At 60.0% G+C, this 56,314-nt stretch carries 52 protein-coding genes, 1 other RNA gene and 1 pseudogene (2 of these 54 only partly in view); 35 read left to right on the plus strand and 19 right to left on the minus strand.

The features are described 5' to 3' along the window. Together AC1RS8_RS04335 and AC1RS8_RS04340 are read left to right on the plus strand one after the other, a co-directional pair. Positions 1 to 430, plus strand: partial view of a CDP-6-deoxy-delta-3,4-glucoseen reductase gene (locus AC1RS8_RS04335; RefSeq protein WP_090452076.1) — the 3' portion only. 539 nt of this gene lie to the left of the window's left edge; 430 of the gene's 969 nt are visible here — the last part of the coding sequence; the start codon falls outside the window, past its left edge; it ends in the stop codon at positions 428 to 430. A 307-nt stretch (positions 431 to 737) separates the two neighbouring features. Further along, positions 738 to 1,406 (plus strand): gamma-glutamylcyclotransferase, encoded by a 669-nt coding sequence (locus AC1RS8_RS04340; RefSeq protein WP_090452075.1) that lies wholly within the window; start codon positions 738 to 740, stop codon positions 1,404 to 1,406. Here the strand turns inward: AC1RS8_RS04340 and glpT are convergent. Beyond that, positions 1,382 to 2,731: a glycerol-3-phosphate transporter gene (gene glpT, locus AC1RS8_RS04345; protein ID WP_008048696.1), complete on the minus strand. Its 1,350-nt coding sequence runs from the start codon at positions 2,729 to 2,731 to the stop codon at positions 1,382 to 1,384. The two genes, AC1RS8_RS04340 and glpT, sit on opposite strands and share 25 nt — an antisense overlap. Positions 2,732 to 3,057: 326 nt before the next feature. On the opposite strand from glpT, the gene AC1RS8_RS04350 reads away from it, so the two are divergent. Then, entirely contained in the window at positions 3,058 to 3,672 is a 615-nt protein-coding gene (locus AC1RS8_RS04350; protein WP_407515913.1) for an energy transducer TonB, read from the plus strand. Positions 3,673 to 3,719: 47 nt separating this feature from the next. Here AC1RS8_RS04350 and AC1RS8_RS04355 read toward each other — a convergent pair whose 3' ends face one another. After that, positions 3,720 to 4,697 (minus strand): NADPH:quinone oxidoreductase family protein, encoded by a 978-nt coding sequence (locus AC1RS8_RS04355; RefSeq protein ID WP_489339429.1) that lies wholly within the window; start codon positions 4,695 to 4,697, stop codon positions 3,720 to 3,722. A gap of 150 nt (positions 4,698 to 4,847) precedes the next feature. Between AC1RS8_RS04355 and AC1RS8_RS04360 the strand changes: the two genes are divergently transcribed. Further along, positions 4,848 to 5,255 (plus strand): flagellar basal body-associated protein FliL, encoded by a 408-nt coding sequence (locus AC1RS8_RS04360; protein ID WP_032829534.1) that lies wholly within the window; start codon positions 4,848 to 4,850, stop codon positions 5,253 to 5,255. Between the two features lie 142 nt (positions 5,256 to 5,397). On the opposite strand, the gene AC1RS8_RS04365 is transcribed toward AC1RS8_RS04360, so the two are convergent. Then, positions 5,398 to 5,850, minus strand: a complete 453-nt coding sequence (locus AC1RS8_RS04365) for an EVE domain-containing protein (RefSeq protein ID WP_489340651.1) — start codon at positions 5,848 to 5,850, stop codon at positions 5,398 to 5,400. A gap of 195 nt (positions 5,851 to 6,045) precedes the next feature. Between AC1RS8_RS04365 and AC1RS8_RS04370 the strand changes: the two genes are divergently transcribed. Further along, entirely contained in the window at positions 6,046 to 6,201 is a 156-nt protein-coding gene (locus AC1RS8_RS04370) for a hypothetical protein (RefSeq protein WP_007982896.1), read from the plus strand. A 35-nt stretch (positions 6,202 to 6,236) separates the two neighbouring features. Here the strand turns inward: AC1RS8_RS04370 and AC1RS8_RS04375 are convergent, their stop codons facing one another. The 4 genes from AC1RS8_RS04375 to AC1RS8_RS04390 form a co-directional block, all read right to left on the minus strand. Next, a complete protein-coding gene (locus AC1RS8_RS04375; RefSeq protein ID WP_489339428.1) occupies positions 6,237 to 6,842 on the minus strand; it encodes a 5-formyltetrahydrofolate cyclo-ligase in 606 nt (201 codons plus the stop codon). A gap of 86 nt (positions 6,843 to 6,928) precedes the next feature. Then, a non-coding RNA gene (gene ssrS, locus AC1RS8_RS04380) (6S RNA) lies at positions 6,929 to 7,107 on the minus strand. A 30-nt stretch (positions 7,108 to 7,137) separates the two neighbouring features. After that, a complete protein-coding gene (locus AC1RS8_RS04385; RefSeq protein ID WP_057712821.1) occupies positions 7,138 to 7,455 on the minus strand; it encodes a cell division protein ZapA in 318 nt (105 codons plus the stop codon). Next, a complete protein-coding gene (locus tag AC1RS8_RS04390) occupies positions 7,452 to 7,661 on the minus strand; it encodes a TIGR02449 family protein (RefSeq protein WP_007982902.1) in 210 nt (69 codons plus the stop codon). The genes AC1RS8_RS04385 and AC1RS8_RS04390 overlap by 4 nt, the downstream gene beginning before the upstream one ends. A gap of 194 nt (positions 7,662 to 7,855) precedes the next feature. On the opposite strand from AC1RS8_RS04390, the gene AC1RS8_RS04395 reads away from it, so the two are divergent. From AC1RS8_RS04395 to gcvP, 10 genes and pseudogenes are all read left to right on the plus strand, one after another. Beyond that, a complete protein-coding gene (locus AC1RS8_RS04395; protein WP_489339427.1) occupies positions 7,856 to 8,413 on the plus strand; it encodes a YecA/YgfB family protein in 558 nt (185 codons plus the stop codon). Between the two features lie 27 nt (positions 8,414 to 8,440). Next, positions 8,441 to 9,775 carry a Xaa-Pro aminopeptidase gene (gene pepP, locus AC1RS8_RS04400; RefSeq protein ID WP_154860922.1) on the plus strand — a complete coding sequence of 445 codons (1,335 nt, stop codon included), beginning with the start codon at positions 8,441 to 8,443 and terminating at the stop codon, positions 9,773 to 9,775. Beyond that, positions 9,772 to 10,959: a 2-octaprenyl-6-methoxyphenyl hydroxylase gene (gene ubiH, locus AC1RS8_RS04405; RefSeq protein ID WP_150813740.1), complete on the plus strand. Its 1,188-nt coding sequence runs from the start codon at positions 9,772 to 9,774 to the stop codon at positions 10,957 to 10,959. Before pepP ends, ubiH begins: the two co-directional genes overlap by 4 nt. A gap of 37 nt (positions 10,960 to 10,996) precedes the next feature. Continuing rightward, positions 10,997 to 11,104: pseudogene (locus tag AC1RS8_RS04410) on the plus strand (tetrameric acyl-CoA thioesterase); the annotation flags it as partial. A gap of 9 nt (positions 11,105 to 11,113) precedes the next feature. Further along, complete coding sequence (locus AC1RS8_RS04415) at positions 11,114 to 12,331, plus strand: 2-octaprenyl-3-methyl-6-methoxy-1,4-benzoquinol hydroxylase (RefSeq protein ID WP_407515929.1); 1,218 nt, start codon at positions 11,114 to 11,116, stop codon at positions 12,329 to 12,331. A 248-nt stretch (positions 12,332 to 12,579) separates the two neighbouring features. Continuing rightward, positions 12,580 to 13,584: an extracellular solute-binding protein gene (locus AC1RS8_RS04420; RefSeq protein WP_057712826.1), complete on the plus strand. Its 1,005-nt coding sequence runs from the start codon at positions 12,580 to 12,582 to the stop codon at positions 13,582 to 13,584. Positions 13,585 to 13,789: 205 nt separating this feature from the next. Beyond that, on the plus strand, positions 13,790 to 15,406 hold the full coding sequence (locus AC1RS8_RS04425; protein ID WP_057712827.1) for an ABC transporter permease: 1,617 nt from the start codon (positions 13,790 to 13,792) through the stop codon (positions 15,404 to 15,406). 156 nt (positions 15,407 to 15,562) lie between these two features. Continuing rightward, entirely contained in the window at positions 15,563 to 16,645 is a 1,083-nt protein-coding gene (gene gcvT, locus AC1RS8_RS04430; protein ID WP_489339426.1) for a glycine cleavage system aminomethyltransferase GcvT, read from the plus strand. A gap of 48 nt (positions 16,646 to 16,693) precedes the next feature. Then, the gene (gene gcvH / locus AC1RS8_RS04435) at positions 16,694 to 17,077 is read left to right on the plus strand and encodes a glycine cleavage system protein GcvH (protein ID WP_489339425.1); all 384 of its coding nucleotides are present in this window, start codon (positions 16,694 to 16,696) and stop codon (positions 17,075 to 17,077) included. 228 nt (positions 17,078 to 17,305) lie between these two features. Next, entirely contained in the window at positions 17,306 to 20,179 is a 2,874-nt protein-coding gene (gcvP, locus tag AC1RS8_RS04440; RefSeq protein ID WP_489339424.1) for an aminomethyl-transferring glycine dehydrogenase, read from the plus strand. Between the two features lie 194 nt (positions 20,180 to 20,373). On the opposite strand, the gene AC1RS8_RS04445 is transcribed toward gcvP, so the two are convergent. The 5 genes from AC1RS8_RS04445 to AC1RS8_RS04465 all read right to left on the minus strand — a co-directional run bounded on the left by AC1RS8_RS04445 (position 20,374) and on the right by AC1RS8_RS04465 (position 24,436). Next, positions 20,374 to 20,691 carry a DUF2388 domain-containing protein gene (locus AC1RS8_RS04445; protein WP_057712831.1) on the minus strand — a complete coding sequence of 106 codons (318 nt, stop codon included), beginning with the start codon at positions 20,689 to 20,691 and terminating at the stop codon, positions 20,374 to 20,376. Positions 20,692 to 20,759: 68 nt separating this feature from the next. Beyond that, positions 20,760 to 21,209 (minus strand): NfeD family protein, encoded by a 450-nt coding sequence (locus AC1RS8_RS04450; protein WP_057712832.1) that lies wholly within the window; start codon positions 21,207 to 21,209, stop codon positions 20,760 to 20,762. A gap of 8 nt (positions 21,210 to 21,217) precedes the next feature. Beyond that, entirely contained in the window at positions 21,218 to 22,138 is a 921-nt protein-coding gene (locus AC1RS8_RS04455; RefSeq protein ID WP_489339423.1) for an SPFH domain-containing protein, read from the minus strand. A gap of 84 nt (positions 22,139 to 22,222) precedes the next feature. Then, entirely contained in the window at positions 22,223 to 24,007 is a 1,785-nt protein-coding gene (tfpB, locus tag AC1RS8_RS04460) for a type IV pilus assembly ATPase TfpB (RefSeq protein WP_057712834.1), read from the minus strand. Between the two features lie 90 nt (positions 24,008 to 24,097). Next, entirely contained in the window at positions 24,098 to 24,436 is a 339-nt protein-coding gene (locus AC1RS8_RS04465) for an ACT-like domain-containing protein (RefSeq protein WP_150813747.1), read from the minus strand. 126 nt (positions 24,437 to 24,562) lie between these two features. Between AC1RS8_RS04465 and AC1RS8_RS04470 the strand changes: the two genes are divergently transcribed. Further along, positions 24,563 to 25,027, plus strand: a complete 465-nt coding sequence (locus AC1RS8_RS04470; RefSeq protein WP_007978926.1) for an Lrp/AsnC family transcriptional regulator — start codon at positions 24,563 to 24,565, stop codon at positions 25,025 to 25,027. A gap of 97 nt (positions 25,028 to 25,124) precedes the next feature. Here the strand turns inward: AC1RS8_RS04470 and AC1RS8_RS04475 are convergent, their stop codons facing one another. Beyond that, complete coding sequence (locus AC1RS8_RS04475) at positions 25,125 to 26,492, minus strand: CYTH domain-containing protein (RefSeq protein ID WP_090452052.1); 1,368 nt, start codon at positions 26,490 to 26,492, stop codon at positions 25,125 to 25,127. A gap of 157 nt (positions 26,493 to 26,649) precedes the next feature. On the opposite strand from AC1RS8_RS04475, the gene argE reads away from it, so the two are divergent. Next, on the plus strand, positions 26,650 to 27,798 hold the full coding sequence (argE, locus tag AC1RS8_RS04480) for an acetylornithine deacetylase (protein ID WP_489339422.1): 1,149 nt from the start codon (positions 26,650 to 26,652) through the stop codon (positions 27,796 to 27,798). A gap of 245 nt (positions 27,799 to 28,043) precedes the next feature. Beyond that, positions 28,044 to 29,342: an amino-acid N-acetyltransferase gene (argA, locus tag AC1RS8_RS04485; RefSeq protein WP_218494662.1), complete on the plus strand. Its 1,299-nt coding sequence runs from the start codon at positions 28,044 to 28,046 to the stop codon at positions 29,340 to 29,342. Between the two features lie 127 nt (positions 29,343 to 29,469). Here argA and tauA read toward each other — a convergent pair whose 3' ends face one another. Then, positions 29,470 to 30,459, minus strand: a complete 990-nt coding sequence (tauA, locus tag AC1RS8_RS04490) for a taurine ABC transporter substrate-binding protein (RefSeq protein ID WP_090452050.1) — start codon at positions 30,457 to 30,459, stop codon at positions 29,470 to 29,472. Positions 30,460 to 30,821: 362 nt separating this feature from the next. On the opposite strand from tauA, the gene AC1RS8_RS04495 reads away from it, so the two are divergent. The 9 genes from AC1RS8_RS04495 to AC1RS8_RS04535 all read left to right on the plus strand — a co-directional run bounded on the left by AC1RS8_RS04495 (position 30,822) and on the right by AC1RS8_RS04535 (position 39,838). Then, positions 30,822 to 32,153 carry an OprD family porin gene (locus AC1RS8_RS04495; RefSeq protein ID WP_489339421.1) on the plus strand — a complete coding sequence of 444 codons (1,332 nt, stop codon included), beginning with the start codon at positions 30,822 to 30,824 and terminating at the stop codon, positions 32,151 to 32,153. A 412-nt stretch (positions 32,154 to 32,565) separates the two neighbouring features. Beyond that, entirely contained in the window at positions 32,566 to 33,906 is a 1,341-nt protein-coding gene (locus tag AC1RS8_RS04500; RefSeq protein ID WP_154860928.1) for an OprD family porin, read from the plus strand. Positions 33,907 to 34,199: 293 nt separating this feature from the next. Next, positions 34,200 to 34,838 carry a peroxiredoxin gene (locus AC1RS8_RS04505; protein WP_057712843.1) on the plus strand — a complete coding sequence of 213 codons (639 nt, stop codon included), beginning with the start codon at positions 34,200 to 34,202 and terminating at the stop codon, positions 34,836 to 34,838. Positions 34,839 to 35,171: 333 nt separating this feature from the next. Continuing rightward, entirely contained in the window at positions 35,172 to 35,765 is a 594-nt protein-coding gene (gene ssuE, locus AC1RS8_RS04510; RefSeq protein ID WP_007993145.1) for an NADPH-dependent FMN reductase, read from the plus strand. An 89-nt stretch (positions 35,766 to 35,854) separates the two neighbouring features. Further along, positions 35,855 to 36,820, plus strand: a complete 966-nt coding sequence (locus AC1RS8_RS04515) for a sulfonate ABC transporter substrate-binding protein (RefSeq protein ID WP_489339420.1) — start codon at positions 35,855 to 35,857, stop codon at positions 36,818 to 36,820. 25 nt (positions 36,821 to 36,845) lie between these two features. After that, complete coding sequence (gene ssuD, locus AC1RS8_RS04520; RefSeq protein WP_090452041.1) at positions 36,846 to 37,994, plus strand: FMNH2-dependent alkanesulfonate monooxygenase; 1,149 nt, start codon at positions 36,846 to 36,848, stop codon at positions 37,992 to 37,994. A 9-nt stretch (positions 37,995 to 38,003) separates the two neighbouring features. Further along, complete coding sequence (gene ssuC / locus AC1RS8_RS04525; RefSeq protein ID WP_090452039.1) at positions 38,004 to 38,786, plus strand: aliphatic sulfonate ABC transporter permease SsuC; 783 nt, start codon at positions 38,004 to 38,006, stop codon at positions 38,784 to 38,786. Beyond that, positions 38,783 to 39,589: an aliphatic sulfonates ABC transporter ATP-binding protein gene (ssuB, locus tag AC1RS8_RS04530; protein WP_340312839.1), complete on the plus strand. Its 807-nt coding sequence runs from the start codon at positions 38,783 to 38,785 to the stop codon at positions 39,587 to 39,589. Before ssuC ends, ssuB begins: the two co-directional genes overlap by 4 nt. Before the next feature lie 33 nt (positions 39,590 to 39,622). Next, positions 39,623 to 39,838, plus strand: coding sequence for a TOBE domain-containing protein (locus tag AC1RS8_RS04535; protein WP_007967989.1), 216 nt, complete (start codon positions 39,623 to 39,625; stop codon positions 39,836 to 39,838). 193 nt (positions 39,839 to 40,031) lie between these two features. On the opposite strand, the gene AC1RS8_RS04540 is transcribed toward AC1RS8_RS04535, so the two are convergent. Both AC1RS8_RS04540 and AC1RS8_RS04545 read right to left on the minus strand, forming a co-directional pair. Continuing rightward, positions 40,032 to 40,664 carry a TetR/AcrR family transcriptional regulator gene (locus AC1RS8_RS04540; RefSeq protein ID WP_340312840.1) on the minus strand — a complete coding sequence of 211 codons (633 nt, stop codon included), beginning with the start codon at positions 40,662 to 40,664 and terminating at the stop codon, positions 40,032 to 40,034. A 279-nt stretch (positions 40,665 to 40,943) separates the two neighbouring features. Beyond that, positions 40,944 to 42,320, minus strand: coding sequence for a glutamine synthetase family protein (locus AC1RS8_RS04545; protein ID WP_053163627.1), 1,377 nt, complete (start codon positions 42,318 to 42,320; stop codon positions 40,944 to 40,946). A gap of 667 nt (positions 42,321 to 42,987) precedes the next feature. Between AC1RS8_RS04545 and AC1RS8_RS04550 the strand changes: the two genes are divergently transcribed. The 7 genes from AC1RS8_RS04550 (at position 42,988) to AC1RS8_RS04580 (ending at position 51,376) form a co-directional block, all read left to right on the plus strand. Next, positions 42,988 to 44,346, plus strand: coding sequence for a glutamine synthetase family protein (locus AC1RS8_RS04550; RefSeq protein WP_150813754.1), 1,359 nt, complete (start codon positions 42,988 to 42,990; stop codon positions 44,344 to 44,346). 59 nt (positions 44,347 to 44,405) lie between these two features. After that, complete coding sequence (locus tag AC1RS8_RS04555) at positions 44,406 to 45,770, plus strand: aspartate aminotransferase family protein (protein WP_154860929.1); 1,365 nt, start codon at positions 44,406 to 44,408, stop codon at positions 45,768 to 45,770. A 188-nt stretch (positions 45,771 to 45,958) separates the two neighbouring features. Beyond that, positions 45,959 to 47,071 carry a polyamine ABC transporter substrate-binding protein gene (locus AC1RS8_RS04560; RefSeq protein ID WP_090452031.1) on the plus strand — a complete coding sequence of 371 codons (1,113 nt, stop codon included), beginning with the start codon at positions 45,959 to 45,961 and terminating at the stop codon, positions 47,069 to 47,071. 188 nt (positions 47,072 to 47,259) lie between these two features. Beyond that, the gene (locus AC1RS8_RS04565) at positions 47,260 to 48,357 is read left to right on the plus strand and encodes a polyamine ABC transporter substrate-binding protein (protein WP_090452029.1); all 1,098 of its coding nucleotides are present in this window, start codon (positions 47,260 to 47,262) and stop codon (positions 48,355 to 48,357) included. 72 nt (positions 48,358 to 48,429) lie between these two features. Beyond that, complete coding sequence (locus AC1RS8_RS04570) at positions 48,430 to 49,572, plus strand: ABC transporter ATP-binding protein (RefSeq protein WP_057712853.1); 1,143 nt, start codon at positions 48,430 to 48,432, stop codon at positions 49,570 to 49,572. A gap of 35 nt (positions 49,573 to 49,607) precedes the next feature. Beyond that, entirely contained in the window at positions 49,608 to 50,489 is an 882-nt protein-coding gene (locus AC1RS8_RS04575) for an ABC transporter permease subunit (RefSeq protein ID WP_191622238.1), read from the plus strand. Beyond that, a complete protein-coding gene (locus AC1RS8_RS04580) occupies positions 50,486 to 51,376 on the plus strand; it encodes an ABC transporter permease subunit (RefSeq protein ID WP_057712854.1) in 891 nt (296 codons plus the stop codon). Before AC1RS8_RS04575 ends, AC1RS8_RS04580 begins: the two co-directional genes overlap by 4 nt. A 149-nt stretch (positions 51,377 to 51,525) precedes the next feature. On the opposite strand, the gene AC1RS8_RS04585 is transcribed toward AC1RS8_RS04580, so the two are convergent. Continuing rightward, positions 51,526 to 52,167, minus strand: coding sequence for an HD domain-containing protein (locus AC1RS8_RS04585; RefSeq protein WP_489339419.1), 642 nt, complete (start codon positions 52,165 to 52,167; stop codon positions 51,526 to 51,528). A 305-nt stretch (positions 52,168 to 52,472) separates the two neighbouring features. Here AC1RS8_RS04585 and AC1RS8_RS04590 point away from each other — a divergent pair, with 305 nt between their 5' ends. Continuing rightward, positions 52,473 to 53,438 carry a GlxA family transcriptional regulator gene (locus AC1RS8_RS04590; protein ID WP_057712856.1) on the plus strand — a complete coding sequence of 322 codons (966 nt, stop codon included), beginning with the start codon at positions 52,473 to 52,475 and terminating at the stop codon, positions 53,436 to 53,438. 145 nt (positions 53,439 to 53,583) lie between these two features. Here AC1RS8_RS04590 and AC1RS8_RS04595 read toward each other — a convergent pair whose 3' ends face one another. Beyond that, entirely contained in the window at positions 53,584 to 55,983 is a 2,400-nt protein-coding gene (locus tag AC1RS8_RS04595) for a penicillin acylase family protein (protein WP_489339418.1), read from the minus strand. Positions 55,984 to 56,085: 102 nt separating this feature from the next. Next, on the minus strand, positions 56,086 to 56,314 hold the end of the coding sequence (locus AC1RS8_RS04600; protein WP_489339417.1) for a DUF6436 domain-containing protein. It continues 353 nt past the right edge of the window; 229 of the gene's 582 nt are visible here — the last part of the coding sequence; its start codon lies off the right edge, out of view; it ends in the stop codon at positions 56,086 to 56,088.

A 56,314-nucleotide genomic window follows, 5' to 3' on the forward strand; every position in this document is an offset into this window, starting at 1 on the left:
GCCGTTCGGCGATACCCACCTGGAGGAGTTGCCGGAAGGTTCTCTCGTGCTGATCGCCGCGGGTACCGGCATGGGCCAGATCCACAGTCTGATCGAGCATTGCCGGGCCTCGGGTTTCAAGCACCCGGTGCATCTGTATTGGGGCGTGCGTCGTCCTGAAGATTTTTATCAAATCGAGCATTGGGACGAATGGCTGAAGTTGCCCAACCTGTTCCTGCACAAGGTCGTCAGCGATCAATGCGGTTGGGAAGGGCGGTGCGGCATGTTGCATGAAGCGGTCTGTGAAGACTTCCCTGACCTCAAGCCGCTACACGTGTACGCCAGTGGCTCTCCGGCCATGGTCTACGGCACGCTGGATGCGCTGGTGGAAGCGGGAATGGATGCCCACCAGATGCGTGCCGACGTATTTGCCTACGCACCAAGATCCTGATGCTGCACACCCTGTAGGAGCGAGCTTGCTCGCGATGGTCGTTAACGATTACTCGGGCAGTCAGGCTACCCGCAGCGCTCTTGATTCCATCGCGAGCAAGCTCGCTCCTACAGGTATATAACTCCACATATAGCCAATCGGCATTTATAAATTTTTATAAATATCGGTAGGTTATATGTTGTCCAGGCAATTCATTAAGAACTGTGCCATGGCATTTAAATTGCCTTAAAACTTATGTGCCTTATTGTTACAGCCGTGCGTTCTATTAAGTAATTCTTCACCCGCGGGGAGCTGAACGCTATTCGCCATGAGCGCCATTGAATCTGCTTTTTTGAATCTGGCTTACCCTCCGCGGCTCGATCTGGGGCCGCAGCTCACTCACGAACAACTGCTCAGCTCGATGCAATCGACCATGGCGCGCCACAAGGGCGGGCCGGTGTGGCTGTTTGCGTATGGCTCGCTGATCTGGCGCCCTGAATGCACGGCGGTTGAGCGGGTTCGCGGCCGGGTGCATGGCTACCATCGCGGGTTGTACCTGTGGTCCCACGAACATCGCGGCACCCCGGAAATGCCCGGCCTGGTGTTTGGCCTGGATCGCGGCGGTTCTTGCAGCGGTTTCGCCTATCGCTTGCCCGAAGAGCAACTCGAAGCCTCGCTCTACGCACTTTGGCAGCGCGAGATGCCTTTCCCTTCCTACCGCCCGCACTGGCTCAACTGCCGCCTCGACGATGGCAGCCAGGTTCAGGCATTGGGTTTTGTGCTGGAACGACACCTGCCCAGCTATGCCGGCAACTTGCCGGACCATGTGCTGAGCCATGTGTTTGAAAACGCCTGCGGGCGCTACGGCACCACTCGCGATTATGTCGAGCAGACCGCGCACGCCCTGCGCAGCCACGCCATGCCAGACCGGAATCTGGAGGCGCGGCTCAAGCGCTGTAAATCAAAGGCCGATCAAGCGAGTGCTTCGCGGCCCTGACTGGCGATTTGTTTGTGCCGTAGTGTCGGGGCCAGGAAGGCCATCGCCAACAGGCAGGCACCGACCAGCAGCACGAAACCGCCGTCCCAACCGAAATGGTCCACGGTGTAGCCCATCGCTGCACTGGCCGCGACCGACCCACCCAAGTAACCGAACAGACCGGTAAAGCCCGCCGCCGTACCGGCAGCTTTCTTCGGTGCCAGTTCCAGCGCCTGCAGGCCGATCAGCATCACCGGGCCGTAGATCAGGAAGCCAATGGACAGCAGCGCGATCATGTCGACCATCGGATTACCGGCCGGGTTGAGCCAGTAAACCAGCGTCGCGACCGTCACCAACGCCATGAACACCATGCCGGTCAGGCCACGGTTGCCACGGAAGATCTTGTCCGACATCCAGCCGCACAGCAGCGTGCCCGGGATACCTGCCCACTCGTAGAAGAAGTACGCCCACGAGGTTTTATCCACAGTGAAACCCTTGGCTTCCTTGAGGTAAGTCGGTGCCCAGTCCAGCACGCCGTAACGCAGCAGATAGACAAAGACGTTGGCCAAGGCGATGTACCAGAGCATTTTGTTGCGCAGCACGTATTTGACGAAGATTTCCTTGGCGCTGAATTCCTCTTCGTGGCTGGCGTCGTAGCCTTCCGGGTAGTCGTTCTTGTATTGCTCGATCGGCGGCAGGCCAACCGATTGCGGGGTGTCGCGCATGGTCACAAAGGCAAACACCGCTACTGCCAGCGCCACGGCTGCCGGCACGTAGAACGCGGCGTGCCAGTCATTGAACAGCCCCATGCCGATCAGGAACAACGGGCCGATCAGGCCACCGCCGACGTTGTGCGCCACGTTCCAGACGGACACCACGCCGCCACGTTCCTTCTGCGACCACCAGTGCACCATGGTCCGGCCACTCGGCGGCCAACCCATGCCCTGCGCCCAGCCGTTGATGAACAGCAAAATGAACATCATGGTCACGCTGGACGTCGCCCAGGGCGCGAAACCGAAAATGAACATCACCCCAGCCGATACCAGAAGACCGAATGGCAGGAAGAAGCGCGGGTTGGAACGGTCGGACACCAGGCCCATGAGAAACTTCGACAGACCGTAGGCAATCGCGATGGCGGACATCGCCAGACCCAGCTGGCCACGGGAGTAGCCCTCATCGATCAGATACGGCATGGCCAGGGAGAAGTTCTTGCGCAGCAGGTAGTAACCGGCATAGCCAATGAAAATGCCGGCGAAAATCTGCCAGCGAAGGCGTCGGTAGGTGCTGTCTATTTTTTCTTCAGGCAATGGAGCCTGATGTGCGGCAGGACGAAAGAAAGCAAACATTCAAGAGCTCCAGATTTCTTGTTTTGACTGCGGATACGAATATTACAGTTTCGTTACCGAAAATAGCACCGGTTCTCATCGGCAAAACAGCGGAAATGTTGGAAGTCGCGCGTTCCTTTATGAACATGTCGCTCAGATGTAAGTGAAGGGCGGTGTAGGAAGTGTTACCTGTTTTCGTTTGGGGCATTTGATCTACCCGGAATGGGGCAGGACTTTAGGAAAGATCCTTCGTTTAAAGCAGAAGTCATGGCGTTATGCCGAATGGCCCGGCGCTTTAACCTTTGTGCTGTTGCCAAGTCTGGCGTTGCAGACGAAGGGAGAGGGACATGCGGTGGTGGTTGGTTGGAATTTTGTTGCTGGTCTCTGCGGATATCAGGGCCGGGGAGGTATTTCTGATACCCGAGAACAACCCAAAGCCGATTTATCCGAAGGCGCTGCATCGGGCGGGTGTCACCGGCATGGTGCGTGTCAGCATGACTGTGAAGGCCGATGGATCAGTCAGTAATGCCGTGATTGCGCAAAGTGCACATCCCGAACTCGAAGAGGCGTCATTGGCCGCAGTCAACCAATGGCGATTCAAGCCGTGGACAATTACCAGGGATCAACCTGCGCAAATCCTCGTAGTCGCACCCATGGAATACAGGCTGGACAGCGAACATCCCTTCCACGTCAACAAGGAGCTGGAGCGGCTGAAATGCAGTGCTATCGCACGGGCATCGTTGAACATCGCCACTTCCTCGTGGGTGGACCTGCCGGTTTTCAGCTGGACTCGCAGTTACCTGACCCACTCGCTTTCACCGACTCAATTGCCGGAAGAGAAACGTCTGGCTCTGATTGCCAAGCTCAATGCCAGCGTCCGTTCGATTGTGCAGCGGTGTAGCGCACATCCGGCGAGTCGGTATGTGCGGTTTTTGCCGGAGGAGATTCGGGTGTTGCTTTGACGGCAATAAAAGCGCGGCTACATGGCCGCGCTTATTTGCAGAGAGATTCAGCGAACCTGCACCACCACTTTCCCCACCGCTTTACGCTGGCCAAGGTCATTGATCGCCTGCGCCGCATTGCTCAGCGGATACACCTGGGACACCAGAGGCTTGAGCTTGCCTTCGGCAAACCAGCCAAACAACTGCTGGAAGTTCGCCGCGTTGCCCTGCGGCTGGCGTTGGGCGAACGAGCCCCAGAACACGCCGAGCACTGCCGCACCTTTAAGCAAGGCCAGGTTGACCGGCAATTCGGGAATGCGACCGCTGGCGAAGCCGACCACCAGCAAGCGGCCGTTCCAGGCGATGGCACGGATGGCCTGGTCGAACAGGTCGCCGCCGACCGGGTCGTAGATCACGTCGGCACCCTGGCCGTCGGTCAGACGCTTGATTTCGTCCTTCAGGCTGGTTTCGCTGTAGTTGATCAGTTCGTCGGCGCCGGCGGCCTTGGCCACGGCGAGTTTCTCTGCGCTGCTGGCCGCCGCGATCACCCGGGCGCCCATGGCTTTGCCGATTTCCACCGCCGCCAGGCCGACACCGCCGGAAGCACCCAGTACCAGCAGGGTTTCGCCCGGTTGCAGGTTGCCGCGCTGCTTGAGGGCATGCATCGAGGTGCCGTAGGTCATGCTGAAGGCGGCGGCGGTGTTGAAGTCCATCGATGGCGGGATCGGCAGTGCGTTGTAGCCCGGCACAGCGACCTGCTCGGCAAAGCTGCCCCAGCCGGTCAGGGCCATGACCCGGTCACCGACTTTCAAGTGGCTGACTTTTTCACCCACTGCGCTGACCACGCCGGCCGCTTCACCACCCGGCGAAAACGGGAAGGGCGGCTTGAACTGGTATTTGCCCTCGATGATCAACGTGTCGGGGAAGTTCACCCCGGCGGCGTGCACGTCCAGCAGGATTTCATTCTTCTTCGCGACAGGACTGGCGACGTCTTCCAGCACCAGCGATTCGGCAGGGCCGAAGGCTTTGCACAGCACGGCTTTCATCAGGGCTATTCCTTTGGGAGTGATGGCCGATAAGTGTAGGTGTGTGGGTCGATGGGTCAACGAGCATGCCCGGCCCTGATAGTCAGCCATAAGCTTGTGCTTGCGCGGCGGGTCGTTATGCTAGGCCGCAAACCGGAAAAGGAGCGAATTTTGAAAGCGTGGATCATGTTGATGCTGGCCCTGTCTCTGCCTGTGGCAGCGGTGGCCGAAGAAGCCAAAGAAGATGCAGCTCCGAAGGTCAGTTACATCACCCTGAGCCCGCCGTTCGTGGGTAACTACGGGCTGGACGGCACGCCGAAACTCAAGGTCTACAAGGCCGATGTGGCGTTGCGGGTGACCGGTGACGAGGCCGCCAAGGCGGTGAAGGCCAATGAACCCTTGATCCGCAATCAATTGGTCGCACTGTTCGCCCAGCAGACCACCGAGACGATGAACAACGTCGAGGCCAAGGAAAAGCTGCGTCAGGAGGCCCTGAAACAGACCCAACAGGTGATGAACGACGAAACCGGTAAGCCGGTGGTTGAGGATTTGTTGTTCAACAACCTGATCATTCAGTAAGACTTCTATTGCTTGAGCTGGCGTCATCGCGAGCAAGCTCGCTCCCACAGTGGATTGGTGTTGAAGCACAATCACATGTCCACCACAGAACCCTGTGGGAGCGAGCTTGCTCGCGATGAGGCCAGTCCAGGCGACAAATGACTCAAGGCTTTAAGGCAATCACCGCTGCCCATTGCTCCGCCGTCACCGGCATCACCGATAACCGCGAGCCTTTCTGCACCAGTGGCAACTCGGCCAATGCCGTCTGCTGTTTCAGATAATCCAGTTTCAGCACCCGGGCAAACGTCTCGACATGCGCGACATCGATCGCACTCCAGGCGTTTTTATCCGGGGTGGCCTTTGGGTCAAAATAATGGCTCTCTGGCTCCAGCGCCGTCGGGTCCGGATACGCGGCTTCGACAATCTTGCCGATTCCGGCGATGCCAGGCTCGGGGCAGCTGGAATGATAGAAAAAGAACTCATCCCCCACCGCCATGGTCCGCAGGAAATTGCGTGCCTGATAGTTGCGAACCCCGTCCCAGCGCGCTTTGCCGAGCTTTTCCAGCCCTTTGATCGAGAGTTCGTCGGGCTCGGATTTCATCAGCCAATAGGCCATGTCTTTTGCTCCTTGCGTGGTGATTGAGCAGCTTGTCGGCGATTTTATGACAAACCGACAGTCGGTTGACGTCAGCATTTGCGCAGCGGTTCACGTTGTCGCAAAATGCCGGCCTTTAATGCTTGACGCTGCTGCACGGCCTACAAACGGAAACCGCTGCTGTCATCGTGTTGATGTGCCTTTGGGGGGCAATCGATGAAACGCAAACCGGATTTACTATGGATTTTGGTCATTTTGTTTGGCCTTGGCGTCGTGACCACTGGCTATGCCCAAAGCCTATGGGCCAACAAGACCGATGCGCCGGTCGAACTCGCCCAATTGCAGCAACAGTCGACAGCCTTCAAGCGCTGATCCTGTTGCCTCGGCGCCACTGATCGAAGTGGTGCCTAGCCTGCGTAATACCAGGCCTTGTCCGTCACCGTTCCTTGCAGCGGCACATCCCAGCTCGCCTGAGCCAATCGCGCCACTTTCTGACATTCATGGGCCAGCCCCAACAGCGTCGGCTTGCGCCAGCCATTTCGTCGCGCCAGGTAGGCCAGGCTCCGGTCGTAGAAACCACCGCCCATTCCCAGGCGTCCGCCGACATCGTCAAAACCCACCAATGGCAACAGCACCAGATCCAGCGCCCAGATCTTGCGCTGCCGGGCGAGGTTGGCCCGTGGTTCGAGAATACGGAAGCGGTTGGGTTTGAGTTTTTCCCCGGGACGGATGCGCTGGAACACCATTTTGGTTCGTGGCCAGGCGCTCAGCACCGGTAGATAGGTGGCTTTGCCCCGGCGTTGCGCGGCGCGCAGCAACAGACGCGGATCGATTTCACCGTCGGTGGGCAGGTAGAGGGAGATGTGCCGGGCGCGGCGGAACAGCGGTTGCTGGGCCAATTGCTTGTACAGCCCGTGAGCGGCCTGGCGTTGCTGGCTGGGTGTCAGTGCGCGGCGGGCCTTGCGCAGCATGCGTCGAAGTTGCGGGCGGGGGAGCAGCGCAGGTTCGGTCATGTATTTGGGCTTCAACAATGCGGATACGTGAAGCGTACCCGTAAAAACGCCAATGCCGGTATCAAAACCGGCATTGGACTGAAATCAGGCTCCCCGAATGTGCCGCTGTCGACTTAGCCCTTGAACCCGAAAGTTCAAGGTGGAAGATGCAGTAGGCTTTAAGGCTTTCCGTCTAGCGGACATGCACACCAGCCCAACGTGCAACCTCCAGGGTATAGCAAATCGGCTCAGGGACATCGCCAACTGGCAAGCACCCCAGGGAGTGAGGGGATTATACCGCAAGCGGCGGCGCGAATCAGCCTTTGGTGACATCCGGATCGGTGGCGAGCGCCAGATCGACGCGATCGAGCAGGTCACGCACTTGTTCGCGGGTCGAGCCGCTGGCCTGGATATCCGGCCGTTCTTCCTTGTGCAACAGGTCGTGGGTGATGTTCAGCGCGGCCATCACGGCGATACGGTCGGCGCCGATGACTTTGCCGCTGCTGCGGATCTCGCGCATCTTGCCGTCCAGATAACGGGCGGCGCTGATCAGATTACTGCGCTCTTCCTGTGGGCAGATGATCGAATACTCTTTGTCGAGGATCTGCACGGTGACGCTATTGCTTGAACTCATGAGTCTTGCTCCAGGGCCTTGAGGCGCGAAATCATCGATTCGACCTTACGCCGGGCGATTTCGTTTTTTTCAATGAGGTGCGCGCGTTCCTCGCGCCAGGTCTTTTCCTGAGCTAGTAAGAGTCCGTTTTGACTCTTAAGTTGCTCGACTCGGGTAATCAGCAGTTCGAGTCTGGCCATCAGCGCTTGCAGGTCGGTGTCTTCCATTGTCTTCACTGTCTGATGGGTGACGGACTGTAGGAGCGAGCTTGCTCGCGATGAACCCGAGAACGCCGCAGGGTGTCAGGTACCCAGCGTTATCATTGACGACCATCGCGAGCAAGCTCGCTCCTACAGGGGTAGTCGATGTAGGATACAAGGCCTTCATTCTAGACATAGCGCCGTCTGGCGCCTAGCTGCCCATGACCATTCAGAATTCCCCGTACCAAGCCTTCGCCACCCTGCTGACTTCCAGCGGTCATAACGTCTCGCCTGCCGAACTGCATGGCCTGCTGCTCGGCCGCAGCTGTGCCGGCGCCGGTTTCAATGCCGAAGAGTGGTTGATCGACGCCGCCGAACTGCTCGAAAGCGAGCCGCAGGACAACGTTCGCAACGCCTTGATCGGCTTGCAAGAGATGGTCAAGGGCGAGCTAACGGGCGATGACGTGACCGTCGTTCTGCTGTTGCCGACCGATGACGCCCCCCTCACCGAGCGTGCTGTCGCACTGGGCCAGTGGTGCCAGGGTTTCCTCAGCGGCTTCGGCCTGAACTGCCGTGACAGCAGCGCCCTGAGTACCGAGGCCACCGAGGTGCTGCAGGATCTGGCGGCCATTTCCCAGGTGCAGGATGCCCTGGAAGAGTCCGACGACGGCGAAAACGACTACATGGAAGTCATGGAGTACCTGCGCGTCGCACCGCTGCTGCTGTTCTCCGAGACCAAAAAAGACGTACCGGCCGCCGCCAAACCGTCGCTGCACTAATCGTTTGCCAGGGAACGCCATCTGCCCATGATCCATATCCCGAAATCGGAATACAGCCGTCGCCGCAAGGCCCTGATGGCGCAGATGGAACCCAACAGCATCGCCATCCTGCCCGCCGCCGCGGTGGCCATTCGTAACCGCGACGTCGAGCACGTCTACCGCCAGGACAGCGACTTCCAGTACCTCAGCGGCTTTCCCGAGCCCCAGGCCGTATTGGTGTTGATGCCGGGGCGCGTGCATGGCGAATACATCCTGTTCTGCCGCGAACGCAATGCCGAGCGCGAGCTGTGGGATGGCCTGCGTGCCGGGCAGGAAGGCGCGATTCGCGACTTCGGCGCCGACGATGCCTTTCCGATCACTGATATCGACGACATCCTGCCGGGCCTGATCGAAGGCCGTGACCGGGTATATTCGGCCATGGGCAGCAACCCCGAATTCGATCGCCACCTGATGGAGTGGATCAACGTGATCCGCTCCAAGGCCAACCTCGGTGCCCAGCCGCCGAACGAATTCGTTGCCCTGGATCATCTGCTGCACGACATGCGCCTGTATAAATCGGCGGCAGAAGTGAAAGTAATGCGCGAGGCAGCGCGGATTTCCGCCCAGGCGCACGTACGGGCAATGCAGGCCTGTCGCGCCGGATTGCACGAATTCAGCCTGGAAGCCGAGCTCGATTACGAATTCCGCAAGGGCGGGGCGAAGATGCCGGCCTACGGGTCGATCGTCGCGGCGGGGCGCAACAGCTGCATCCTGCATTACCAGCAGAATGACGCGCTGCTCAAGGACGGGGATCTGGTGCTGATCGATGCCGGTTGCGAGATCGACTGCTACGCCAGCGACATCACCCGGACCTTTCCGGTCAGCGGCAAATATTCAGCGGAACAGAAAGCGATCTACGAATTGGTGCTGGCCTCCCAGGAAGCCGCCTTTGCCGAAATCGCCCCGAACAAGCACTGGAATCAGGCGCATGAGGCCACGGTCCGGGTCATCACGGCCGGGCTGGTCGAGCTGGGTCTGCTGCGTGGTGACGTTGACGAACTGATCGCCAGCGAAGCCTACAAGGCGTTTTACATGCACCGCGCCGGCCATTGGCTGGGCATGGATGTGCATGACGTCGGCGAATACAAGGTCGGCGGCGAGTGGCGCGTGCTGGAAGTCGGCATGGCGCTGACCGTGGAACCGGGGATCTATATCGCCCCGGACAACCAGAATGTTGCGAAGAAATGGCGCGGCATCGGCGTGCGCATCGAGGACGACGTAGTGGTCACCAAAACCGGCTGTGAAATATTGACGAGCGGCGTGCCGAAAACCGTCGCCGAGATAGAGGCCCTGATGGCCGCCGCGCGGACACAGGCAGCATGAGCCGAGTCAATCTGGCAATCATCGGTGGCGGGCTGGTCGGTGCAAGCCTGGCACTGGCGCTTCAGGCCGGGGCCAAGGCCCGAGGCTGGAAGATCGTGTTGATCGAACCGTTTGCTCCTGGCGACACCTGGCAACCGAGTTACGATGCCCGCTCCTCGGCGTTGTCCTTCGGCTCGCGGCAAATCTATCAACGGTTGGGTGTCTGGCAGGAAGTCTCGCGCCGCGCCGAGCCGATCAAGCAGATTCATGTTTCCGACCGCGGTCGATTCTCGACGGCGCGGTTGTCGGCGATGGAAGAGGGTGTTCCAGCGCTGGGTTATGTCGTTGAAAACGCCTGGCTCGGCCAATGCCTGTGGCAAGGCCTGGACAAGGACGTGATCAGATGGCACTGCCCGGCGGAAGTCACCCGCATGGAGCCGCTGACCGACGGCTACCGCCTGACCCTCAATGATGAAACCACCCTGGAATGCGACCTCGCGGTGCTCGCCGACGGTGGCCGCTCCGGCCTGCGCGAGCAACTTGGGATCGGCATCCGCAAGCGTCCGTACAACCAGAGCGCGCTGATCGCCAACATCACCCCGAGCGAAGCCCACAACGGCATGGCTTTCGAGCGCTTCACCGACGAAGGCCCGATGGCGTTGCTGCCGCTTCCGGATAATCGCTGCGCATTGGTCTGGACCCGCCTGGGCATGGACGCGCAACGCCTGGCAGCCCTCGACGAGCGCAGCTTCCTCAGCGAGTTGCAGGGTGTGTTCGGTTATCGCCTTGGCACATTGAAGCAGGTGGGTGCGCGGCATCTGTATCCGCTGACACTGGTCGAGGCCGAAGAACAGGTGCGCCCGCATCTGGCGGTGCTCGGCAACGCGGCGCACAGCCTGCATCCGATTGCCGGCCAGGGATTCAACCTGTCCCTGCGCGACGCCCAGGCCCTGGCCAATGCCTTGCTCGCCAGTGAAAAACCATTGGGCGACTTCGCCACGTTGCAGGCCTATCGCGAACACCAGCGTCTCGATCAGGACCTCACCGTGGGTTTCTCCGATCAGGTTACGCGCCTGTTCGGCAGCACCCAGCCGCTGGTGTCCCTGGGGCGCAACATCGGCTTGCTCGGCCTCGATCTGCTGCCACCGGCCAAACGCTGGTTTGCCCGGCAGGCGATGGGGCTGGGTACGCGTCCAGATGCGTAACTGGCTGATCCGCCGATTCGGCAAGGCGCGATTGATAAAATACCTGCCTTGCAGGTTCGACATTCATGACAGCGCCGGCCACTTGGTGGCGCGGGTCGGGAAAACCCTTTACGTGCGGCTCAAGCCGCAAGAGAGACAGGCTTAAAGCATGGAAATGCGCGCAGATCTGCTGATTGTCGGGGCCGGAATGGTCGGCAGCGCCCTGGCGCTGGCGTTGCAGGACAGCGGGCTGGAAGTCCTGCTGCTGGACGGCAGCCCCATGAGCGTCAAACCGTTCAACGCTCAGGCAGCGTTTGAGCCACGGGTGAGCGCCTTGTCGACTGCCAGCCAGCGGATTCTCGAGCGCCTGGGCGTGTGGGACGGCATCGCCGGGCGGCGCAGCAGCCCCTACACCGACATGCAGGTCTGGGATGGCAGCGGCACCGGGCAAATCCACTTCTCGGCGGCCAGCGTGCATGCCGAGGTGTTGGGGCATATCGTCGAGAACCGTGTGGTCCAGGATGCCTTGCTCGAGCGCCTGCACGATTGCGACCTGGGGTTGCTGGCCAATGCTCGCCTGGAGCAGATGCGCCGCTCCGGCGATGACTGGCTGCTGACCCTGGCCGATGGCCGCACCCTGCGCGCGCCGCTGGTGATCGCGGCAGATGGCGCCAACTCGGCGGTGCGACGCCTGGCCGGAGTGGCGACCCGCGAATGGGATTATATGCACCATGCCATCGTCACCAGCGTGCGTTGCGTCAAACCGCATCAGATGACGGCGTGGCAGCGCTTCACCGATAACGGTCCGTTGGCGTTTCTGCCCCTTGAGCGGGACGGCCAGCAGGATTGGTGTTCGATCGTCTGGTCGACCACACCCGGTGAAGCCGAACGTCTGATGGCGATGGATGAGCAAGGTTTCTGCAAGGCATTGGAGCGGGCCTTTGAAGGTCGGCTCGGCGAAGTACTGAGCGCCGATCCGCGCCTGTGTGTGCCCCTGCGTCAGCGGCATGCCAAGCGGTATGTGGCTGAAGGCCTGGCATTGATCGGCGACGCGGCCCACACCATTCACCCGTTGGCCGGGCAGGGGGTGAATCTCGGATTCCTCGATGCCGCCGTGCTGGCCGAAGTGTTGCTGCAAGCGGCAACACGTGGCGAACGCCTGGCGGATGTGAAAGTCCTCAGCCGTTACGAGCGTCGACGCATGCCCCACAACCTGGCGCTGATGGCGGCGATGGAAGGCTTCGAGCGGTTGTTCCAGGCCGATCCGTTGCCGGTGCGCTGGTTGCGTAATACCGGGTTGAAAATGGTGGAGAAGATGCCGGAAGCCAAGGCGTTGTTCGTGCGTGAAGCGCTGGGGTTGATCGGGGATTTACCGGCACTCGCCAAGGCCTGAGATTTTTGTTGAGGTTAAAGGCCCCATCGCGAGCAAGCTCGCTCCCACAGGAATTCGGGTGTTAATGCAATTTGTGTGAACGCTGGAGAACCCTGTGGGAGCGAGCTTGCTCGCGATGGCGACAGTTCGGCCACCCAATATTCCAGCTTGTGCAACATCTGGTAACTCCTCCGCAAGCGGGTTCGATTGAGAAGCTAAATGTGAGTCCTTATCATTTGTCCTCATTTTTCAATCGAGAGACCGCTCCCATGTTGGCACCGAAGCGTCTACTGACTGCACTGGCCTTGACCCTGATCGGCAGCACCGCCGCCCAGGCCGCTGACGAAGTGGTGGTCTACTCCTCGCGAATCGACGAGCTGATCAAGCCAGTATTCGATGCCTACACCGCCAAGACCGGCGTGAAGGTGAAGTTCATCACCGACAAGGAAGCGCCGCTGATGCAGCGGCTCAAGGCCGAGGGCGCGAATACGCCGGCCGACCTGCTGCTCACCGTCGATGCCGGCAACCTCTGGCAAGCCGAGCAGATGGGCATCCTCCAGCCGTTCACCTCGAAAACCATCGACACCAATATTCCGCTGCAATACCGGGCAGCCTCCCATGCCTGGACCGGCCTGAGCCTGCGGGCGCGGACCATTGCCTACTCCACAGATCGGGTGAAGCCGGGTGAACTGACCACCTACGAAGCGCTGGCCGACAAACAATGGGAAGGCCGCCTGTGCCTGCGCACGGCGAAGAAGGTCTACAACCAGTCCCTGACCGCGACCATGATCGAAGTGCACGGCGCCGGGAAGACCGAGGAAATCCTCAAGGGCTGGGTCAGGAACCTGTCCACCGACGTGTTCTCCGACGACACCGCCGTGCTGGAAGCGATCAACGCCGGTCAGTGCGACGTCGGTATCGTCAACACCTACTACTACGGCCGCCTGCACAAGCAGAAGCCAGACCTGCCGGTGAAACTGTTCTGGCCGAACCAGGCTGACCGTGGCGTACACATCAACCTGTCGGGTATCGGCCTGACACAACACGCGCCACACCCGGAAGCGGCCAAGGCTCTGGTGGAGTGGATGACCACCCCTGAAGCGCAGAAAATCTTTGCCGACGTGAACCAGGAGTTCCCGGCGAATCCGGCCGTGCAGCCATCGGCTGAAGTCGCCGCATGGGGCAAGTTCATTGCTGATACCTTGCCTGTGGAAATCGCCGGCAAGCGCCAGGCTGAGGCGATTCGCATGATGGACAAGGCTGGCTGGAACTGAGCCAGCTGTTATGCTGCGCCCCGCCTAGGCGGGGCGTTTGTTTTTGCGTTACGCACCCCTGACGCTGTAGGAGCGAGCTTGCTCGCGATGAACGTCAGGGCGCCGCGGACCGTCAGGCTTCCCGCATTATCGTTGACGTTTTTCGCAAGCGAGCTCGCTCCTGCCAGTGTCGATCTCATCCATTAGATAGTAGAGAACCAAGCCTGTGGCCCATCCCGCCCAACGCCGCTGGTATCCAGTCGTCTTCGCCATTGCTGCGCTGGTCCTGTTGCCCCTGAGCGTGCTGCTGCTGTCCTGGCAAACCATCGATCAACAGATCTGGTCTCATCTCTGGGACACGCAGATGCCGCGTTTGCTGGGCAATACCCTGACCCTGGTGCTAGGCGTAGGTGTCGGCGTGACAGTCCTGGGTGTCAGCCTGGCCTGGCTTACCAGCCTTTGCGAATTCCCCGGTCGGCGCTGGCTGGACTGGGCATTGATGCTGCCCTTCGCGATCCCTGCCTATGTGCTGGCCTTCGTCTTCGTCGGCCTGCTGGATTTTGCCGGGCCCGTGCAAACCCTGCTGCGCGAGTGGTTTGGCAGTGGCCTGCGGCTGCCGCGCGTGCGCTCCACGGGTGGCGTGATCGTCGTGCTCGTGCTGGTCTTTTATCCCTATGTTTACCTGCTGGCGCGCACCGCCTTCCTCGCCCAGGGCAAAGGCCTGATGGAAGCCGCGCGGGTCCTTGGTCAATCGCCCTGGCAAGCGTTCTGGCGGGTGGCATTGCCCATGGCGCGGCCAGCCATCGGTGCGGGCGTGGCATTGGCACTGATGGAAACCCTGGCGGACTTCGGCGCAGTGTCGGTGTTCAACTTCGATACCTTCACCACGGCCATCTACAAGACTTGGTACGGTTTTTTCAGCCTGTCCTCCGCCGCGCAACTGGCCAGCCTGTTACTGCTGGTGGTGATGCTCGTGCTCTACGGCGAACGGCGTGCCCGTGGGGCGAACCGGGCGAGTAACGAGCGACCACGGGTCAAGGCGCTGTATCACCTGCGAGGCGTCAAGGCGCTGGCGGCCACGACGTGGTGCTGCCTGGTGTTCGCCTGTGCTTTCGTTATCCCGATGCTGCAATTGGTGGTGTGGTTCTGGCTGCGTGGGCGCTTCGATCTCGACGAGCGCTACACCGGGTTGATCGTCCATACCTTGTACCTGGGGGCGATGGCGGCGTTGATCACCGTCAGCGTCGCCTTGTTACTGGCGTTTGCCCGACGACTGGCGCCCACCCGGGTCATTCGTTCCGGGGTCAGTCTGGCCAACCTGGGCTACGCCTTGCCCGGTTCGGTGCTGGCGGTGTCGATCATGCTCGCGTTCAGTTACCTGGACCGCGAACTGGTGATCCCGCTCTCGAGCTGGCTCGGTGGTGCGGGCAAACCGCTGCTGCTGGGCAGCCTGTCGGCATTGTTGCTGGCCTATCTGGTGCGATTCATTGCGGTGGCTTACGGACCGCTGGAAAGCAGCCTGGCGCGTATACGGCCATCTTTGCCCGAAGCGGCACGTAGCCTTGGCGTCAGTGGGCCACGACTGTTTTTCAAAGTGTATCTGCCACTATTGCTACCCGGCACGTTGAGCGCCGCGCTGCTGGTGTTCGTCGATGTGCTCAAGGAAATGCCCGCAACCTTGCTGATGCGCCCGTTTGGCTGGGACACGCTGGCGGTGCGAATCTTCGAAATGACCAGCGAAGGCGAATGGGCGCGGGCGTCTTTGCCGGCATTGACCCTGGTACTGGTCGGGCTGTTACCGGTCATCGGATTGATCCGACGCTCAGCACATCGAAACAGCTAGGTGTCAGTCCTACACCTTGCGGCTACAATGCGCGGCATTCGGTGCGGTCCGTCTGACAGACCAGGTAGCTGAAATCGGCTGAAGGCCCTTTGTTTCAAGGCATTCAGTCCGTGCAGCACCTGCCCGCACCTTCGCCACGCCCGGAAGGAGAAACCCATGGGACAGCGTACGCCTCTGTATGACCTTCATCTCGCACTCGGCGCGAAGATGGTCGATTTTGGCGGTTGGGACATGCCTCTGCATTATGGATCGCAGGTCGAGGAACACCATCAGGTGCGCCGCGATTGCGGTGTCTTCGATGTATCCCACATGACCGTAATCGATGTCGGTGGCGCCCAGGCCAAAGCCTGGCTCCGGCATTTACTGGCCAATGATGTCGAACGCCTGCACAGCCCAGGCCGTGCGTTGTACAGCACCATGCTCAACGAGCAGGGCGGGATTGTCGACGACATGATCGTCTACCGTCTCGATGAGGGTTATCGCCTGGTGGTCAACGCCTCCACCCGCGATCAGGACATGGCTTGGATGCAAGCGCATCTCGACGGTTTCGATGTGCAACTTCGCGAGCGTACCGAGTTGGCGATGCTGGCCATCCAGGGCCCCCACGCCCGGCAGAAAATTGCCGAACTGGTCAGTCAGTCCCGCGGCAACCTGATCCAGCTCCTCAAGCCTTTCGAAGGCCTGTCCGATGGTGACTGGTTCATTGCACGCACCGGTTATACCGGCGAAGACGGCCTGGAAATCATTCTGCCGGCCGATCAGGCGCCAGGCTTTTTCAACGATCTGGTCGGAGCCGGGATTTCTCCCATCGGCCTTGGCGCGCGGGATACCTTGCGGGTCGAAGCCGGCATGAACCTTTACGGTCAGGACATCCAGCAGGATATTTCACCCTTGGCCTCCAATATGGCCTGGACCATTGCCTGGGAACCTGCCACCCGGCAGTTCATCGGGCGCAAGGCGCTGGAAACCGAGCAGGCCGCCGGTGTACAGCACAAACTGGTCGGTCTGGTCCTTGAGGAGCGTGGTGTTTTGCGTGCTCATCAGGTGGTCCGCATCGCCGATGTTGGCGAAGGGGAGATCACCAGTGGTAGTTTCTCTCCTACGCTAAGCAAGTCGATTGCACTGGCGCGCGTGCCGATGGCAACAGCCGACCGCGCTGAAGTGGAAATCCGTGGCAAGTGGTACCCGGTCCGGGTGGTCAAACCGACCTTCGTACGCCACGGCAAAACCTTGATCTAATCTTTTCTGGCGGACATGACCGCCGACCATTTCCTGAGGACACAGAACATGAGCGATATCCCTGCCGACCTGCGTTTTGCCGAAAGTCACGAATGGGCACGTCTGGAAGCCGATGGCACCGTCACCGTGGGCATCAGCGATCACGCGCAGGAAGCGCTGGGTGATGTGGTGTTCGTCGAGCTGACTGAAGTCGGCAACGTGTTTGCCGCTGAAGATCAGGCCGGTGTCGTTGAATCGGTGAAAGCCGCTTCCGACATCTACTCCCCGATTGCCGGTGAAGTGATCGCGGTCAACGAAGACTTGAGCGCTTCGCCGGAACTGCTCAACAGCGACCCGTACGACGCGTGGATCTTCAAGATCAAGCCAAGCAACGCTGCAGACCTGGAAAAACTGCTGGATGCCGCCGGCTACAAGGCCGCCATCGGCGAGTAAGCCTTCAGCGTCATCCAAAGCCCCGACTCGTCGGGGCTTTTTGTTGTCTGGCGAATTTCCCTTGTAGGAGCGAGCTTGCTCGCGATGGTCGTTAACGATAACGCCGCAACCTGAGACCCCGCGGCGCGCTCGGGGTCATCGCGAGCAAGCTCGCTCCTACAGAGTGGCTGCTATGCTGGTTTGACCGTGTTGCATCGACGCTGAGCGCCAGTCAAGAGAGAGCCCGTCATGTCCCAATTGCCGTCCCTGAGCCAGTTACGCGACCCCAATGCCTTTCTGCGCCGCCACCTCGGGCCCGATGCCGCCGAGCAACAGGCGATGCTCGACAGCCTCGGCCTGGGCAGTCGGGTCGATTTGATCGAGCAGACGGTGCCGCCGGGCATCCGCCTCAACCGACCGTTGGACCTGCCCCCGGCACTCGATGAAGAGGCCGCGCTGGCCAAGCTGCGCGGTTATGCCGAGCAGAACCAGGTCTGGACCAGCCTGATCGGCATGGGCTACCACGGCACCCTCACACCGGCGGTCATTCTGCGTAATGTGCTGGAAAATCCCGGCTGGTACACCGCATACACCCCCTATCAGCCAGAGATCGCCCAAGGGCGACTTGAAGCGCTGCTGAACTTCCAGCAACTGACCATCGACCTGACCGGCCTGGAACTGGCCAATGCCTCGCTGCTCGATGAAGCCACCGCCGCGGCGGAGGCCATGGCCCTGGCCAAGCGGGTCGCCAAGTCCAAAAGCAACCTGTTCTTTGTCGACGAAAACTGCCACCCGCAAACCATTTCCGTGGTGCAGACCCGCGCTGAAGGTTTCGGCTTCGATCTGATCGTCGACACTGTGGATAACTTGAAGCGGCACCAGGTGTTCGGCGCGCTGCTGCAATACCCTGACACCCACGGTGAAATCCACGACCTGCGACCGCTGATTGATCACCTGCACGCGCAACAGGCTCTGGCCTGTGTCGCCACGGATTTGCTGAGCCTGTTGTTGTTGACTCCGCCGGGTGAACTGGGTGCCGATGTGGTGTTCGGCTCGTCCCAGCGATTTGGCGTGCCCATGGGCTACGGCGGGCCTCATGCGGCATTTTTTGCCAGCCGCGATGAATACAAACGCGCGATTCCCGGGCGGATCATCGGTGTTTCGAAAGATGCGCGGGGCAACACCGCCCTGCGCATGGCCCTGCAAACCCGCGAGCAACACATTCGCCGGGAGAAGGCCAACTCCAACATCTGCACGGCCCAGGTGCTGCTGGCCAATATCGCCAGTTTCTATGCGGTCTACCACGGCCCCGAAGGGCTCAAGCGAATTGCCCAGCGGGTTCATCGGCTGACCTGCATCCTTGCCGCCGGGCTTGAGCGCAACGGTATCGTCCGGGTCAACCGGCACTTCTTCGACACCCTGACGCTGGAAGTCGGCGGAACCCAGACCGCCATCATCGAAAGTGCCCGGGCTGCGCAGATCAACCTGCGCATTCTCGGGCGCGGCCAACTGGGCTTGAGTCTCGACGAGACCTGCGACGAAGGCACCGTGGCGAAGCTGTTCGACGTGTTCCTGGGGGCCGATCACGGGCTCAGCATCGACGACCTGGATGCCGAAGTCTTGCCTGGCGGAATTCCCCAGGGGCTGGCGCGAACCTCACCTTATCTGCGTCACCCCGTGTTCAGCGCCCATCACAGCGAAACCGAGATGCTGCGCTACCTCAAGCAGCTGGAAAACAAGGACCTGGCGCTCAATCAATCGATGATCCCGTTGGGCTCCTGCACCATGAAGCTCAACGCCACCAGCGAGATGATCCCGATTACCTGGCCGCAGTTCGCCAACCTGCACCCGTTCGTGCCCAAGGAACAGGCCGCCGGTTATGGGCTGATGATCGAGGAACTGGAGCGCTGGTTGTGCGCGATCACCGGTTTCGACGCGATCTGCATGCAACCCAACTCCGGTGCCCAGGGCGAATACGCCGGGCTGCTGGCGATCCGCAAATACCATGAGAGCCGGCAACAGGGCGGCCGCGATATCTGCCTGATTCCTTCGTCGGCTCACGGCACCAATCCCGCGTCGGCGCAAATGGCCGGGATGCGCGTGGTGATCGTCGAGTGCGACGAGGCGGGCAACGTCGACCTGGATGACCTCAAGGAAAAAGCCGCGCAGGCCGCCGAAAAACTCGCCTGCCTGATGGCGACCTATCCTTCGACCCATGGGGTGTATGAGGAAGGCATCAGCGAAATCTGTGAGGTGATCCACCAGCACGGGGGGCAGGTGTACATGGATGGCGCCAACCTCAACGCTCAGGTGGGGTTGGCGCGGCCGGCCGATATTGGTGCCGATGTCTCGCACATGAACCTGCACAAGACCTTCTGCATTCCCCATGGTGGCGGTGGGCCGGGCATGGGGCCGATTGGTGTTCGGGCTCATCTGGCGCCGTTCGTGGCCAACCATCCGGTGGTACCAATCGACGGGCCGCACCCGCAAAATGGCGCCGTCAGCGCAGCGCCTTGGGGCAGCGCAAGCATTCTGCCGATCAGCTGGATGTACATCGCCATGATGGGGCCGCAACTGGCGGACGCCAGCGAAGTGGCGATCCTGGCCGCGAATTACCTGGCGCGGCATTTGTCCGGTGCTTTCCCGGTGCTTTATACCGGGCGCAACGAGCGGGTGGCCCACGAATGCATCCTCGACCTGCGACCGCTCAAGGCGTTGACCGGCATTACCGAGGAGGACGTGGCCAAGCGTCTGATGGATTACGGCTTCCATGCCCCGACCATGTCGTTTCCCGTGCCGGGGACGCTGATGGTCGAGCCGACCGAAAGTGAATCGAAGGCGGAGCTGGACCGGTTCATCGGGGCGATGCTGAGCATCCGCGCGGAAATCAACGAGGTGCAGAACGGTAATTGGCCGGCTGAAGAAAACCCGTTGAAAGGTGCGCCGCATACGTTGGCCGATATCACCGGCGTGTGGGAACGACCGTACAGCATCGTGCAAGCGGTCACGCCGGACGCGCACACCAAGGCTCACAAATACTGGCCGGTGGTGAACCGGGTGGACAATGTGTATGGGGACCGGAACCTGTTTTGTGCGTGTGTGCCGGTGGATGATTACCGCTGACTTCCCAGGTTGTACATAACCCCTGTGGGAGCGAGCTTGCTCGCGATTGCGGTGTGACAGTCAATGAAGTTTTTACTGATCCACCGCTATCGCGAGCAAGCTCGCTCCCACAGGGGGGCTCGGTGAACATGAGATTTGCGTTCGCCAGGCAAAAAAATGCCGCTCAATTGAGCGGCATTTTTTGTTCGCAACGGTTACTCCGAAGCCACGGCATTCTTCGCCAGGATCGCGTTCGCCAGTTCCATGTCCGTGGCTTGCAGGCCCGGGTTTTCGGCGCGGACCTTCTGCATGGCCGCTTCCAGGTACGGACCGCGGATACCGCCGTCACTGGCGACGAAGCTGCTGGCATCGTCCTGGGCCGCGACGACCAGCTTGTTATCCTTGGATGTCAGATAGCTCGAACCGGTGGTTGCACCGGACGTAAGAACGTTACGCCAAAAAGTATCGGCCATCGCCGAACCGACAGGCAGGGACAACAGCGCGACGGTAGCGACAGCAAGTTTGAAACGCATGACAGGGTGACTCCACTGGGTTGACTACGCGGTTGGATTGCCAACCCCCAATCGAGTTCCGTGGTCGCTTAATCCGCCGCTTCGACCAGCAGGATGGCGCCTTGCTGGCCGACCACCCGCACGCGGCTGCCAGTGGCTGTGTCCGGCCCGCGGGCCATCCACACGCCGTCAGCCACCTTGATCTTGCCGCGACCGTCGACAATCGCTTCATGCACCACGAAGGTTTTGCCGATGAGTTCCTGGCCGCGCAGATTCAGGTGCGGCTGATCACTGGGACGCATCGCCGTGCGCTGACGCCGCCACCAGTACAACGCGGTGGTGATCGACAGCAGGCCGAACAACAGAAACTGCCATTCCCAGGACAGGTCCGGCATCAGGAAGGTCAAGACGCCCACGGTTGCCGCGGCCATACCGATCCACAGCAGATAACCGCCGGCGCCGAACACTTCGAGAATCAACAGCACCGTGCCCAGCGCCAACCAGTCCCAGAATGAAAGGTGCTGCAAAAATGCCCACATGGCGTGCCTCAGGCTTTCTTGTTATCGAAAGTGGCCTTGACGATTTCGCCAATGCCGCCCACCGCACCGATCATCGAACTGGCTTCCAGCGGCATCAGGATCACCTTGCTGTTGTTGGCCGAGGACAACTTGCCCAGCGCATCGATGTACTTCTGCGCCACGAAGTAGTTCACCGCCTGCACGTTGCCGCTGGCGATGGCTTCGGACACCACTTTGGTCGCCTGGGCTTCTGCCGCGGCTTGCCGCTCGCGGGCTTCGGCTTCCAGGAAGGCGGCCTGGCGACTGCCTTCGGCTTCGAGGATCTGCGCCTGCTTCTTGCCTTCGGCGGTCAGGATCGCTGCGGCGCGCAGGCCCTCGGCCTCGAGGATCTGCGCACGCTTGATTCGCTCGGCTTTCATCTGCCCCGACATCGCCGCCATCAGGTCGGCGGGCGGGCTGATGTCCTTGATCTCGATCCGGGTGATCTTGATGCCCCAAGGCGCGGTCGCTTCGTCGACAGTGCGCAGCAGTTTTTCGTTGATCCCGTCACGCTGGCTGAGCATGGCGTCGAGCTCCATCGAGCCGAGCACGGTGCGGATGTTGGTTTGCAGCAGATTGCGGATGGCGTGTTCGAGGTTGTTGACCTCGTAGGCCGCCTGGGCGGTGTTGACCACCTGGAAGAAGCACACGGCGTCGATTTGCACCGTGGCGTTGTCGGCGGTGATGACTTCCTGTGGCGGAATATCCAGCACGCTTTCCATCACATTCATCTTGCGGCCGATGCGGTCCATGACCGGAATGATGACGTTCAGCCCCGGCTTGAGCGTGTTGGTGTAGCGACCGAAACGCTCGACGGTCCATTCAAAGCCTTGGGGCACGACCTTGAAACCCATGAACAGAATGGCGATCACCAGGCCGACAAAAAGCAAAAGCACACTACCGATCTGCATAACGATTCCTTGTTGATGTGTGGATCTGTGGAGTTGCAATGGCTGAAGTGTAGCTGTGCCGATGCCGGATCAGTACAGCCAGGCTCAGTTCTGCTCGCTCTGGGGAGTCACGCGCAGAATCTCCTCGATAGTCGTCAGCCCGGCGGCGACCTTTTGCGCTCCTGACAACCGCAGGCTGCGCATGCCCTCCTTGAATGCCTGGCGCCGCACGGCCAGCAGATCGGTGTCGGGACTGATCAACGCCTTGATGCCATCGCTCAGTTGCATGATTTCGTAGACCCCGGCGCGACCGCGATAACCGGTGTCGCGGCATTCCACGCAACCGATGGCACGCTGGGCATTGGCCGGCAACGGTGCTTGCCAGGGACGGGTCAGGGTTTGCCAGTCGTCTTCGCCCAGCGTCAGCGGCGCCTTGCAGTGCGGGCACAGGGTTCGCACCAGTCGCTGGGCCATGACGCCAAGCACTGTGGCCTTGATCAGGTAATGCGGCACGCCGAGCTCCAGAAGACGGCTGATGGCGCTGGGCGCGTCGTTGGTGTGCAGGGTCGACAGCACCAGGTGCCCGGTGAGCGCCGCCTGGATCGCCATTTCCGCGGTTTCGAGGTCGCGGATCTCGCCGATCATGATGATGTCCGGGTCTTGCCGCATCAACGCGCGCACGCCGGCGGCGAAGGTCAGGTCGATGTTGTGCTGGACCTGCATCTGGTTGAACGCCGGCTCGACCATTTCAATCGGGTCTTCGATGGTGCAGAGGTTGACCTCCGGCGTCGCCAGTTTTTTCAGGGTGGTGTAGAGGGTGGTGGTCTTGCCCGAGCCCGTCGGCCCGGTGACGAGGATGATGCCGTGGGGCTGGCGGGTCATGTCTTGCCAGCGGCGCAGGTCGTCGGCGGAGAAACCAAGCTGGTCGAAGTCCTTGAGCAATACTTCCGGATCGAAGATCCGCATGACCATTTTTTCGCCGAAGGCCGTGGGCAGTGTCGACAAACGCAGTTCGACTTCACCGCCGTCCGGAGTCTTGGTTTTCACCCGGCCGTCCTGGGGTTTGCGTTTCTCCGCGACGTTCATGCGCCCCAGGGTTTTCAGGCGACTGACGATGGCCATGGTGACCTGGGGCGGGAATTGATAGACGTTGTGCAGCACGCCGTCGATGCGAAAGCGCACCGTGCCTTGCTCGCGCCGAGGCTCGATATGGATGTCGCTGGCGCGTTGCTGGAACGCGTACTGGAACAGCCAATCGACGATATTGACGATGTGTGCGTCGTTGGCGTCCGGCTCCTGGTCGCTGGCGCCGAGGTTGAGCAGCTGTTCGAAATTGCCGAGGGTACTGACGTGCGGGTCGGCGCTGTTCGCCCCGGTGACCGATTTGGCCAGGCGGAAGAATTCGACGCTCAAGCGCTGGATGTCCACGGGGTTGGCCACCACACGCTTGATCGGCAATTTGAGCACGTGGGTCAGGTCAGCCTCCCAGCCGCTGACATAAGGCTGGGCGCTGGCCACGGTTACCGCCTCGCGGTCGATCGCTACCGCGAGGATCTTGTGGCGCTGGGCGAAGGCATAGGACATCAGCGGGGTCACGGCCGCGACATTGATTTTCAGTGGGTCGATGCGCAGGTAAGGCTGGCCGGCCTGCCGGGACAGCCACAGGGTCAGGCTCTCGAGGTCCAGCGGTTTGCCGGGGCGGCTGAGATCGTCCAGCTGTTGGCTGGCAATGAACTCCAGCGGATGCATCTGCCCAAGGGAGGCGTTGCGGCGGCGGGCATTGAGTGCGTGTTCGGCCGAATCCTGGCTGATAAAGCCCTGGGCGACGAGTTCGCGCAGCAGATCATTGAGATCCAGCCAGCGGTCCTGAAGGGCGATTTGTACGGACATGCGGGCTCCTTTTGAACGACAGTGCGCAAAGAATAGCCGTGGCTCGGCTGACCGCTGGGCCACTACCCGACAAAGCCGTTTCGGAGTTTTTCAGCCCGCCGCTTGAACCGCTTCGGTCCATGGGGCATCAGCTTCTTGCAGCTCCACCGAGCAGACGCTGATCAGGTTGCGAAGTTTTTCCGCAATCACTTGCGCGCGGTGCCAGCTCAAACCGTCGATGACAACTTCGATGGTCAACCAGTCGTCCTGGCGCTGCGCGCTGACCTGCTCCGGCGTGAGCAATTGCAGGGCGAACAGATTGAGGGCGCGACACAGCAGGTCCGGTTCAGCCTCGGCCGTCATTTGATAGCGAACCCGGCAATGGGCGTTGCCGACGTTCCAGACATCGGCGCGGGCAGGTGGGGTGTTCACGGCTTCGAGATACGGCATGGTCAGGCTCCAGAATCATTGGAGAAATGTTTACATCCTGTGCCGGGTATTTCTTCTCTATGATTGGCTGTATTGCAGGAATGAAGAATAAATCAATTCACTTATTACGCAGTTAAGGGTTTTTTTATGCATAGCGAACTGGACAGCTACGACCGCAAGATCCTCGCCTTGCTGCAAGAGGACGCTTCGCTTTCCAGCGCACAGATCGCCGAGCAGGTGGGGCTCTCGCAATCGCCGTGCTGGCGGCGGATTCAGCGGATGAAAGAGGAGGGCATCATTCGCGGCCAGGTGACCTTGCTCGACCGCAAGAAAATTGGCCTGAACACGCAGATCTTCGCGGAGGTGAAACTCAATGCCCACGGGCGTTCGAACTTCACCGAATTCACCGAGGCGATTCGCGGCTTTCCGGAGGTGCTGGAGTGTTACGTGCTGATGGGGGCGGTGGATTTCTTGCTGCGGATTGTCACGGCGGACATCGAGGCGTACGAGCGCTTCTTCTTCGAGAAGCTGTCGATGGTGCCGGGGATTCAGGAGGTCAATTCGATCGTGGCGTTGTCGGAGATCAAGTCGACCACCAGTTTGCCGGTCTGAAATTTTGCGGTGACTGTGCCGGCCTCATCGCGAGCAAGCTCGCTCCCACAAGGACCGCATAAATCCTGTGGGAGCGAGCTTGCTCGCGATGGCGGTATTACAGGCGCAGCAACATTTTCCAGGCGCGGTTCTGATACACCGCAATCGCCTGCTGCTTACGTGCATCCAGGACTTCGTCGGTGATCGACTCGTTGGCCAGTTGCGCCAGCTTGTTCAACTCGCCGTACAGGCGATCCATTTCCGGGATCTCCAGCACGTTGCGCGCATGGTGCAGCCAGACCTGGATGCGTTCGATGCGCGGCAGTTGCTCGGCCAGGTCTTCCGGTTGTTGCTGGTAACGTTGCAGTTGCAACGAAGTGGCTTCTTCGCCCAGCAGGCGCGGCAACCAGCTGCCCAGTTGCGCAGCGCCCTGACGATTGCCACGGGTGTTGCGGTCGGCGGCCCAGGTGCGGGCCAGCAGCCAGCGCGAGGTGGTCAGGGAGAACAGGCCCCAGCGCGGGTCTTCGAGTTCTTCGAGGAACTGCTCGGGCGCGGCCTTGCGCACGTCTTCATCGTCCAGGCCGGCTTGTACCAGCGGACGCCAGTCCTCCAGCAAGGCATCGAGGGCGATACGCAGATCGTGGGTCGACTGACGCGGAGCGGCCTGGCCCAGGCTGCTGATCAGCGCGCGCATTTCCGCGAGGCATTCGACCCAGTCCTGCAACAGGCGCCAGTGACCGTTGAAGCGATACTGCTCGGCCAGACGCTGGCTGCTGCCCAGCAAATGCCAGCTCAGCGCGGCGAACGCGTCGTCCAGCGGCGTTTCAGCGGTGATCTGCGGTGCCGGCAGGCTCAACGAATAGCTGTGGGCGTCGTACAGGCGATAACCGCGCTCGGCCTTGCTGATATCGCATGGCATCAGGGCCAGTTTCTCGGCCAGCTCGGCGGCCAGTTCCAGCAGCGCTGCCGGTTCGCCTTCGCGCAGTTCCAGTTCCAGCTCGCAGATTTCTTCTTTCTGCTTGCCGACCACGACGTGACCCAAGTCCAGCGCTGCTTCGATGACCACTTTGGTCTTGCCGCGACCCCAGGCGATTTCCGCGCGTTCACGGACGAAATCGGTGGTGAAGATCGGCTTCAGGGTCTTCTTGTCCAGCTCGGCCAGTTCCTCGGGCCAGCATTCGCCGTCGAGTTTCTTCAAGTCGAGCTTGGCCTTGGGCAGGTTCCAGTCGTATTCGTTACGAACGGACAGACCGGCGACGCTCTGGCCGCGGGTCTTGAGGGTCTGAATCACTTCTTCGCCATCCTTGCGCAGGCGCAGGGCGACTTTTGCCTGGGCCAGGTCGCGCTCGGGCGTGTCGAAGTACTGATTCATCAACTCACGGCGTTCCCAGCCACTTTTGTTGCGTTTTTTCAGTAACGGGTGCTCGCGCAGTGCGGCGAGGGTTTCGCGGCTGACGCGGAGTTTGATTTCGGTTTCTTTCTGCATGGCCGGAAAATCCAGGATCGGGAGCGCAGCCGGGGGAATGTGTGGCTGCCAAGGTCGTGCAGTGTACAGGACTCAAGGTTAGTACGCGCCGAGACGGTTTATTCCTGTCATCGGTTGGTTCTATGATGGACTTCAATTCAGGTGCCGGGAGTCAGCGATGCCATTGCCGTCGATGAAAGAACAATTCGCTGCGTTGATCGCTGCACCGTCCGTCAGTTGCACCCAACCCAGTCTCGATCAAACCAACCGCCCGGTCATCGATCTGCTGGCGACATGGCTCGGTGAGCTGGGTTTTACCTGCGATATCCAGCAAGTCAGCCCCGGCAAGTTCAACCTGCTGGCCAGTTTCGGCTCCGGCCCCGGCGGCCTGGTACTGGCCGGGCACAGCGACACCGTGCCGTTCGACGGTGCGCTGTGGCAAACCGATCCGCTGAAGCTCACTGAAGTCGACGGTCGTTGGGTCGGCCTGGGCAGTTGCGACATGAAGGGATTTTTCGCCCTGGCCATCGAGGCGGTCATACCGCTGCTCGATCAGCCGTTCAAACAGCCGTTGCTGATTCTCGCCACTTGCGATGAAGAAAGTTCGATGTCCGGTGCCCGCGCGCTGGCCGAAGCGGGGCGACCGCTGGGGCGGGCGGCGGTGATCGGCGAGCCGACAGGGCTCAAGCCGATCCGCATGCACAAGGGCATCATGATGGAGCGCATCGACATCCTTGGTCAGAGCGGTCATTCCTCCGACCCGCGCCTGGGCCACAGCGCCCTGGAAGCCATGCACGATGCCATCGGTGAACTGCGTGGCCTGCGCTTGTTATGGCAGCGCGAATTCCGCAATCCACAGTTTGGCGTGCCGACGCCAACGATGAATTTCGGCTGCATCCATGGCGGCGACAACCCCAACCGCATCTGCGGCCAGTGTTCGCTGGAATTCGATTTGCGGCCGCTGCCTGGCATGGACCCCAAGGTCCTGCGCGCCGAGATCCTGCAGAAGCTCAAGCCGGTTGCCGAGCGGCATCAGGTCAAGATCGATTACGCGCCGTTGTTCCCTGAAGTGCCGCCGTTCGAACAGGCCGAGGACGCAGAGTTGGTGCGCATTGCCGAAAAGCTCACCGGTCACAGCTCCGAAGCAGTGGCGTTCGGCACCGAAGCACCTTATCTTCAGCGTCTTGGCTGTGAAACGCTGGTGCTTGGCCCGGGTGATATCGCCTGCGCCCATCAGCCGGGGGAATACCTCGAAATGTCACGTTTGCAGCCTACGGTGCATCTATTAAGGCAACTGATCGAACACTATTGCCTGACACCCGTGTAGGAGCGAGCCTGCTCGCGATGGACGTTAACGATGACGAGGGCTGCCTGGATGAACGCGGCGTCCTCATATCCATCGCGAGCAAGCTCGCTCCTACAGGGTTTTGCAGTTAAATTGCCGATGTCCCAACCCGTATTCATGAGGAGAGCGCGCGTGTCGCCAAGCCTGTTCCGACGATAACCATCAGCCCGCTGTGCGTTTTCAGTTTCGCCCTTTTTTCGGCTGCTATTTATTACAGGCCCAGGTTCATGCCCGAATACGTCAATTGGCTTCGTCACGCTTCGCCTTACATCAACGCCCACCGCGATTGCACCTTTGTCGTCATGCTGCCCGGCGACGGCGTTGAACACCCGAATTTCGGCAATATCGTCCACGACCTGGTGCTGTTGCACAGCCTGGGCGTGCGTCTGGTGCTGGTTCACGGTTCCCGCCCGCAAATCGAAGCGCGCCTCGCGGCCCGTGGCCTGACCCCGCATTACCACCACGGGATGCGCATCACCGATGCCGCGACCCTGGAGTGCGTGATCGACGCGGTTGGCCAGTTACGCATTGCCATTGAGGCTCGCCTGTCGATGGACATGGCTTCGTCGCCGATGCAGGGTTCGCGCCTGCGGGTGGCCAGCGGCAACCTGGTGACGGCACGACCGATCGGCGTGCTTGAAGGCGTCGACTATCACCACACCGGCGAAGTGCGCCGGGTCGACCGCAAGGGCATCAACCGTCTGCTGGACGAGCGTTCCATCGTGCTGTTGTCGCCGCTGGGCTATTCGCCGACCGGGGAGACTTTCAACCTGGCCTGCGAAGACGTCGCCACCCGCGCGGCCATCGACCTGGGCGCGGACAAGCTGCTGCTGTTCGGCGCCGACCTGGGCCTGATCGACGAACACGGGCGCCTGGTGCGTGAACTGCGTCCGCAGCAGGTGCCGGCGCATCTGCAACGGTTGGGCAGTAACTATCAGGCAGAATTGCTCGATGCAGCGGCCGAAGCTTGCCGTGGCGGCGTGGCCCGCAGCCATATCGTCAGTTATGCCGAAGACGGTGCACTGCTGACCGAGCTGTTCACCCGCGACGGTGGCGGTACGCTGGTGGCCCAGGAGCAGTTCGAAGTCGTACGCGAAGCGGCCATTGAAGACGTCGGTGGTTTGCTGGATTTGATCAGCCCGCTGGAAGAGCAGGGCATCCTGGTGCGCCGTTCCCGCGAGGTGCTGGAGCGCGAGATCGAACAGTTCAGTGTGGTCGAGCGCGAAGGCATGATCATCGCCTGTGCGGCGCTGTATCAGATTGCCGATTCGGATGCCGGTGAACTGGCGTGCCTGGCGGTGAATCCGGAGTATCGCCATGGCGGTCGCGGTGATGAGTTGCTGGAGCGCATCGAGACCCGCGCCCGGGCTCAGGGTTTGAAGACATTATTCGTCCTTACTACTCGCACCGCTCACTGGTTCCGCGAGCGTGGTTTTGTACCGAGTAGCGTTGACCGTCTGCCGTCGGCGCGAGCGTCGCTGTACAACTATCAGCGTAATTCGAAGATCTTCGAAAAAGCCCTTTGATCAGGATACTGTCCTTGTAGGAGCGAGCTCGCTCGCGAAAATCGTGAACGATAACGCGTAAACCAGATGCCCAGTGGCGTCCTTGGGTTTTTCGCGAGCAGGCTCGCTCCTACAGAGGTCGGTGGTGTTACTCGGCGACAAACTTCGCGCTGACATACGGCGAGTAATCCGGCAGCACCGTCTCCACCTTCCCTTGTTCCTTCAAGAATTTCGCCGTTTCGCCAATGGCCTTGGCCGTGCCGCCGTCCAGCAGCGCGGCGCTCTGTTGCGCCTTGGCATCCGGGAATGCGGAACCGGCCAATAACTCCGGCACATCGGCGGCATTGGCACCGGTCAGTTTGGCGATTTTCTGCACCGGTACCGAGTCGGCAGTCCAGCTGGCTTTATGCGCCGCGTAATCAGCAAAGGCGTCGAGGGTGACCTTGGCGAATCTGGCCACCACCTCCGGGTGCTTCTCGGCGTAATCCTTGCGTGCCACCCAGACCTCGAAGGTGGGTGCTCCCCATTGGCCTACCTGTGCAGCGTCGGTCAGGGTCTTGCCACTCTTGCGGATTTCCCCCAGGGCGGGCGACCAGACAAACGCGCCATCAATATCTCCCCGCTTCCAGGCTGCCGCGATTTCCGCCGGCTGCAGGTTCACCACTTTGACTTTCGAACTGTCCAGGCCCCAGTGCTTCAGCGCACCAAGCAGGCTGTAGTGGGAGGTTGAAACGAAAGGCGTGGCGATGGTCTTTCCGATCAGATCTTGTGGTTTTTCGATGCCGCTGCCATTGCGCACCACCAGCGCTTCGGCGGCATTGATCTGCGCCGAGACGATGAACGCGACAATCGGCAGGTTGCGCGAAGCGGCAGCGGCCAGCGGACTGGAGCCGAGATTGCCGATTTGTACATCGCCGGAGGCAATCGCCGTGACCACTTCCGGGCCGCTGTTGAAGCGTCGCCAGTCGATGGGCTGGCCGATGGTTTTTTCATAAAGGCCATCGGCCTGGGGGACTTTGCTGGGGTCGATTCCGGTTTGATAACCGACGGTGAGGTTCGCCGCCTGGGCGGTGAAAGAAAATGCGAGAGATACACAAACTGTAACAATTGGTCTGGATAGTGCGCGCTTGATCGTCATGGGGCTGCCTTTCGGTAAGGATTTGTTTCCGGATTGCGACAGAAACTAATCGATCTAAAAAAGCAAAAATAAATACCGTTTAGGAATTAGCTTATGAGCCGAACCCTTTGTTCTGGGGGGGCTGAAAATTGAGCGCTAAATTCCTAAACGGTATTAGAAAAGAATCGGGTAATTCTTTTCAGGTTCATGACGAATTCATGACCCGGCAGGGACCAAAAAATCGGGGGTTAGACAAAGGTCGTAGACACACATAGTTACGATTGACTTGTGGGTCACGGTCTGGCGCTAATCGCGCATCTTAGGATTTCGGGCGACGACTCGAGACCAGGAATACAAGAACTAGAATCGAGAGGAGCTACACAATGAACAAGTCCACCTTGGCTTTGGCCGTGGCCGTAGGGGTTTTGGCGCAGCAGGCAGGCGCCGCAGGTTTCCTGGAAGACAGCAAGGCGTCCATCAGTTCCCGGACCATGTATTACAACAACGATAACCGTGAAGGCGGTGCGGATCAGAAAGAGTCCGCAGAAGGCCTGAAATTCGATTATCTGTCCGGTTTCACCCAAGGCACTGTCGGTTTCGGTATCGACGCCCAGGCACTGCTGGGTATCCACCTGGACGGCGGCAAGGGTCACCACCCGGACAACAACACCTTCTTCCCAAGCGACAGCGATGGTTCGGCCGTGTCCGAATGGAGCCGTGCAGCCGCTAACGTCAAGGCGCGCTTCTCGAAGACCGAAGCCCACCTGGGTGGCGCCCTGGCACCCAACTTGCCGATCCTGGTCGCGAATGACAGCCGTCTGCTGCCACAGACCTTTGACGGTGGCACCATCACTTCGAAAGAAATCGACAACGTGACCTTCAACGCAGGTCAGTTGGAGCATTCGGCGGGTCGCGCCTCTTCGAACTCCACCGGCCTGGCTGTGGCTGGCGGCACAGAGGACAGCAACAAGTTCTACTACGGTGGTGCTGACTGGAAGGTCACCAAGGACCTGACCCTGCAGTACTACCACTCGAATCTGAAGGATTACTACAAGCAGGACTTCCTGGGCTTGATCCACGTGTTTCCGATCGACGCCAAACAGTCCTTCAAGACTGATATTCGCTACTTCGACAGCAGCTCCGACGGCAAGAACGGTGATCCGGGTTTCCGTTTCAACAACAACAACGGTTTCGCCAAGAACCCGGGCGAGGTCGATAACAAGACCTGGAGCGCCATGTTCACCTACACCCTGGGTGGCAACGCCTTCCTGCTCGGTCATCAGCGCGTCAGCGATGACGGCGGTTTTGTCTACCTGAACCAGGGTAACGTGGTTGATGGCAATGGCCGTCCGGAAGGCAACGGCGGCGCCAGCTTCTACCTGTTCACCGACTCCATGATCAACGGATTTGTTCGTGCCGGTGAAAACACCACCTTCGGTCAGTACTCCTATGACTTCGCAGGACTGGGCGTGCCGGGCCTGAAAACTTCGATCGCCTACCTGCATGGCGACAACATCAAGGCTACCAACGGCAGCGGCCCTGATGGCTCCGAGTGGGAACGCGACATGCGGATCGACTACACCATCCAGCAGGGCGCTCTCAAAGGCTTCGGCGTAACGCTGCGTAATGGTGTCTACCGCGGCAGTGAAGTCTCCAACAACCCTGATGTTGACCAGACTCGTCTGATCTTCAACTACACCTACAGCTTCCTGTAACAAGCCTTGTAAAAAAGCCTCGCCTGCTGGCGAGGTTTTTTTTGTCTGTTTTTTAATATTCCATAATGATCTTTGCTGATTATTTATTATTCTTTTTAGTTTTTAAATATCCCGCTTAAAGTGCGCCTGTCCGGCACTCATCCCTGAGCCCGGATTTGGCGATTTCGTCCCTCGATAATAGGTCAGGTGCAGGAATCGGCCTTGCCGCCGATACCTCGGATCTGTCGTGGGAAGTCATATTCCTAAGCGATATTAAAAAATATCAAAAAATTCTTTTTGGCTTTAAGGCCATGTATCCTGCGGCCCGCCAAATGACCGGCCTAGACGGTTTGCCGCGAATTTATGCATTCAGGATCCCGGGCAATCGATTCGGGACCAGGAACATCAGAACTAGAAACGAGAGGAGCGAAACATGAACAAGTCCACCTTGGCCATGGCTGTGGCCGTCGGGGTTTTGACCCAGCAGGCAAGCGCCGCGGGTTTTATCGAAGACAGCAAGGCAACATTGGGGCTGCGTAACTTCTACATCAACACCGACTACCGTGACGGAGCCGGTGCCAACAAAAACGAAGAGTGGGGCCAAGGCTTCGATCTGCGTTTCATCTCCGGTTACACCCAGGGCACCGTCGGCTTCGGCATCGATGCGATCGGCCTGTTGGGCGTGAAACTGGATTCGGGCGGCGGTACCAACGGCGCCACGGCGACCTCTTACGGCGGCACGGTTTTCCCGAGCAAATCCAACGGCGAGGCAGTTGATGATTTCTCCAGCCTGGGCCTGACGGCCAAAGCCAAGGTTTCCCAGACCGAATTGAAGCTGGGCACCCTGCAGCCGAAAAACCCGGTGATCGTGACCAACGATGGTCGTCTGCTGCCGCAAACCTGGCAGGGTGGCCAGATCACGTCCGGCGACATCAAGGATCTGACCCTGGTTGGTGGCCAGATCGAAGCCGTTAAAGGCCGTAACTCCAGCAACAATGAGCAGATGTCGATTTCGGGCGCGAACACTCGCGGCACCAAATTCCGCGACAGCAACAAGTTCATCTATGCCGGTGGCGACTACAAGATCACCAAGGACCTGACGGCCCAGTACTACTACGGCAACCTGGAAGAGTTCTACAAGCAACACTTCCTGGGTCTGGTGCACAACTGGGCAATCGGCCCTGGCGTGTTGAAGTCGGATTTCCGTTATTTCAACAGCTCTGATGATGGTGCCAACGGTCACGACCCGCTGTACTTCACCACTGGCAACTACAACGCGCCAAACGGTAAAGGCAAGGTCGACAACAACCTTTACAGCGGCCTGTTCCTGTACACCGTTGCCGGTCACACCTTCGGTGGCGGTTATCAGGTCAGCAACGGCAGCAGCGATTTCCCTTGGCTGAACCAGGGCGACGGTTCGTCGAACTACACCATCACCGACGCGCAAATCCAGAAGTTCGGCCGTGCCGGCGAGCGTACCTGGCAAGCACGCTACTCCTATGACTTCGCCAAGGTTGGCGTACCTGGCCTGACGGCGGGTCTGGTTTACCTGCACGGCGACAACATCGATACCGTTAACGCCAAGGGTGGCGAGGCGGCCAATGGTGCTTCCGAGTGGGAGCGCGATCTGAGCGTGGCTTACGTCGTTCAGGAAGGTCCGCTGAAAAACCTGGGCCTGGCGTGGAAAAACGCGACCTGGCGTACCGACCTGCCGAACACGCGTTCGCAGGACGAAAACCGCCTGATCGTCAGCTACTCGATCCCGCTGTTGTAATAGCGCTCGCGTAACCGAGACAAAAAAAGCCCCGCCCGGTATTGCACCAGGCGGGGCTTTTACATTTTCAAGACGGGTTCACCCCCGTAATCCCGCCTTGAACTTCCCTCTTTGCAGCAACTCAAGGCCTTCTCGAACCTTGGGGGCGATGTTCGGCTGGTTGTGCGGGGTACGTCCAGTGAATAGATATTTAATATTTCTTTATGATCTAAATAAATCGATATTTATTCTTTTTAATAGATAAAAAACACAGGCACAGTTGAACCCATCAAGCACTCACAAGGAGCAGCACCATGGGTCTCAGACTTGGCGATATCGCCCCCGATTTCGAACAGAACTCCAGCGCCGGCACCATTCGTTTCCATCAGTGGCTGGGCGATAGTTGGGGTGTGCTGTTTTCCCATCCAGCGGATTTCACGCCGGTGTGCACGACTGAATTGGGCTTCACCGCCAAGCTCAAGGATGAATTCGCAGCGCGCGGCGTCAAGGCCATCGCTTTGTCGGTGGACCCGGTGGAGTCGCACCACAGGTGGATCGAGGACATCAACGAAACCCAGGACACCGTGGTCAACTTTCCGATCCTGGATGACGCCGACCGCAAAGTCTCGGACCTCTACGACCTGATCCACCCCAACGCCAACGACACCCTGACCGTGCGCAGTCTGTTCGTGATCGACCCGAAGAAAAAGGTCCGGCTGACGATTACCTACCCGGCGAGCACCGGCCGCAATTTCAATGAAATCCTGCGGGTGATCGACTCGCTGCAACTCACCGACAACTACAAGGTGGCCACACCGGCCAACTGGCAGGACGGTGATGAGGTGGTGATCGTGCCGTCGCTTAAAGATGAGGATGAAATCAAACAGCGTTTTCCCAAGGGCTATCGAGCGGTTAAGCCTTACTTGCGCCTGACGCCGCAGCCGAACCGGTAAGTCTTCAGCATTTTTGGCGCAACTGATGCCGCCATCGCGAGCAAGCCCGCTCCCACATTTGTCCGCGTACCCCTGTGGGAGCGAGCTTGCTCGCGAAGGCGTCGGGTCAGACACCACAGGTTTCACAGTTAACAGCATCCACAAAGCAGGGGATTTCAGGCCGTTTCGACGGCCTGTTTTTTTTGCCTGGAAGAAACAGTTTTCTATATTTCTTTAAGGTATAACCAAATGAATAAATATGATTTATGGATATATAAATCAACTGTTAAGGTCACTCCATCGAAGCGAGATCGCAAACCGCGAATCGCCAACACCGTGCAAGGAATCGTCTGAATGTTGGTTGTCTCACTCGGTGGCAGTCCCAGTCAGCGCTCTCGATCCGGGGTGCTGCTGGATCGCTCCCAGCGTTGGTTACAGGGGCAGGGCGTGGAAGTGGTGAGTTATCAGGTACGGGACTTCCCGGCCGAGGACTTGCTGCACGCACGCTTCGACAGCCCCAAGGTGATCGACTTGTTGCAACAAATTGAAAACGCCGATGGCCTGCTGATCGCCACACCGGTTTACAAGGCATCGTTTTCCGGAGCATTGAAGGTCGTGCTGGATTTGCTGCCCGAACGCGCCTTGAGCCACAAGGTGGTTCTGCCAATGGCCACTGGCGGCAGCATCGCCCACATGCTGGCGGTGGATTACGCGCTCAAGCCGGTGCTGTCGGCATTGAAGGCCCAGGAAATGCTGCAAGGCATTTTTGCCGTCGACAGCCAGATCGCCTACGGCGAAGGCAGCGCCCTGGCGCAGTTGGCGCCGGAGCTGGAACAACGACTGAATGAATCGCTTGAGCTGTTTTTCAGCGCCATGGCGCGACGGCCCAAGCCGCTCGATCCGAACCTGTTGAATGATCGTTTGTTGAGTGCTCGCTGGAGCATTTAAGCCTCACCGAAAATTGAAGTACTGGCCTTACTCGCCCGCCAACGGGCAAGCAGGTGCAGCCAAAACCCAACTGCAAAAAGGAGAGCGCCATGCGCCCTGTCATTTTGCGTCGTGGTCTGGTCGCTCTGTTTGCTGCGGCTGTCACCTTCGGCGCCATTACTCAAGCTCAGGCCGAGACTTTACGAATCGGCTATCAGAAATACGGCACCCTGGTGCTGCTCAAAGCCAAAGGCACCCTGGAAAAACGCCTCGCCGCCCAAGGCGTGGACGTGCAATGGACGGAATTCCCCGGTGGCCCGCAACTGCTTGAAGGCCTAAACGTCGGTTCCATCGACTTCGGTGTCACCGGTGAAACTCCGCCAGTGTTCGCCCAGGCGGCCGGTGCTGATTTGCTCTACGTCGCCTACGAACCGCCAGCGCCGCACAGTGAGGCGATCCTGGTGCCGAAGGACTCGGCGATCAAATCGGTGGCGGACCTCAAGGGCAAGAAAGTCGTCCTCAACAAAGGCTCCAACGTGCATTACCTGCTGGTGCGTGCGCTGGAAGACGCCGGCCTCAAATACACCGACATCCAGACCGTATTCCTGCCGCCGGCCGATGCCCGCGCCGCGTTCGAGCGTGGCAGTGTCGACGCCTGGGTGATCTGGGACCCCTACCAGGCCGCCGCCGAACAACAGCTGCAAGCGCGCACCCTGCGCGATGGTCAGGGCATCGTCGACAACCATCAGTTCTACCTGGCGACCAAACCTTATGCGCAGAAAAATCCCGAGGTGATCAAGACCTTGGTGGAAGAAGTGCGCGCGGTGGGCGAGTGGTCCAAGGCTAACCCGCAAGAGGTGACCCAACAGGTTTCACCGCTGCTCGGCCTGCCAGCCGACATCACCCTGACCTCGGTGAAACGCCAGGGCTATGGCGCGTTGTTCCTGACTCCGGAAGTGGTCGCGGCGCAGCAGAAAATTGCCGACAGCTTCTACCAGCTCAAGTTGATTCCCAATCCGTTGAGCATCAAAGACGTGATCTGGACGCCGCCGGCCGCCGTTGCCAAAGCCCAATAAATCGATTCCCCAAGGAGACCACTCCATGAGCCTCAATATTTTCTGGTTCCTGCCTACCCACGGCGACGGCCATTACCTTGGCACCGCCGAAGGCGCCCGCGCCGTTGATCACGGTTACCTGCAACAAGTCGCGCAAGCCGCTGACCGCCTGGGTTTTGGCGGGGTACTGATTCCGACCGGACGCTCCTGCGAAGACTCTTGGTTGGTGGCGGCATCGCTGATTCCTGTGACCCAGCGTTTGAAGTTCCTTGTCGCCCTGCGCCCCGGGATCATTTCCCCGACGGTGGCGGCGCGTCAGGCCGCGACCCTGGATCGACTGTCCGGCGGTCGTGCGCTGTTCAACCTGGTGACGGGCGGTGACCCGGAAGAGTTGGCGGGCGATGGTCTGTTCCTCAGCCACGAAGAACGCTATCAGGCCTCGGTGGAATTCACCCGCATCTGGCGCCGGGTACTGGAAGGTGAAACCGTCGATTACGACGGCCAGCACATCAGCGTGAAGGGCGCGAAGTTACTCTATCCGCCGATCCAGCAGCCGCGTCCGCCGCTGTACTTCGGCGGCTCCTCTGAAGCCGCACAAGACCTGGCCGCCGAACAGGTGGAAATGGTCCTGACCTGGGGCGAGCCACCGGCCGCCGTCGCGGAAAAAATCGAACAGGTCCGAGCCAAGGCCGCCAAGCTCGGACGCACCGTGCGCTTCGGCATTCGTCTGCATGTGATCGTGCGCGAAACCAACGATGAAGCCTGGAAAGCCGCGGATCGGCTGATCTCCCATCTCGACGACGAGACCATCGCTCGTGCCCAGGCTTCGCTGGCGCGTTTCGATTCGGTCGGTCAGCAACGCATGGCCGCATTGCACGGTGGCAACCGCGACAACCTGGAGGTCAGCCCTAACCTGTGGGCCGGCGTCGGTCTGGTGCGCGGCGGTGCCGGTACGGCGCTGGTGGGCGATGGCCCGACCGTGGCTGCCCGCGTTAAGGAGTACGCGGACCTGGGCATCGATACCTTCATCTTCTCCGGTTATCCACACCTTGAAGAGTCGTACCGGGTGGCTGAGTTGCTGTTCCCGCACCTCGATGTCGAGCGTCCTGAACTACCGAAGAGCGCCGGTTACGTCAGCCCGTTCGGCGAGATGGTCGCCAACGACATTCTTCCCAAAGCCGCGTCCCAGAGCTGAGGCGCGGTCATGAAGAAAATCATCCACAGCCTGGCGCCCTGGGCGTTGCCGGTGTTGCTGCTGGCGGTATGGCAATTGAGTGTGTCGGCGGGTTGGTTGTCGACACGGATCCTGCCGGCACCCATCGCCGTCATCGAGGCCGGTGTAAGTCTGGTGCGCAGTGGCGAAATCTGGACACACCTGGCGATCAGTGGCTGGCGTGCCGCGCTGGGCTTCACCATCGGTGGTGGTATCGGCCTGACGCTCGGCTTCATCACCGGCCTGTCGAAGTGGGGCGAACGCCTGCTCGACAGTTCGGTGCAGATGATCCGCAATGTGCCGCACCTGGCGCTGATTCCACTGGTGATCCTGTGGTTCGGCATCGACGAGTCGGCGAAGATTTTCCTGGTGGCGCTGGGCACGTTGTTCCCGATCTACCTCAACACCTATCACGGCATCCGCAACGTCGACCCGGCGTTGGTGGAGATGGCGCGTAGCTATGGCCTGAGCGGTTTCAGCCTGTTCTGGCAGGTGATTCTGCCGGGGGCGCTGCCTTCGATTCTGGTCGGCGTGCGCTTCGCCCTGGGCTTCATGTGGCTGACGTTGATCGTGGCGGAAACCATTTCCGCGAGTTCCGGCATCGGCTATCTGGCCATGAACGCCCGGGAGTTCTTGCAGACCGACGTGGTGGTGCTGGCGATCCTGATGTACGCGGTGCTCGGCAAACTGGCCGACCTCGCGGCCCGTGGACTTGAGCGTGTCTGGCTGCGCTGGCACCCGGCCTATCAGGTTGCCAAGGGAGGTGCGGCATGATTGCGGAGCAACCTCCACGCCTGCTGCGCGGCATTCCGCTGGCGGTGCGCAAGCTGCAAAAAACCTTCGGCTCGCGGCAGGTGCTGCGCGAGATCGACCTGCACATTCCGGCGGGCCAGTTTGTTGCCGTGGTCGGTCGCAGTGGCTGCGGCAAAAGTACCTTGCTGCGCTTGCTCGCCGGTCTTGATCAACCAACCGGCGGTGAGTTGCTCGCCGGTGCCGCGCCATTGAGCGACGCGCGGGAAGACACGCGGCTGATGTTCCAGGAAGCGCGTTTGCTGCCCTGGAAAAAGATCATCGACAACGTCGGTCTGGGCCTCAAGGGCAACTGGCGGCCGCAAGCGCTTGCAGCTTTGGAAGCGGTGGGCCTGGCCGATCGCGCCCACGAGTGGCCGGCAGCGCTGTCCGGTGGACAGAAGCAACGCGTGGCGTTGGCCCGTGCGTTGATTCATCAGCCGCGCCTGCTGCTGCTCGACGAGCCCTTGGGGGCGCTGGATGCCCTGACCCGAATTGAAATGCAGCAACTGATTGAACGGCTCTGGCAGCAGCACGGTTTCACGGTGTTGCTGGTGACCCATGACGTCAGTGAAGCCGTGGCGATTGCCGATCGGGTGATCCTGATCGAAGACGGCGCAGTCGGCCTCGACCTGCACGTGGAACTGCCGCGCCCTCGGGTTCGTGGCTCCCATCGGCTGGCGGCACTGGAAACCGAAGTCCTCAATCGCGTGCTGGCGCTGCCCGGCCAACCGCCGGAACCGGAACCTGTTTCACCCTTGCCTACGCAATTGCGCTGGGCTCAATAACTCAAGTCTTACCCAACGACAGGAATCAACATCATGACTATCAAGGCCATCAACGTTCGCAACCAGTTCAAAGGCTCCATCAAGGAAATCGTCCTCGGCGACGTGCTGTCGGAAATCGACGTGCAGACCGCGTCTGGCATTGTCACTTCGGTGATCACCACACGCTCGGTGAAAGAGCTGGAACTGGCGGTCGGCAGTGAAGTGATCGCGTTTGTGAAATCCACCGAGGTGTCGATCGCCAAGTTGTAAGCCACATGCGTAAACAACAACCCCGAAGGGTTTGAGCCCTTCGGGGTTTTTTCATGTGTGTTTGTCTTGAACTGAGTGGTGCGGCCATCGCGAGCAAGCTCGCTCCCACAGGATTATTTGTCGTTCACAGAATCTGAATTCACTGAAGATCCTTGTGGGAGCGAGCTTGCTCGCGATGAGGTCAGTGAGCGCACTAGAGGTTCCGCTTGGGCATATACGGTGGCAAATACAACCCCACATAAGCATCAAACACCCGCATCCCTTCCTCGGCCATGCGCGGCGTAATCTGCCCGTGCTGCTGTACCGAGCGCGCATACACCCGGTCGCCCAGCTCCATGGCCAGGGCGAACACATCGACATCACTCGGCAAGGTCGGCAGTTCGAAGTGATGGTCGAACAGCTTGTGCATCAGGTCGCCCAGTTCGATGTCGTGCTGGCGGTCGGCCTGGGTGACTTCGGTCAGGCCGTGCTGGGCCAGAATGAGTTGGCGGGCGGCGGCGTCCTCTGCATAGATGTCGAGCATGCGTTGTTCCACCAGTCGCGACAGATCGCGCCAGCCATTCAAGGCGTGGTGGTCGATAGGGGCTTGCAGGCAGGCGCGGAAGGCCGCATGGACGTCGGCGGTCAAGGCTTCGAGCAACGCCGGCACGCTGGCGAAGAAGTGGTAGACCGAGGAGGGCGGAATCTCCGCGCGCTCGGCGACGCTGTAGATCGACAGGCTGGCCACGCCCTCGGCAGCCAGCAGCGTGCGGGCCGCATCGAGTATCGAATCGATCCGGGCCTGGCTGCGTGCGCGGGGTTTGCGGGGGGTGGCTACGCGTGTCATTGGAGTCTCCTGCGGGGCTGCGGGCATTGTACGCAGAGCGCGAGGATGATCCATACCCTGTGGCGAGGGGGCTTGCCCCCGTTGGAGGGCGAAGCACTCCCAAACCCGGTAATCTCGGTATGTCTGATACACATGAGGGTGCATTTTTTGGGGCTGCTGTACAGCCCAACGGGGCGGTGCGGCGTCCCGACAAGCCCCCTCGCCACAGGAGGCGGTGTTGGCCATAAAAAAACGCCGCAGGCTGTGAGGCCGGCGGCGTTTCTTCACTACTGCAACCGCTTACACGGTATGCAGGTACCAGTTGTACTCGAGGTCGGAGATGGAGTGTTCGAACTCCTCCAGCTCGCTCTCTTTACAGGCCACGAAGATATCGATGTATTTCGGATCGATGTACTTGGCCATGACTTCGCTGTCGTCCAGCTCGCGCAGTGCATCGCGCAGGTTGTTCGGCAGGCTCTGCTCGTTCTGCTCGTAGCTGTTGCCTTCGACCGGGGCGCCAGGCTCGATTTTGTTGGTCAGGCCGTGGTGCACGCCTGCCAGGACCGAAGCCATCAGCAGGTACGGGTTGGCATCGGCGCCGGCTACACGATGTTCGATGCGCACGGCGTCGGCGGAGCCGGTCGGTACGCGAATCGCCACGGTGCGGTTATCCAGGCCCCAGCACGGCGAGTTCGGCACGTAGAACTGTGCGCCGAAACGACGGTAGGAGTTGACGTTCGGGCAGAGGAAAGCCATCTGCGCCGGTAGGGTCTCGAGCACACCGCCGATCGCGTGACGCAGTGCGGCGTTCTGCTCGGGATCCTCACTGGCAAAAATGTTCTTGCCGTCTTTGTCGAGAATCGAGATGTGGACGTGCAGACCATTACCCGCCTGGCCTGGGTAAGGCTTGGCCATGAAGGTGGTGTCCATTTCATGGTCGTAGGCGATGTTCTTGATCAGGCGCTTGAGCAGGACCGCGTAGTCGCAGGCCTTGATCGGGTCAGCCACGTGGTGCAGGTTGACTTCGAACTGCGCCGGGGCACTTTCCTTGACGATGGCGTCGGCCGGAATGCCTTGCTCTTTGGCACCCTCCAGAATGTCCTGGAGGCAGTCGACGTATTCGTCGAGGTCGTCGATCAGGTAGACCTGAGTCGAGTGCGGACGTTTGCCGGAAACCGGCGAGCGCGGCGGTTGCGGACGACCGTTCACGTTCTCCTGGTCGATCAGGTAGAACTCCAGTTCGAACGCGGCGCAGATGGTCAGGCCCATTTCGTCGAACTTGCGCACCACATTGGCCAGCACTTCACGCGGGTCGGCGAAGAATGGTTCGCCTTCGAGTTCGTGCATGGTCATCAACAGTTGCGCGGTCGGGCGCTTCTGCCATGGCTCGTTGCATAGGGTATCGGGGATTGGATAGCAGATTCGGTCAGCATCGCCGATGTCCAGGCCCAGGCCGGTGCTTTCCACCGTCGAGCCATTGATATCCAGAGCAAATAGAGAGGCCGGCAGGTTGATGCCTTTCTCGTAAACCTTGTGGAGGCTGGTGCGTTCGATGCGCTTGCCGCGCACCACACCATTCATATCCGCAATCAGAAGGTCAACGTACAGAACCTCAGGATGTTCCTTAAGGAACGCGTTCGCTTCGTTAAGCTGAACGGCACGCGGGGGTACCGACATGATGCAACACCTTTGTTGTTAAAAATATCAATCATTGATCTTTTCAGATTCCAGTCAACCCGAACGGCATGCCGAAGTCAAGCGAGGCCTTTTTTGCCCTAAAAAAGCGCCCGTGTGGCTTTTTTGAGGCACTTTGGGGCGTTTTTATGCCCTTGGCCTCTATGGCGCCCGCAGGCTTGAGCGGGCCGTGTTGTATTTTTTACGGGGGTGTTGTGTAAAAAAATGAACAAGGCTAAGCTCGAATCAAACCCATAACAGCAATAATACCGGGGTGCTTCATGTCTCGCCTGCCGATAATCGGCGTCACCGACTGCTCAAGACAGGTCGGTCGGCATGCTTGTCACATCAGTGATGACACGTCCGTCCGTTCCGTGGCCCCGGCGGTTCTGGTGATCCTCCCATCCGTGACGGTTCAACCGTCCCCGTCCGATATTCTGGACGGTCGCGATGGCACCCCCATTACGGTTACTCCATTCAATATAGAACCGATTCACAATAGCGGCCTGACCATTGTTCAGGGCACCGCTCGCGATTCTGCACGCCCGGCCTCTGCAGCCGTGTTGCCAAGCACGATAATCTGCCGCGCAAACGCTCTACAACGCGACGCCGATGCGTCAAACAACGCCTGACCTCAAAAGGGTCAGACAACTCAAGCCTAGAGGCATTTATGAGTAACAACCTCGACCAGCTCACCGATTGGTTGAAAAACCACAAGATCACAGAAGTCGAATGCATGATCGCCGACTTGACCGGGATTACCCGGGGTAAGATTTCGCCGACCAACAAATTCATCGCCGAAAAAGGCATGCGCCTGCCAGAAAGCGTTCTGTTGCAGACAGTGACCGGCGACTACGTCGAAGACGACATCTATTACGAACTGCTCGACCCGGCCGACATCGACATGATCTGCCGCCCCGACCAGAGCGCGGTGTACCTGGTGCCGTGGGCCATCGAGCCGACCGCCATCGTCATCCACGATACCTACGACAAGCAAGGCAACCCGATCGAGCTGTCGCCGCGCAACGTGCTCAAGAAAGTCCTGAAACTCTATACCGACAAAGGCTGGCAGCCGATCGTGGCGCCGGAAATGGAGTTTTACCTGACCAAGCGCAGTGACGACCCGGACTACCCGCTGCAACCGCCAATCGGCCGCTCCGGTCGCCCGGAAATCGGTCGCCAGTCGTTCTCCATTGAAGCCGCGAACGAATTCGATCCGTTGTTCGAAGACGTCTACGACTGGTGCGAATTGCAGGACCTGGACCTCGATACGCTGATCCACGAGGACGGCACGGCGCAGATGGAAATCAACTTCCGTCACGGCGATGCCCTGTCCCTGGCCGACCAGATCCTGGTGTTCAAGCGCACCATGCGCGAAGCCGCGCTCAAGCACGATGTGGCCGCGACCTTCATGGCCAAGCCGATGACCGGCGAGCCGGGCAGCGCCATGCACTTGCACCAGAGCGTCATCGACATCGAGACCGGCAAGAACATCTTCTCCAATGACGACGGGACCATGAGCCAGTTGTTCCTGCACCACATCGGTGGTCTGCAGAAACTCATTCCCGAACTCTTGCCGCTGTTCGCACCCAACGTCAACTCGTTCCGCCGCTTCCTGCCGGATACCTCGGCGCCGGTGAACGTGGAGTGGGGCGAAGAGAACCGCACCGTGGGCCTGCGGGTGCCGGATGCGGGGCCGCAAAACCGTCGGGTGGAAAACCGCCTGCCGGGCGCCGATGCCAACCCGTACCTGGCGATTGCCGCGAGCCTGCTCTGCGGTTACATCGGCATGGTCGAAGGCCTGAACCCGAGTGCGCCGGTAGTGGGACGTGGCTATGAACGCCGCAACCTGCGCCTGCCGCTGACCATCGAAGACGCGCTGGAACGCATGGAAAACAGCGCGACCATCGAGCGTTACCTGGGCAAAAATTTCATCACTGGCTACGTTGCGGTCAAGCGGGCCGAGCATGAAAACTTCAAGCGCGTGATCAGTTCGTGGGAAAGGGAATTCCTGCTCTTTGCCGTCTGATACGCCGGGCGCCGCCGCTGCCTGGCGGCGCCTTCACGTGATTTTTTTAGGAGATTCGTATGACCAGCAACAATCCGCAAACCCGTGAATGGCAAACCCTGAGCAATGATCACCACCTGGCTCCGTTCAGCGATTTCAAGCAGCTGAAAGAGAAAGGCCCGCGGATCATCACCAACGCCAAGGGCGTTTACCTCTGGGACAGCGAAGGCAACAAGATCCTCGATGGCATGGCCGGCCTGTGGTGTGTCGCAATTGGTTATGGTCGCGATGAACTGGCCGATGCCGCCAGCAAACAGATGCGCGAGCTGCCTTACTACAACCTGTTCTTCCAGACTGCGCATCCGCCGGTACTGGAACTGGCCAAGGCTATCGCCGACATCGCGCCTGAAGGCATGAACCACGTGTTCTTCACCGGTTCCGGCTCCGAAGGCAACGACACCATGCTGCGTATGGTTCGTCACTACTGGGCGATCAAGGGCCAGCCGAACAAGAAAGTCATCATCAGCCGCAAGAACGGCTATCACGGTTCCACCGTGGCCGGCGCGAGCCTAGGCGGTATGACGTACATGCACGAACAGGGCGACTTGCCGATCCCGGGCATCGTTCACATTGCCCAGCCGTACTGGTTCGGCGAAGGCGGCGAAATGACCCCGGAAGAGTTCGGTGTGTGGGCGGCCAATCAGCTGGAAGAAAAGATTCTGGAAGTCGGCGTCGACAACGTCGGTGCCTTTATTGCCGAGCCGATCCAGGGTGCCGGTGGCGTGATCATTCCGCCAGAGACTTACTGGCCGCGCATCAAGGAAATCCTCGCCAAGTACGACATTCTGTTCGTGGCTGACGAAGTGATTTGCGGTTTCGGTCGTACCGGCGAGTGGTTCGGCAGCGATTTCTACGACCTCAAGCCAGACATGATGACCATCGCCAAGGGTCTGACCTCGGGCTACATCCCGATGGGCGGCCTGATCGTGCGTGACGAAGTGGTGGACGTGCTCAATGAGGGCGGCGACTTCAACCACGGTTTCACCTACTCCGGGCACCCGGTGGCAGCGGCTGTGGGGCTGGAAAACATCCGCATCCTGCGCGACGAAAAAATTGTCGAGCGCGTGAAGTCCGAAACGGCACCGTATTTGCAAAAGCGTCTGCGGGAACTGAACGATCACCCGCTGGTGGGTGAAGTTCGTGGGGTGGGTCTGTTGGGGGCCATCGAACTGGTCCAGGACAAGGCCACGCGCAAGCGTTTCGAAGGCAAGGGCGTCGGCATGATCTGCCGTCAGTTCTGCTTCGATAACGGCCTGATCATGCGCGCCGTCGGCGACACCATGATCATCGCTCCGCCACTGGTGATTACACCGGCGGAAATCGATGAACTGGTGACCAAGGCTCGCAAGTGTCTTGACCTGACCCTGAGTGCATTGCAGGGCTAAGTGCTAGGCTCTGAGCGGAGGTTCAAAGTTCTACATATGAAGTAGGAACTTTCGCTCAGAACTGTCAGAAAGCGTGGCCGTTTCCTTGAAAGACCGATGTGGATCTTGCCAGACTAGCCGCGGTTCCAGTTGCCCGGGTTCGGTCGCTGAACAAGTGGTTCAAAAAAGAAAAATTTGGAGCATTACGCATGAAGGCACTAGGTAAAAAGCTCGCTGGCAAGACTCTGCTTGCCATGTCCGTAATGGGTTTGATGGCCGGCGCGGTTCAGGCCGATGACAAAGTACTGCACGTGTACAACTGGTCCGACTACATCGCACCGGACACCGTCAAGAAGTTTGAAGACGAGTCGGGTATCAAGGTTGTCTATGACGTCTTTGACAGCAACGAAACCCTTGAAGCCAAGTTGCTGGCAGGCAAGTCCGGTTACGACATCGTTGTACCGTCGAACAACTTCCTGGCCAAGCAGATCAAGGCTGGCGTCTACCAGAAGCTGGACAAGTCCAAGCTGCCTAACTGGAAGAACCTGAACACCGACCTGCTCAAGGCCGTTTCCGTGAGCGACCCGGGTAACGAGCATGCCTTCCCGTACATGTGGGGTTCGATCGGTATCGGCTTCAACCCCGAGAAGGTCAAGGCTGCGCTGGGTGCCGACGCACCGACCAACTCCTGGGACCTGCTGTTCAAACCTGAAAACGCCGCGAAGTTGAAGGCGTGCGGTATCAGTTTCCTCGATTCGCCAACCGAGATGATTCCGGTGGCATTGCACTACCTGGGCTATCCAACCGACAGCCAGGACAAGAAACAACTGGCCGAAGCCGAAGCGCTGTTCCTGAAAATTCGTCCTTCGGTAGGTTACTTCCACTCGTCCAAGTACATCTCCGACCTGGCCAACGGCAACATCTGCGTGGCCGTGGGTTACTCGGGTGACATTTACCAGGCCAAGTCCCGCGCGGAAGAAGCCGGTGGCAAGGTGAAAGTCAGCTACAACATTCCCAAAGAAGGTGCCGGCAGCTTCTACGACATGGTCGCCATCCCTAAAGATGCCGAAAACGTCGAAGGCGCCTACAAGTTCATGACCTTCCTGCAGAAGCCGGAAATCATGGCTGAAATCACCAACGCCGTGCGTTTCCCGAACGGTAACGCGGCTGCAACTGCGTTGGTCGATAAAGACATCACCAGCGACCCGGGCGTTTACCCGCCGGCGGACGTGCTGGCCAAGCTGTACGCGATTGCCGACTTGCCGGCCGCGACCCAGCGGATCATGACCCGCAGCTGGACCAAGATCAAATCCGGTAAATAAGCCGGTTTGATGCAACAACCTGTTGTCGCCGCCCGCGCGGTGGCGGCAGCAGGTGTAATTAAATGACAGAAAGTTTTGCTGGAACGGTTTTTCGAGGGTAAGTTGCGCGCCGGTTTTGTTGCCGGGCAACCACGGTTGTCATGTAGCGCGGGGCAACTTGGGCCCAACTAATTTCAGAGGACCTCCACTTGCCTATTTTTTCTATGTTGCGCAATGCCATGCTGGTGAGTGCCGGGCTGACAGTTGCTGTCAGTGTCCAGGCCGCCGGTACCGTGCATATTTATAACTGGTCCGACTACATCGGCGAGACCACCCTGGCCGATTTCCAGAAAGAGACCGGTATCAAGCCGGTTTATGACGTCTTCGATTCCAACGAAACCCTGGAAGGTAAATTGCTGGCCGGGCGTACTGGCTACGACGTGGTCGTGCCGTCGAACCACTTCCTCGGCAAGCAGATCAAGGCCGGGGCATTCCAGAAGCTCGACAAGTCGCAGCTGCCGAACTATTCGAACCTCGATCCAGTGCTGCTCAAGCGCCTGGAACAGAACGATCCGGGCAACCTGTACGCCGTGCCGTACCTGTGGGGCACCAACGGCATCGGTTACAACGTCGACAAGGTCAAGGCTGTGCTGGGCGTCGATACGATTGATTCGTGGGGCGTGCTGTTCGAGCCGCAGAACATCAAGAAGCTGCAAAGCTGTGGCGTCGCGTTCCTCGACTCCGCCGATGAAATGATGCCGACAGTGCTCAATTACATGGGCCTGAACGCTAACAGCACTGATCCCAAGGACTACGAAAAGGCCACCGCCAAGTTGCTTGCAGTGCGGCCTTACGTGACCTACTTCCATTCGTCCAAGTACATCGCGGATCTGGCCAACGGCGATATCTGCGTGGCGATCGGTTTCTCCGGCGACATCTTCCAGGCCAAGAACCGCGCCGAAGAAGCCAAGAAAGGCGTGAACATCGCCTACTCGATTCCGAAAGAGGGCGGTGCGCTCTGGTTCGACATGCTGGCGATTCCGAAGGACTCGGCCAACGTCAAGCAGGCCCACGCCTTCATCAACTATTTGCTCAAGCCTGAGGTGATTGCCCAGGTCAGCGATTACGTCGGCTATGCCAACCCTAACCCGGGGTCGGACAAACTGATGGAACAGTCCATTCGCACCGACGAAGCGGTTTATCCACCGCAAGAGGTGCTCGACAAGACCTACGTGTCGGTCGAGTTACCGCCGAATATTCAACGTTTGATGACCCGCAGCTGGACCAAGGTCAAGTCGGGTAAATAGTTTCAAGGCTCAAACTATCCAAGGTTGGCTCACCTTGAGCGAACTGCACTCTTTTTTTCGGGAGTTTCGTAAATGGCAGTTGCCTCCGGCGCCTATAAGAAAGCCCTCGAGGGCGACCAGTCACCTAAACAGGTGCTGGTCAAAATCGACCGGGTCACGAAGAAGTTCGACGAGACGATTGCCGTGGACGATGTGTCCCTGGAAATCAAGAAGGGCGAGATTTTCGCCCTGCTCGGCGGTTCGGGATCGGGCAAATCCACTTTGCTGCGCATGCTCGCAGGTTTCGAACGGCCCACGGAGGGGCGCATTTTCCTCGATGGCGTAGACATCACTGATATGCCGCCATACGAGCGGCCGATCAACATGATGTTCCAGTCCTACGCCTTGTTCCCGCACATGACCGTGGCGCAGAACATCGCCTTCGGCCTCAAGCAGGACAAGATCCCGGCTGCTGAAGTTGACGCCCGCGTGGCCGAAATGCTCAAGCTGGTACAGATGAGCCAGTACGCCAAGCGCAAGCCACACCAACTGTCCGGCGGCCAGCGTCAGCGCGTGGCACTGGCTCGTTCCCTGGCCAAGCGTCCGAAGCTGCTGTTGCTCGACGAACCGATGGGCGCACTGGACAAGAAGCTGCGTTCGCAAATGCAGCTGGAGCTGGTGGAGATTATCGAGCGCGTCGGCGTAACCTGCGTCATGGTGACCCACGACCAGGAAGAGGCCATGACCATGGCCGAGCGTATCGCGATCATGCACCTGGGCTGGATCGCCCAGATCGGCAGCCCGATCGACATCTACGAAACCCCGACCAGTCGCCTGGTCTGCGAATTCATCGGCAACGTGAACATCTTCGAAGGCGAAGTGATCGACGACGCCGAAGGTCACGCGATCATTACCTGCAAAGACCTGGATCGTCAGATCTACGTCGGCCACGGCATCAGCACCTCGGTGCAGGACAAGTCGGTCACCTACGCGATCCGTCCGGAAAAACTGCTGGTCACCGCCGACATGCCGACCTGCCAGTACAACTGGTCCAGCGGCAAGGTGCACGACATCGCCTACCTGGGTGGGCACTCGGTGTTCTACGTCGAATTGCCAAGCGGCAAGCTGGTGCAGTCGTTCGTGGCCAACGCCGAGCGTCGCGGGCAGCGTCCGACCTGGGGTGATCAGGTCTACGTGTACTGGGAAGACGACAGCGGCGTGGTGCTGCGCTCATGAACATGCGCAAATTCAAGCGTCGACTCAATCGAATAATTCCCGGTGGCCGTCAGATGGTCATCGGGGTTCCCTTCATCTGGCTGTTCCTGTTCTTCATGCTGCCGTTCTTCATCGTACTGAAGATCAGCTTCGCCGAAGCGGACGTGGCCATTCCGCCATACACCGAGATCTACAGCTACGCCGAGCAGAAGCTGCAGTTGCTGCTTAACCTGGGCAACTACGCGATGCTGGCCGGTGACGAGCTGTACATCGCCGCTTACCTCGGCTCGTTGAAGATGGCGCTTTTCAGCACCATCCTCTGCCTGCTGATCGGCTACCCGATGGCCTACGGCATCTCCGTTGCCCGCAAGGAAGTGCAAACGGTGCTGGTGCTGCTGATCATGATGCCGACCTGGACCGCGATCCTGATCCGCGTTTACGCGTGGATGGGCATCCTCAGCAACAACGGCCTGCTCAACGGGTTCCTGATGAGCATGGGCTGGATCGACGAGCCGCTGCAGATCCTCAACACCAACCTGGCAGTCTACATCGGCGTGGTTTATTCCTATCTGCCGTTCATGATCCTGCCGCTGTACGCCAACCTGGTGAAGCACGACCAGAGCCTGCTGGAAGCTGCGTCGGACCTGGGTTCGAGCACGTTCAACAGCTTCTGGAAAATCACCGTGCCGCTGTCGAAAAACGGCATCATCGCCGGCTGCATGCTGGTGTTCATCCCGGTGGTGGGTGAGTTCGTGATCCCGGAACTGCTCGGTGGTCCGGAAACCCTGATGATCGGTAAAGTGCTCTGGCAAGAGTTCTTCAACAACCGTGACTGGCCGGTGGCGTCTGCCCTGGCGGTAGTGATGCTGGCGATCCTGATTGTGCCGATCATCCTGTTCAACCGCAGTCAGGCCAAGGAAATGGAGGGTAAAGAATGAAGCGCTTCCGTTTCTCCAGCCTGATGCTGGTACTGGGTCTGTTGTTCATCTACCTGCCGATGCTGATCCTGGTCATCTACTCGTTCAACGCCTCCAAACTGGTAACGGTGTGGGGCGGCTGGTCGATCAAGTGGTACGTCGGCCTGCTCGACAACAGCCAACTGATGGGCTCGGTGGTGCGCTCGCTGGAAATCGCCTGCTACACCGCCATCGCGGCGGTGGCACTGGGTACATTGGCAGCGTTCGTCCTGACGCGCATTACGCGCTTCAAGGGCCGTACCCTGTTCGGTGGCCTGGTCACTGCGCCGCTGGTCATGCCTGAGGTGATCACCGGTCTGTCGCTGTTGCTGCTGTTCGTGGCCATGGCGCAGATGATCGGCTGGCCGCAGGAACGCGGCATCGTCACCATCTGGATCGCCCACACCACGTTCTGTGCGGCCTATGTGGCGGTGGTGGTCTCGGCACGCTTGCGTGAGCTGGACCTGTCCATCGAAGAAGCGGCCATGGACCTCGGTGCACGGCCGTGGAAGGTGTTCTTCCTGATCACCATCCCGATGATCGCGCCATCGCTGGCAGCGGGCGGCATGATGTCGTTCGCCCTGTCGCTGGATGACCTGGTGCTGGCGAGCTTCGTGTCCGGCCCGGGCTCCACGACCCTGCCGATGGAAGTGTTCTCGGCGGTCCGTCTGGGGGTCAAACCCGAGATCAACGCCGTGGCCAGCCTGATCCTGTTGGCGGTGTCGATCGTGACCTTCCTGGTCTGGTTCTTCAGCCGTCGCGCCGAAGAAAGCCGTCGTCGTGCGATCCAGCAGGCGATCGAAGAAGCGGCAGCCGACTCGTGGAAGCAACCGGACGTGCGTCGCGCGCAGGCGCCGGAAGCGGCTTGAGCCTGACGTCGGGTTGACCACATTTGAGTGGTCTACCCAATTCCAATGTGGGAGCGAGCTTGCTCGCGATAGCGGACTGACATTCAACATCGATGTTGACTGTGATGCCCTCATCGCGAGCAAGCTCGCTCCCACAGGTTCTTCTGCGGTCAGGAAATCCAAGGGGATTTACGAATGACCTCGACGAAGTTCATCGGCTTGAACCCCGGCTCCTGATCCACCAGCACATCAGTCTTCACATTGCCGAACGTGGTCTGCGGACGATGGCGCAAGCCGTCGGCAAACGCGCAGATGATGCATTCCTTGAATCCCTCGCCCCGTGGATGCGCATGCACCACCGCTTCGCGCTGCACGCTGGAAAACGCCGCGTAGTCCATGCCCAGCACGTCCATCTCGACGCCAGCCGTGACCAGTGCCACGGTGGACCGCAAATGCTGAGGCACGCCCGGCGTGGTGTGCAGGGCAATCGATAGCCAGACCTGTTCGATGTCGTCATCGCTCAATCCGTAAGGCTTGAGGAACGCCGCTGCCGCGTTGGCACCGTCGACTTCGAAGCGCTCGTTGTCGCTGCGATGACCTTGCACCAGTCCCAGGTCATGGAACATCGCGCCGACGTACAGCAACTCCGGGTTGTAGGCCAGTTGCTTGCGCTCGCCGCTCAGAGCGCCGAACAGGAAGACCCGACGCGAGTGGTGGTAGAGCAGGTCGGACTCGATGTCGCGGATGTATTCGGTGGTGGCCTTGGCCAAAGTGCTGTCGGGGATCTTGATGCCGGCGATGGTGGTGCTCATGGAGTTTTCCTCGTCGTGAACGCCTTGGCGGCGCTGAGGGTTTCAGTCTGTTCCGGCCCCGGAAACCGGACAATCGATCCATGGCTGCGATCCCGGCCAATGAGCGTGCATATCGCGCCAACCTCGCTTGTTGGGCGTGGATTGGCTAGGGTGCATGCAGACCCTGTAGGAGCGAGCCTGCTCGCGATGGAGGTCAACGATGACGCCGGCTGCCTGGATGAACGCGGTGCCCTCACGTGCATCGCGAACAAGCTCGCTCCTACAAAGGGACGGTGCAATCAGATCCAAGGGAGGCGATTCACGTCATGAGTAAAACCGTGGCCATCGTGGTGTTCGCCGGCGTTCAGTCGCTGGATGTCACCGGCCCCATGGATGTGTTTTCCGAGGCCAATCGCTTCCTTGCCCCGCAGGATCACTATCGGCTGGAGGTGATCGGCGTCGAGCGCGGGATGATGGCGTGCTCCAACGGTTTGGCCCTCAATGCCCATCGGCATTTCAGCGAAGCGCTGGAGCCGTATGACCTGTTGCTGGTGGCGGGCGGGCCGCAGTTGCCGTTCATGGATTTCGGCATGGCATTCGATGGCTGGTTGCGCGATGCCTGCGCGCGGGCCAAGCGCTTCGGCTCGATCTGCAACGGCGCGTTCATGCTCGCCCGGGCCGGATTGCTGGAGGGGCGCACGGTCACTACGCATTGGCAGGACGCATCGGATCTGGCTGCGCTGTGTCCCTCTTCCCGGGTGGAAGCGGATCGACTGTATGTTGAGGACGGCGAGCTGTTCACCTCGGCCGGGGTCACAGCGGGGATCGATCTGTCGTTGTATCTATTGGGTCGGGATCACGGGCCGGAAGTTGCACTGAGCGTCGCCAAGCGGCTGGTGGTGTTCACCCAGCGTTCGGGCGGGCAGTCGCAATTCAGCCCATTCCTCACACCCCACGCCGAAGCGGATTCGGCGGTAGCGATGGTGCAGCATTACGTGCTGGCCAACCTGACGGGCGACCTGGCCATCGCCGACCTGGCCAATGCCGCCAACATGAGTGCGCGCAACTTCTCCCGGGTGTTTGCCAGGGAAGCGAAAATCACCCCGGCCGAGTTCGTCGAGCGAGCGAGGGTCGATGCGGCGCGCACGCTACTGGAAAGCACCCGTGCGCCGCTCAAGACCGTGGCCTATCAATGCGGTTTTCGCGATGCCCAGCACATGCGCAGTGTGTTCAATCGCAGGTTGGGGGTGACGCCGCAGCAGTTCCGGCTGAACTTTGCGGCGATGGTTTGAGCTGAATTTGTAGGCGTCTATCAGGGCCCCATCGCGAGCAAGCTCGCTCCCACAGGTTTCTCTGGTGTTCACATAATTTGTGTTCGACACAGATCCTTGTGGGAGCGAGCTTGCTCGCGATGAGGCCGGCCCGGCCAGCAAAAATCTATGGTACAACCCGCGCCGGCAACAGCTTCAACGTACTGCGGGTATTGGCCGTGACCTCTTCTTCATTGAGATGCGCCTGGAAGTACATCCCCTCGACGTAGGCCTCGGCCTGATCATCATAGTGGCTGTCGAACAGGACTCCGCTCTGGCCGACCGGGTTGATGGTCAGGCTGTGGGCCGGGTCGGCGAAGTCGATCAGGCGCCGGGTCGAAGGGCCGTAGGTGACGGGCCAGGGTGCCGGTCCGATTTTCGCCGAGAGGTTGTTCGGCACTTCATGACTGCCGGGTGCGGCGAAGGGGCCGACATTGAAGAACAGGTCCAGCGGTTTTTGCTGCCCGAGCGGATGGCCATGGGTCAATGTGTGCGCGCTGCCCCACTGCCATTGCGAGGAGTCTGCGCCGAGAGTGCTCTTGAGGTGCGCGAGGCTGGATTGCCAGGCGGCCTTCACCGTGTCGGCACGGGTTTCCTTGCCGAGGGTGCTGCGGTTGTCCCACCACGGCGAATCGGCGCTGGCGGCCAGGCGGGGGAGCGCGGCGTCGATCACCCGGGTCGAGAGCAGCGTTTCGAAGAAGTCGTTACCCAGTTCATCGCGCATCGTCGCGTCAGTCAGGTTGAACAGGAACTGGTTGAACAGCGTGGCGCTGGTCGAGTCGAGCGGGTAATCGCCTTTCCACTGGGCCAGTTGCTCCACCAGTTTGAGTTCGGCGGGATCGCTCACCACTTCGCGCAACACCGGCAACAGCGGTGCCAACAGGCGCGGGCCGTAGGCGGTAGTGGTGCCCAGTTGCAGTTTCTGGCTGTTTTCCAGGTCCCATTTGATCGCTTTGTCGCTGAGCTGGCGATTGAGTTGCTGGCCGCGATCGGCAAGGTTGTAGTAGCCGGGAATCTCCATGCCGGTTGGCGACACCGGCTGGAAGTTGGCCGAGACGATGTAGCCCCGGGCCGGGTTTTCTTCCTGAGGGTTGGCGCTGAACGGGTAGAAGCCATCCTTGTCCGCCTCGGCGGTGCTGCCGTCGAGGATGAACCACGGGCGTACACCCGTCGGGCGTTTAGGCAATTGCGCCGCCGCCCACCAGCCGATATCTCCCTTGGCATTGGCCCAGACAACGTTCAGGCCCGGGGCCTGGATTTTTGCCGCGGCACCACGGGCCTTGGCCAGGGTGTCGGCGCGATTGAGCTGGTAGAAACCCTCCAGGATCGGGTTCTGGCTTTCGAGAAATGCCCACCACATGGCAATCGGCGTTTTACCGACGCCGCTGCCCAAGGCATCGTTGACGATCGGGCCGTGGGGCGACTGACGCAACACCAGGGTGACTGGCGCCTGACCCTTGACTGCGATCTGCTGCTCGCTGGTCGTCATGTCCACCCACTTGCCGCGATACCAGACCTGATTGGGGTTGTCCGGGTTGACCTTCTCGGCGATCAGGTCGAGGTCGTCATTCTGGAACATGGTGATGCTCCAGCCGAAGTCGTGGTTCATGCCCAGCGACGCAAACGGCATCAAGGCCTGATAGTGGCCGTAGAGTTCGAAGCCGGGCGCCGAGAGCTGCGCTTCGTACCACACCGACGGCGCGGAAAAACGGATATGCGGATCACCCGCCAGCAGCGGCTTGCCGCTTTGGGTCCGGCTGCCCGCGACGACCCAGGCGTTGCTGCCCTCGAACTGTGGCAGGCCGTTGTCAGCCAGGGCTTGTTCGCTCAAGCGGGCGAGGGCGTTGAGGTCTTTCCAGTCTGCGCTGGCCAAGGTGGTGCCGGTCCCGTTGAGCACGCCCTTGGGCTGCCAGTCGAGATCGAAGATGTTCAGGTATTGGGGCCCCAGTTGATCGCGCACGAATGTCAGCAAGGGTTCGGTACGAAATGCCGCAGCAAAACTGTAGGCCATGTAGCCGGCGATGCTGATGGTGTCCTGGGCCGTGAACGGGCGTTTTGGAATGCCCAGCACATCGAACTCCACGGGTTTGGCGTGGCTGTCCTGATACTGGTTGATGCCGTCCAGATAGGCTTGCATGGCGATGAAGGAGGGCGACTGCTTGTCGAGGTTCGCCAGGTAAGTTTCTGCGCGTTCGCGAATGCGCAGGCTGCGCATCAGTTTGTCGGTGTCGAGCAGCTTCGGCCCGAGCACTTCAGCCAGCTCGCCACGGGCCAGGCGGCGCAGGACTTCCATCTGGAACAGGCGGTCCTGGGCATGCACGTAGCCGAGGGCGCGGTACAGGTCGGTTTCGTTGTCGGCGCGGATGTGCGGGATGCCACGCTCGTCGTAGCGCACGGTGACGGAGCCTTGCAGGTGTTGCAGTTCCACCATGCCCTGGCGTGACGGCTGCTTGCTGTAGAGGTACCAGCCGGCTCCGGAGGCCAGCACGACGATCAACAGAGCGAGAGCGGTCAGGCTACGTTTCATAAGAGTCCTTGTTGTTATTGTGATTCCTGATGCCACTGTGTAACACGGGGTGCCGATTTGGCGCATCGCCCGTAGGAGGGATTCGTATTACCGCGTCTTTCCCTATTTAGTTGGATCGACAGACCACGGGCAGTAACAACCCACGGCCAGTGTGTGCGTGGCACTCACTGCGCGGCCTTCATCCAGCGCTTGCAGGATCGGCTCGATAAAGCTGTTGCTGGAGTTACAGGTCAGGCCTTCGCTGTAGGGGCCGAAGTACGCCAGTTTGCCGCTGCGATCCCAGATCGCCACGGCCGGGCTGGCGGGTATCTGTTCTGAGCCGGGCAGGATG

This window comes from Pseudomonas sp. GW821-FHT12A04 (assembly GCF_058807755.1).

What these genes read in the sequence shown, in the direction of transcription:
- AC1RS8_RS04590 (WP_057712856.1), top strand. Translation starts at nt 52,473, where the DNA reads ATGAGTAAAACCGTGGCCATCGTGGTGTTCGCCGGCGTTCAGTCGCTG.
- argA (WP_218494662.1), top strand. Translation starts at nt 28,044, where the DNA reads ATGCCCGAATACGTCAATTGGCTTCGTCACGCTTCGCCTTACATCAAC.
- AC1RS8_RS04340 (WP_090452075.1), top strand. Translation starts at nt 738, where the DNA reads ATGAGCGCCATTGAATCTGCTTTTTTGAATCTGGCTTACCCTCCGCGG.
- AC1RS8_RS04385 (WP_057712821.1), bottom strand. Translation starts at nt 7,455, where the DNA reads ATGAGTTCAAGCAATAGCGTCACCGTGCAGATCCTCGACAAAGAGTAT.
- AC1RS8_RS04540 (WP_340312840.1), bottom strand. Translation starts at nt 40,664, where the DNA reads ATGACACGCGTAGCCACCCCCCGCAAACCCCGCGCACGCAGCCAGGCC.
- ubiH (WP_150813740.1), top strand. Translation starts at nt 9,772, where the DNA reads ATGAGCCGAGTCAATCTGGCAATCATCGGTGGCGGGCTGGTCGGTGCA.
- tauA (WP_090452050.1), bottom strand. Translation starts at nt 30,459, where the DNA reads ATGACGATCAAGCGCGCACTATCCAGACCAATTGTTACAGTTTGTGTA.
- argE (WP_489339422.1), top strand. Translation starts at nt 26,650, where the DNA reads ATGCCATTGCCGTCGATGAAAGAACAATTCGCTGCGTTGATCGCTGCA.
- AC1RS8_RS04395 (WP_489339427.1), top strand. Translation starts at nt 7,856, where the DNA reads ATGACCATTCAGAATTCCCCGTACCAAGCCTTCGCCACCCTGCTGACT.
- tfpB (WP_057712834.1), bottom strand. Translation starts at nt 24,007, where the DNA reads ATGTCCGTACAAATCGCCCTTCAGGACCGCTGGCTGGATCTCAATGAT.
- AC1RS8_RS04415 (WP_407515929.1), top strand. Translation starts at nt 11,114, where the DNA reads ATGCGCGCAGATCTGCTGATTGTCGGGGCCGGAATGGTCGGCAGCGCC.
- ssuB (WP_340312839.1), top strand. Translation starts at nt 38,783, where the DNA reads ATGATTGCGGAGCAACCTCCACGCCTGCTGCGCGGCATTCCGCTGGCG.
- glpT (WP_008048696.1), bottom strand. Translation starts at nt 2,731, where the DNA reads ATGTTTGCTTTCTTTCGTCCTGCCGCACATCAGGCTCCATTGCCTGAA.
- AC1RS8_RS04570 (WP_057712853.1), top strand. Translation starts at nt 48,430, where the DNA reads ATGGCAGTTGCCTCCGGCGCCTATAAGAAAGCCCTCGAGGGCGACCAG.
- AC1RS8_RS04585 (WP_489339419.1), bottom strand. Translation starts at nt 52,167, where the DNA reads ATGAGCACCACCATCGCCGGCATCAAGATCCCCGACAGCACTTTGGCC.
- AC1RS8_RS04475 (WP_090452052.1), bottom strand. Translation starts at nt 26,492, where the DNA reads ATGCAGAAAGAAACCGAAATCAAACTCCGCGTCAGCCGCGAAACCCTC.
- ssuC (WP_090452039.1), top strand. Translation starts at nt 38,004, where the DNA reads ATGAAGAAAATCATCCACAGCCTGGCGCCCTGGGCGTTGCCGGTGTTG.
- AC1RS8_RS04550 (WP_150813754.1), top strand. Translation starts at nt 42,988, where the DNA reads ATGAGTAACAACCTCGACCAGCTCACCGATTGGTTGAAAAACCACAAG.
- AC1RS8_RS04465 (WP_150813747.1), bottom strand. Translation starts at nt 24,436, where the DNA reads ATGCCGTATCTCGAAGCCGTGAACACCCCACCTGCCCGCGCCGATGTC.
- AC1RS8_RS04370 (WP_007982896.1), top strand. Translation starts at nt 6,046, where the DNA reads ATGAAACGCAAACCGGATTTACTATGGATTTTGGTCATTTTGTTTGGC.
- AC1RS8_RS04515 (WP_489339420.1), top strand. Translation starts at nt 35,855, where the DNA reads ATGCGCCCTGTCATTTTGCGTCGTGGTCTGGTCGCTCTGTTTGCTGCG.
- AC1RS8_RS04545 (WP_053163627.1), bottom strand. Translation starts at nt 42,320, where the DNA reads ATGTCGGTACCCCCGCGTGCCGTTCAGCTTAACGAAGCGAACGCGTTC.
- pepP (WP_154860922.1), top strand. Translation starts at nt 8,441, where the DNA reads ATGATCCATATCCCGAAATCGGAATACAGCCGTCGCCGCAAGGCCCTG.
- AC1RS8_RS04420 (WP_057712826.1), top strand. Translation starts at nt 12,580, where the DNA reads ATGTTGGCACCGAAGCGTCTACTGACTGCACTGGCCTTGACCCTGATC.
- AC1RS8_RS04445 (WP_057712831.1), bottom strand. Translation starts at nt 20,691, where the DNA reads ATGCGTTTCAAACTTGCTGTCGCTACCGTCGCGCTGTTGTCCCTGCCT.
- AC1RS8_RS04390 (WP_007982902.1), bottom strand. Translation starts at nt 7,661, where the DNA reads ATGGAAGACACCGACCTGCAAGCGCTGATGGCCAGACTCGAACTGCTG.
- AC1RS8_RS04580 (WP_057712854.1), top strand. Translation starts at nt 50,486, where the DNA reads ATGAAGCGCTTCCGTTTCTCCAGCCTGATGCTGGTACTGGGTCTGTTG.
- gcvT (WP_489339426.1), top strand. Translation starts at nt 15,563, where the DNA reads ATGGGACAGCGTACGCCTCTGTATGACCTTCATCTCGCACTCGGCGCG.
- AC1RS8_RS04350 (WP_407515913.1), top strand. Translation starts at nt 3,058, where the DNA reads ATGCGGTGGTGGTTGGTTGGAATTTTGTTGCTGGTCTCTGCGGATATC.
- AC1RS8_RS04500 (WP_154860928.1), top strand. Translation starts at nt 32,566, where the DNA reads ATGAACAAGTCCACCTTGGCCATGGCTGTGGCCGTCGGGGTTTTGACC.
- AC1RS8_RS04560 (WP_090452031.1), top strand. Translation starts at nt 45,959, where the DNA reads ATGAAGGCACTAGGTAAAAAGCTCGCTGGCAAGACTCTGCTTGCCATG.
- ssuE (WP_007993145.1), top strand. Translation starts at nt 35,172, where the DNA reads ATGTTGGTTGTCTCACTCGGTGGCAGTCCCAGTCAGCGCTCTCGATCC.
- AC1RS8_RS04555 (WP_154860929.1), top strand. Translation starts at nt 44,406, where the DNA reads ATGACCAGCAACAATCCGCAAACCCGTGAATGGCAAACCCTGAGCAAT.
- AC1RS8_RS04495 (WP_489339421.1), top strand. Translation starts at nt 30,822, where the DNA reads ATGAACAAGTCCACCTTGGCTTTGGCCGTGGCCGTAGGGGTTTTGGCG.
- AC1RS8_RS04365 (WP_489340651.1), bottom strand. Translation starts at nt 5,850, where the DNA reads ATGGCCTATTGGCTGATGAAATCCGAGCCCGACGAACTCTCGATCAAA.
- AC1RS8_RS04505 (WP_057712843.1), top strand. Translation starts at nt 34,200, where the DNA reads ATGGGTCTCAGACTTGGCGATATCGCCCCCGATTTCGAACAGAACTCC.
- AC1RS8_RS04535 (WP_007967989.1), top strand. Translation starts at nt 39,623, where the DNA reads ATGACTATCAAGGCCATCAACGTTCGCAACCAGTTCAAAGGCTCCATC.
- AC1RS8_RS04470 (WP_007978926.1), top strand. Translation starts at nt 24,563, where the DNA reads ATGCATAGCGAACTGGACAGCTACGACCGCAAGATCCTCGCCTTGCTG.
- AC1RS8_RS04595 (WP_489339418.1), bottom strand. Translation starts at nt 55,983, where the DNA reads ATGAAACGTAGCCTGACCGCTCTCGCTCTGTTGATCGTCGTGCTGGCC.
- AC1RS8_RS04455 (WP_489339423.1), bottom strand. Translation starts at nt 22,138, where the DNA reads ATGCAGATCGGTAGTGTGCTTTTGCTTTTTGTCGGCCTGGTGATCGCC.
- gcvP (WP_489339424.1), top strand. Translation starts at nt 17,306, where the DNA reads ATGTCCCAATTGCCGTCCCTGAGCCAGTTACGCGACCCCAATGCCTTT.
- AC1RS8_RS04450 (WP_057712832.1), bottom strand. Translation starts at nt 21,209, where the DNA reads ATGTGGGCATTTTTGCAGCACCTTTCATTCTGGGACTGGTTGGCGCTG.
- ssuD (WP_090452041.1), top strand. Translation starts at nt 36,846, where the DNA reads ATGAGCCTCAATATTTTCTGGTTCCTGCCTACCCACGGCGACGGCCAT.
- AC1RS8_RS04355 (WP_489339429.1), bottom strand. Translation starts at nt 4,697, where the DNA reads ATGAAAGCCGTGCTGTGCAAAGCCTTCGGCCCTGCCGAATCGCTGGTG.
- gcvH (WP_489339425.1), top strand. Translation starts at nt 16,694, where the DNA reads ATGAGCGATATCCCTGCCGACCTGCGTTTTGCCGAAAGTCACGAATGG.
- AC1RS8_RS04375 (WP_489339428.1), bottom strand. Translation starts at nt 6,842, where the DNA reads ATGACCGAACCTGCGCTGCTCCCCCGCCCGCAACTTCGACGCATGCTG.